This is a genomic window from Blastococcus sp. SYSU D00868, from assembly GCF_054050575.1.
The window spans coordinates 1-56,771 of sequence record NZ_JBJGZO010000018.1 but is presented as its reverse complement, the minus strand read 5'-3'; the positions used below and the strand labels follow the sequence as shown (position 1 = coordinate 56,771).

Annotated in this window: 56 protein-coding genes (1 of these 56 running past the window's edge); 40 read left to right on the top strand and 16 right to left on the bottom strand. The window is 75.1% G+C overall.

Features of this window, described 5'->3' with window-relative positions; genetic code table 11:
• On the top strand, positions 1 to 433 hold the 3' end of the coding sequence (glpX, locus tag ACI79F_RS15700) for a class II fructose-bisphosphatase (RefSeq protein ID WP_456545469.1). Its footprint begins 632 nt before the window's first position; only the last 433 of its 1,065 coding nucleotides appear in the window; the start codon falls outside the window, past its left edge; its stop codon occupies positions 431 to 433.
• Between the two features lie 23 nt (positions 434 to 456).
• Here the strand turns inward: glpX and ACI79F_RS15695 are convergent, their stop codons facing one another.
• The 4 genes from ACI79F_RS15695 to ACI79F_RS15680 form a co-directional block, all read right to left on the bottom strand.
• Positions 457 to 1,134, bottom strand: coding sequence for a DUF1707 domain-containing protein (locus tag ACI79F_RS15695; RefSeq protein ID WP_456545468.1), 678 nt, complete (start codon positions 1,132 to 1,134; stop codon positions 457 to 459).
• Between the two features lie 31 nt (positions 1,135 to 1,165).
• Positions 1,166 to 2,284 (bottom strand): hypothetical protein, encoded by a 1,119-nt coding sequence (locus ACI79F_RS15690; RefSeq protein ID WP_456545467.1) that lies wholly within the window; start codon positions 2,282 to 2,284, stop codon positions 1,166 to 1,168.
• Positions 2,285 to 2,424: 140 nt separating this feature from the next.
• On the bottom strand, positions 2,425 to 3,525 hold the full coding sequence (locus ACI79F_RS15685) for a hypothetical protein (protein WP_456545466.1): 1,101 nt from the start codon (positions 3,523 to 3,525) through the stop codon (positions 2,425 to 2,427).
• Between the two features lie 170 nt (positions 3,526 to 3,695).
• Positions 3,696 to 4,289, bottom strand: a complete 594-nt coding sequence (locus tag ACI79F_RS15680) for a hypothetical protein (protein WP_456545465.1) — start codon at positions 4,287 to 4,289, stop codon at positions 3,696 to 3,698.
• A 152-nt stretch (positions 4,290 to 4,441) separates the two neighbouring features.
• Here ACI79F_RS15680 and ACI79F_RS15675 point away from each other — a divergent pair, with 152 nt between their 5' ends.
• From ACI79F_RS15675 to ACI79F_RS15645, 7 genes are all read left to right on the top strand, one after another.
• Positions 4,442 to 5,860 carry a class II fumarate hydratase gene (locus ACI79F_RS15675; RefSeq protein WP_456545464.1) on the top strand — a complete coding sequence of 473 codons (1,419 nt, stop codon included), beginning with the start codon at positions 4,442 to 4,444 and terminating at the stop codon, positions 5,858 to 5,860.
• Between the two features lie 321 nt (positions 5,861 to 6,181).
• A complete protein-coding gene (locus tag ACI79F_RS15670; protein ID WP_456545463.1) occupies positions 6,182 to 7,477 on the top strand; it encodes a DegT/DnrJ/EryC1/StrS family aminotransferase in 1,296 nt (431 codons plus the stop codon).
• On the top strand, positions 7,474 to 8,136 hold the full coding sequence (locus ACI79F_RS15665) for an acetyltransferase (protein ID WP_456545462.1): 663 nt from the start codon (positions 7,474 to 7,476) through the stop codon (positions 8,134 to 8,136). Before ACI79F_RS15670 ends, ACI79F_RS15665 begins: the two co-directional genes overlap by 4 nt.
• Positions 8,137 to 8,246: 110 nt before the next feature.
• Positions 8,247 to 12,407, top strand: a complete 4,161-nt coding sequence (locus ACI79F_RS15660; protein WP_456545461.1) for an FkbM family methyltransferase — start codon at positions 8,247 to 8,249, stop codon at positions 12,405 to 12,407.
• Positions 12,408 to 12,474: 67 nt separating this feature from the next.
• A complete protein-coding gene (locus tag ACI79F_RS15655) occupies positions 12,475 to 13,791 on the top strand; it encodes a citrate synthase (RefSeq protein WP_456545460.1) in 1,317 nt (438 codons plus the stop codon).
• 13 nt (positions 13,792 to 13,804) lie between these two features.
• Complete coding sequence (locus ACI79F_RS15650; RefSeq protein ID WP_456545459.1) at positions 13,805 to 14,077, top strand: hypothetical protein; 273 nt, start codon at positions 13,805 to 13,807, stop codon at positions 14,075 to 14,077.
• 111 nt (positions 14,078 to 14,188) lie between these two features.
• Positions 14,189 to 16,258, top strand: a complete 2,070-nt coding sequence (locus ACI79F_RS15645; RefSeq protein WP_456545458.1) for an NlpC/P60 family protein — start codon at positions 14,189 to 14,191, stop codon at positions 16,256 to 16,258.
• Between the two features lie 106 nt (positions 16,259 to 16,364).
• On the opposite strand, the gene ACI79F_RS15640 is transcribed toward ACI79F_RS15645, so the two are convergent.
• The 9 genes from ACI79F_RS15640 to ACI79F_RS15600 form a co-directional block, all read right to left on the bottom strand.
• A complete protein-coding gene (locus ACI79F_RS15640; RefSeq protein WP_456545457.1) occupies positions 16,365 to 17,129 on the bottom strand; it encodes a hypothetical protein in 765 nt (254 codons plus the stop codon).
• The gene (locus ACI79F_RS15635) at positions 17,126 to 17,470 is read right to left on the bottom strand and encodes a hypothetical protein (protein WP_456545456.1); all 345 of its coding nucleotides are present in this window, start codon (positions 17,468 to 17,470) and stop codon (positions 17,126 to 17,128) included. Before ACI79F_RS15635 ends, ACI79F_RS15640 begins: the two co-directional genes overlap by 4 nt.
• Before the next feature lie 193 nt (positions 17,471 to 17,663).
• Positions 17,664 to 18,758 carry a flagellar biosynthesis protein FliA gene (locus ACI79F_RS15630; RefSeq protein ID WP_456545455.1) on the bottom strand — a complete coding sequence of 365 codons (1,095 nt, stop codon included), beginning with the start codon at positions 18,756 to 18,758 and terminating at the stop codon, positions 17,664 to 17,666.
• An 88-nt stretch (positions 18,759 to 18,846) separates the two neighbouring features.
• Positions 18,847 to 19,377, bottom strand: a complete 531-nt coding sequence (locus tag ACI79F_RS15625) for a hypothetical protein (protein WP_456545454.1) — start codon at positions 19,375 to 19,377, stop codon at positions 18,847 to 18,849.
• Between the two features lie 199 nt (positions 19,378 to 19,576).
• Complete coding sequence (csrA, locus tag ACI79F_RS15620) at positions 19,577 to 19,852, bottom strand: carbon storage regulator CsrA (protein ID WP_456545453.1); 276 nt, start codon at positions 19,850 to 19,852, stop codon at positions 19,577 to 19,579.
• Positions 19,853 to 19,972: 120 nt separating this feature from the next.
• Entirely contained in the window at positions 19,973 to 20,377 is a 405-nt protein-coding gene (gene fliW / locus ACI79F_RS15615; RefSeq protein WP_456545452.1) for a flagellar assembly protein FliW, read from the bottom strand.
• The gene (gene flgL / locus ACI79F_RS15610) at positions 20,374 to 21,309 is read right to left on the bottom strand and encodes a flagellar hook-associated protein FlgL (RefSeq protein ID WP_456545451.1); all 936 of its coding nucleotides are present in this window, start codon (positions 21,307 to 21,309) and stop codon (positions 20,374 to 20,376) included. The genes fliW and flgL overlap by 4 nt, the downstream gene beginning before the upstream one ends.
• Entirely contained in the window at positions 21,309 to 22,736 is a 1,428-nt protein-coding gene (flgK, locus tag ACI79F_RS15605; RefSeq protein ID WP_456545450.1) for a flagellar hook-associated protein FlgK, read from the bottom strand. Before flgK ends, flgL begins: the two co-directional genes overlap by 1 nt.
• A 1-nt stretch (position 22,737) precedes the next feature.
• A complete protein-coding gene (locus ACI79F_RS15600; RefSeq protein WP_456545449.1) occupies positions 22,738 to 23,229 on the bottom strand; it encodes a flagellar protein FlgN in 492 nt (163 codons plus the stop codon).
• 130 nt (positions 23,230 to 23,359) lie between these two features.
• Between ACI79F_RS15600 and ACI79F_RS15595 the strand changes: the two genes are divergently transcribed.
• Positions 23,360 to 24,304, top strand: coding sequence for a sigma-70 family RNA polymerase sigma factor (locus ACI79F_RS15595; protein WP_456545448.1), 945 nt, complete (start codon positions 23,360 to 23,362; stop codon positions 24,302 to 24,304).
• Positions 24,305 to 24,410: 106 nt separating this feature from the next.
• On the opposite strand, the gene ACI79F_RS15590 is transcribed toward ACI79F_RS15595, so the two are convergent.
• Positions 24,411 to 25,484, bottom strand: coding sequence for a glycosyltransferase family protein (locus ACI79F_RS15590; RefSeq protein WP_456545447.1), 1,074 nt, complete (start codon positions 25,482 to 25,484; stop codon positions 24,411 to 24,413).
• 386 nt (positions 25,485 to 25,870) lie between these two features.
• Between ACI79F_RS15590 and ACI79F_RS15585 the strand changes: the two genes are divergently transcribed.
• The 31 genes from ACI79F_RS15585 (at position 25,871) to ACI79F_RS15435 (ending at position 54,277) form a co-directional block, all read left to right on the top strand.
• On the top strand, positions 25,871 to 26,656 hold the full coding sequence (locus tag ACI79F_RS15585; protein ID WP_456545446.1) for a flagellin N-terminal helical domain-containing protein: 786 nt from the start codon (positions 25,871 to 25,873) through the stop codon (positions 26,654 to 26,656).
• 135 nt (positions 26,657 to 26,791) lie between these two features.
• A complete protein-coding gene (gene fliD, locus ACI79F_RS15580) occupies positions 26,792 to 28,087 on the top strand; it encodes a flagellar filament capping protein FliD (RefSeq protein ID WP_456545445.1) in 1,296 nt (431 codons plus the stop codon).
• 32 nt (positions 28,088 to 28,119) lie between these two features.
• Positions 28,120 to 28,506: a flagellar export chaperone FliS gene (fliS, locus tag ACI79F_RS15575; protein WP_456545444.1), complete on the top strand. Its 387-nt coding sequence runs from the start codon at positions 28,120 to 28,122 to the stop codon at positions 28,504 to 28,506.
• Positions 28,503 to 28,847 carry a hypothetical protein gene (locus ACI79F_RS15570; protein WP_456545443.1) on the top strand — a complete coding sequence of 115 codons (345 nt, stop codon included), beginning with the start codon at positions 28,503 to 28,505 and terminating at the stop codon, positions 28,845 to 28,847. Before fliS ends, ACI79F_RS15570 begins: the two co-directional genes overlap by 4 nt.
• A gap of 404 nt (positions 28,848 to 29,251) precedes the next feature.
• Positions 29,252 to 29,611 (top strand): flagellar basal body rod protein FlgB, encoded by a 360-nt coding sequence (gene flgB / locus ACI79F_RS15565; protein ID WP_456545442.1) that lies wholly within the window; start codon positions 29,252 to 29,254, stop codon positions 29,609 to 29,611.
• Between the two features lies 1 nt (position 29,612).
• Entirely contained in the window at positions 29,613 to 30,011 is a 399-nt protein-coding gene (flgC, locus tag ACI79F_RS15560) for a flagellar basal body rod protein FlgC (protein WP_456545441.1), read from the top strand.
• Positions 30,012 to 30,091: 80 nt separating this feature from the next.
• A complete protein-coding gene (fliE, locus tag ACI79F_RS15555) occupies positions 30,092 to 30,415 on the top strand; it encodes a flagellar hook-basal body complex protein FliE (RefSeq protein WP_456545440.1) in 324 nt (107 codons plus the stop codon).
• A complete protein-coding gene (fliF, locus tag ACI79F_RS15550) occupies positions 30,415 to 32,010 on the top strand; it encodes a flagellar basal-body MS-ring/collar protein FliF (protein ID WP_456545439.1) in 1,596 nt (531 codons plus the stop codon). Before fliE ends, fliF begins: the two co-directional genes overlap by 1 nt.
• 25 nt (positions 32,011 to 32,035) lie before the next feature.
• Positions 32,036 to 33,115, top strand: coding sequence for a flagellar motor switch protein FliG (fliG, locus tag ACI79F_RS15545; RefSeq protein ID WP_456545438.1), 1,080 nt, complete (start codon positions 32,036 to 32,038; stop codon positions 33,113 to 33,115).
• Between the two features lie 10 nt (positions 33,116 to 33,125).
• Complete coding sequence (locus tag ACI79F_RS15540; RefSeq protein ID WP_456545437.1) at positions 33,126 to 34,001, top strand: FliH/SctL family protein; 876 nt, start codon at positions 33,126 to 33,128, stop codon at positions 33,999 to 34,001.
• Entirely contained in the window at positions 34,001 to 35,302 is a 1,302-nt protein-coding gene (locus ACI79F_RS15535) for a FliI/YscN family ATPase (RefSeq protein ID WP_456545550.1), read from the top strand. Before ACI79F_RS15540 ends, ACI79F_RS15535 begins: the two co-directional genes overlap by 1 nt.
• Positions 35,303 to 35,315: 13 nt before the next feature.
• Positions 35,316 to 35,789, top strand: a complete 474-nt coding sequence (locus ACI79F_RS15530) for a flagellar export protein FliJ (RefSeq protein ID WP_456545436.1) — start codon at positions 35,316 to 35,318, stop codon at positions 35,787 to 35,789.
• Entirely contained in the window at positions 35,777 to 36,745 is a 969-nt protein-coding gene (locus ACI79F_RS15525; protein WP_456545435.1) for a transglycosylase SLT domain-containing protein, read from the top strand. Before ACI79F_RS15530 ends, ACI79F_RS15525 begins: the two co-directional genes overlap by 13 nt.
• Entirely contained in the window at positions 36,742 to 38,043 is a 1,302-nt protein-coding gene (locus tag ACI79F_RS15520; RefSeq protein WP_456545434.1) for a flagellar hook-length control protein FliK, read from the top strand. The genes ACI79F_RS15525 and ACI79F_RS15520 overlap by 4 nt, the downstream gene beginning before the upstream one ends.
• Positions 38,044 to 38,056: 13 nt before the next feature.
• Entirely contained in the window at positions 38,057 to 38,476 is a 420-nt protein-coding gene (locus ACI79F_RS15515) for a flagellar hook capping FlgD N-terminal domain-containing protein (RefSeq protein WP_456545433.1), read from the top strand.
• Positions 38,477 to 38,520: 44 nt separating this feature from the next.
• Positions 38,521 to 39,783: a flagellar hook protein FlgE gene (locus ACI79F_RS15510; protein WP_456545432.1), complete on the top strand. Its 1,263-nt coding sequence runs from the start codon at positions 38,521 to 38,523 to the stop codon at positions 39,781 to 39,783.
• 213 nt (positions 39,784 to 39,996) lie between these two features.
• Positions 39,997 to 40,281, top strand: coding sequence for a flagellar FlbD family protein (locus ACI79F_RS15505; protein ID WP_456545431.1), 285 nt, complete (start codon positions 39,997 to 39,999; stop codon positions 40,279 to 40,281).
• Between the two features lie 3 nt (positions 40,282 to 40,284).
• Positions 40,285 to 41,055, top strand: a complete 771-nt coding sequence (locus tag ACI79F_RS15500) for a motility protein A (RefSeq protein WP_456545430.1) — start codon at positions 40,285 to 40,287, stop codon at positions 41,053 to 41,055.
• Positions 41,052 to 42,002: a flagellar motor protein MotB gene (locus tag ACI79F_RS15495; protein WP_456545429.1), complete on the top strand. Its 951-nt coding sequence runs from the start codon at positions 41,052 to 41,054 to the stop codon at positions 42,000 to 42,002. The genes ACI79F_RS15500 and ACI79F_RS15495 overlap by 4 nt, the downstream gene beginning before the upstream one ends.
• A complete protein-coding gene (locus ACI79F_RS15490) occupies positions 41,999 to 42,472 on the top strand; it encodes a flagellar basal body-associated FliL family protein (protein ID WP_456545428.1) in 474 nt (157 codons plus the stop codon). Before ACI79F_RS15495 ends, ACI79F_RS15490 begins: the two co-directional genes overlap by 4 nt.
• 112 nt (positions 42,473 to 42,584) lie before the next feature.
• Entirely contained in the window at positions 42,585 to 43,544 is a 960-nt protein-coding gene (locus tag ACI79F_RS15485; RefSeq protein ID WP_456545427.1) for a flagellar motor switch protein FliM, read from the top strand.
• Positions 43,541 to 44,299 (top strand): flagellar motor switch protein FliN, encoded by a 759-nt coding sequence (fliN, locus tag ACI79F_RS15480; RefSeq protein ID WP_456545426.1) that lies wholly within the window; start codon positions 43,541 to 43,543, stop codon positions 44,297 to 44,299. The genes ACI79F_RS15485 and fliN overlap by 4 nt, the downstream gene beginning before the upstream one ends.
• Entirely contained in the window at positions 44,296 to 44,718 is a 423-nt protein-coding gene (locus ACI79F_RS15475; RefSeq protein WP_456545425.1) for a FliO/MopB family protein, read from the top strand. Before fliN ends, ACI79F_RS15475 begins: the two co-directional genes overlap by 4 nt.
• The gene (gene fliP, locus ACI79F_RS15470) at positions 44,718 to 45,560 is read left to right on the top strand and encodes a flagellar type III secretion system pore protein FliP (protein WP_456545424.1); all 843 of its coding nucleotides are present in this window, start codon (positions 44,718 to 44,720) and stop codon (positions 45,558 to 45,560) included. The genes ACI79F_RS15475 and fliP overlap by 1 nt, the downstream gene beginning before the upstream one ends.
• 73 nt (positions 45,561 to 45,633) lie before the next feature.
• A complete protein-coding gene (gene fliQ / locus ACI79F_RS15465) occupies positions 45,634 to 45,909 on the top strand; it encodes a flagellar biosynthesis protein FliQ (RefSeq protein ID WP_456545423.1) in 276 nt (91 codons plus the stop codon).
• A 5-nt stretch (positions 45,910 to 45,914) separates the two neighbouring features.
• Entirely contained in the window at positions 45,915 to 46,679 is a 765-nt protein-coding gene (fliR, locus tag ACI79F_RS15460; RefSeq protein ID WP_456545422.1) for a flagellar biosynthetic protein FliR, read from the top strand.
• Positions 46,680 to 46,731: 52 nt separating this feature from the next.
• Positions 46,732 to 47,877, top strand: coding sequence for an EscU/YscU/HrcU family type III secretion system export apparatus switch protein (locus tag ACI79F_RS15455; RefSeq protein WP_456545421.1), 1,146 nt, complete (start codon positions 46,732 to 46,734; stop codon positions 47,875 to 47,877).
• A gap of 184 nt (positions 47,878 to 48,061) precedes the next feature.
• Positions 48,062 to 50,095 (top strand): flagellar biosynthesis protein FlhA, encoded by a 2,034-nt coding sequence (flhA, locus tag ACI79F_RS15450; protein WP_456545420.1) that lies wholly within the window; start codon positions 48,062 to 48,064, stop codon positions 50,093 to 50,095.
• A complete protein-coding gene (locus ACI79F_RS15445) occupies positions 50,082 to 52,940 on the top strand; it encodes a hypothetical protein (protein WP_456545419.1) in 2,859 nt (952 codons plus the stop codon). The genes flhA and ACI79F_RS15445 overlap by 14 nt, the downstream gene beginning before the upstream one ends.
• Positions 52,937 to 53,185: a hypothetical protein gene (locus tag ACI79F_RS15440; protein WP_456545418.1), complete on the top strand. Its 249-nt coding sequence runs from the start codon at positions 52,937 to 52,939 to the stop codon at positions 53,183 to 53,185. Before ACI79F_RS15445 ends, ACI79F_RS15440 begins: the two co-directional genes overlap by 4 nt.
• A gap of 174 nt (positions 53,186 to 53,359) precedes the next feature.
• The gene (locus ACI79F_RS15435; RefSeq protein ID WP_456545417.1) at positions 53,360 to 54,277 is read left to right on the top strand and encodes a type IV toxin-antitoxin system AbiEi family antitoxin domain-containing protein; all 918 of its coding nucleotides are present in this window, start codon (positions 53,360 to 53,362) and stop codon (positions 54,275 to 54,277) included.
• 87 nt (positions 54,278 to 54,364) lie between these two features.
• On the opposite strand, the gene ACI79F_RS15430 is transcribed toward ACI79F_RS15435, so the two are convergent.
• Both ACI79F_RS15430 and ACI79F_RS15425 read right to left on the bottom strand, forming a co-directional pair.
• The gene (locus ACI79F_RS15430) at positions 54,365 to 55,663 is read right to left on the bottom strand and encodes a PhoH family protein (RefSeq protein ID WP_456545416.1); all 1,299 of its coding nucleotides are present in this window, start codon (positions 55,661 to 55,663) and stop codon (positions 54,365 to 54,367) included.
• Between the two features lie 245 nt (positions 55,664 to 55,908).
• Positions 55,909 to 56,667, bottom strand: coding sequence for an ABC transporter permease (locus ACI79F_RS15425; RefSeq protein ID WP_456545415.1), 759 nt, complete (start codon positions 56,665 to 56,667; stop codon positions 55,909 to 55,911).
• Positions 56,668 to 56,771 lie beyond the last annotated feature (104 nt).

Here is a 56,771-nt window from a genome sequence, read left to right as displayed (position 1 = left end):
CGACGGCGACGTCGCCGGCGCGATCGCCGCCGCCCGCGAGGGCACCGGCGTCGACCTGCTGCTCGGGATCGGCGGCACGCCGGAGGGCATCATCGCCGCCTGCGCGCTCAAGTGCATGGGCGGTGCGCTGCAGGGCCGGCTGTGGCCCAAGGACGACGAGGAGCGGCAGAAGGCGATCGACGCCGGCCACGACCTCGACCGGGTGCTGACCATCGACGACCTGGTCGCCGGCGACGTCTTCTTCGTCGCCACCGGGGTGACCGACGGCGAGCTGCTGCGCGGCGTGCAGTACCGGGCGGGCGGCTGCACCACGCAGTCGCTGGTCATGCGGTCGCGGTCGGGGACGATCCGGGTGATCGACAGCCTGCACTCGCTGGAGAAGCTGCGCGCCTACTCGGCCGTCCCGTTCGACCGGCACGACGAGCAGGACTGACCCCCCGGCGGCCGCTCGGCCGCTCAGGCCCCCGGCGGGGGCAGCGACGGCGGGGGCGGCGGGCGGTGCCCGCCGTGCCAGTGGCGCGCCTGGAACCGGTCGAGCCGGGCGCGCCAGCGGCTGGTCGGCTCGCCGGGTGCCAGGCTGCGCAGCCGCAGGTCGCCGAAGACGGTCCGCGCGCTGACCACGACCCGTGGGGTGCCGGCCGCGCGGGGCACCGGGGCCAGCTCGGTGCGCTTGTCGCCGAAGAGGGTCCAGCCGCTCAGCTCGGCGTCCACGCCCTCGTCGACGACGACCTCGATGTCGCCGAAGACGGCGCCAAGGTGCAGGTCCACCGTGTCGGCGGACGTCCGCAGCCCGCGCAGGTCCAGGCGGATGTCCCCGAACGTGGCGGCGATGGCCTGCGGCAGGCTCGCCGTCCCCTGGAGGACGACGTCCCCGAACACGGCGGTCATCCGCTCGGGACGCCGGCTGCCCACCAGCTCGACCGCCGCCGCCGGCGCGGTCGCACCCGGCAGGTCGGCGACGAGCTCGGCCAGCTCCGCGGTGGTCACGGCGCCGTGGGCCGCGGCCGCGCGCTCGCCGAACTCGTCGACGTCGATGCGTCCCTCGGTCAGCGCGGTCTGCAGCCGCGCCACCACGGCCTCCCGGTCGGCGTCGGAGGCGCGGACGACGGGGGTGGGAGCGGCGTCGTCGGTCACGGGGCGACCGTAGACGGCGGCCGGCCGGCCGTCAGCCGAGGCGCGACTCGCAGCCGGCCGGCTGGTAGTCCAGCCGCCCGGCGCAGGTGCCCCCGTACTCCTCCCAGGCCGAGTCGACCGGGGTCTGCACCCACAGCTCGTCGCAGGCCGCGTAGTCGCCGGCGTAGCAGGCCTCCGCGAGCGGCGCGAACGCCCCGGAGGGGTCGTCGCCGAGACCGGTCGGCGGCACCGCGGGGCCGGGCGACGCGGACCCCGGACCGCCGCCCTCGTAGAGGTCGACGCACCCGCCGTAGGTCTCGGTGTTGCGGCCGCCGCAGCTGGAGCCGTAGTCCTCCCACAGCGAGCCGACGTCGGTGGCCCAGTACAGGTCGTCGCAGGCGTCCCAGTCCTCCGCCGCGCAGTCCTCCGCCAGCGGCGTGAACTCGCCGATCGGGTCGGGCTCGCGGATGTCGCAGGGGTCGTCCGGCGCGGGCACGCCCGACGACCCGTCCCCGGACGGCGACTCGCAGTCCCCGGAGGACGAGGAGGACGACGAGGACGAGCCCGAGGAGCGCGTCGGGCCCGCGTCCTCGGAGGTGGAGGGGGCCGCCGTGGTCGGTGCGGCGGTCGACGTGTCGTCGCCGTCCCGGAGGAGGAAGAACAGGCCCACGCCGGCGCCGGCGAGCACGACCACGAGCGCGACGACGATCGCGATCAGCTTGCCCGCGCCCGAGGACCCCCCGGCGCCGGGGCCCGCGGGCGGCGGTACGGGTCCGCCGGGGCCGCCGTACTGCGGCTGCCCGTAGGGCGACGGCCGGCCGTACGGGTCCTGGCCGTACTGCGGCTGCCCGTACTCGGGCTGCCCGTACTGGGGCTGCTGGCCGTACGAGGGCTGCCCGTACTGGGGCTGCTGGCCGTACGAGGGCTGCCCGTACTGGGGCTGCTGCCCGTACTCGGGCTGGCCGTACGGGGGTTGCTGCCCATACTCGGGCTGGTCGTACTGCGACTGCCCGAACTGGGCCGTCTGGTCCCACCCGCCCGCGGGCCGGCCGAACTGGTCCGTCGGCGGCTCGGGCTGCTGACCGCCGGGAGCCGGCCGGCTCCAGCCCTGTGGCGAGGGCTGCTGCCCGGACGGGTCCGGGTTCGGCGGCGGGTACGGCGGCTGGGACATGGTGCGCTCCTCGCGGGCGGTGATCGGGCCATGACAGGTCGTGGCCCCCGGGGATGCTAGGCGGCGCTCCCGCCGACGGGCGGGACGCGAACGGCCCCGCCGCCCGGGGACCGGGCGACGGGGCCGTCGTGCTGCCGGCGTCAGTTGCCGGGGTAGAGCTCCAGGCAGTACTGGTCCGGGTTCGGGGCGTTGCGGCCGCCACAGGTCAGGCCGTACTGGTAGATCGCCTCGAAACCGGCCGCGCCCTCGGCACCGCGCAGCGCGTCGCAGCCGAACATCTCGCCGTTGAAGCAGGCGTCGATGAAGGGCTGGATCTCCGCCGGGGCGCCGGTGGGCGCCGGGGCGGCCGGCGGCAGGTCGCCGCTGGGCGCGTCGGTGGTCGTGCCGCCGCCCTCACCGAGCCGCGTCTGGCAGGTGCCGCCGCCCTCGTACTCGATCCGGCCACCGCAGGTGCCGCCGTACTGCTCCCACTCCGAGTCGACCGGGGTGGCGCCCCACAGGGTGTCGCAGGCGCCCCAGTCCTCCTCGGCGCAGTCGATCGCCAGCGGCAGGAAGTCCCCGGACGGGTCCTCCTCCGTGATGTCGCACGGGCTCTCCGGCTCCGGGACGCCCGCGCTGCCGGCACCCGACGGGTCCTCGCAGTCCACGTTCGAGCCGGTCGACGGCGAGCTGGTGGTCGGCTCGTCCGTCTCGCTGGTCGGTGCCGACGAGCTGGAGCTGGTGCTCGCGGCGGCGGGAGCCGGGTCGTCGCCGCCGTCGTCCTTGAGCAGGAGGAACAGGCCCACGCCGGCGCCCGCCAGGACCACGACCACCGCGGCGATGATCGCGATCAGCTTGCCGCGGCCGCCGCCGGACGGGCCGCCCCCGCCGGGGCCGTAGCCGCCCGGGGGCACCGGGCCGCCGGGGCCGCCCGGGCCGCCGTACTGCGGCTGGCCGTACTGCTGGCCGTACTCGGGCTGCCCGTACTGCGGCTGGCCGTACGGGGGCTGCTGCCCGTACTGCGGCTGCTGGCCGTACTCGGGCTGGCCGAACTGGGCCGTCTGGTCGCGCTCGCCGGGCTGGCCGGGCTGGCCGTACTGGCCGGGCTGGAACTGCGCGGTCGGCGGCGCCGGAGGCTGGCCGAACTGCTGCGTGGGCTCCTCGGGCTGCCCGCCCTGAGCCGGCTGCCCCCAGCCCTGGGAGCCGGGCTGCTGGCCCGACGGGTCGGAGCCGCCCGGAGGCGGATACGGCGGCTGAGACATGGTGCGGACTCCTCGAGCGGTGGCTGATGGGGCTCACGGCCTGGCCGTGGCGAGCGGATGCTATGTGGCACCCGGTGCTACGACCAGCACGGTCGGGTCACGTACGGGACCCACGTGAACCCTGGGTCTGGGCGGTTGCGCGTGACTTGCGGATGGCTGGCGACCGGCTCCTAGCCGAGCTCGGTGCAGTACGGGACCATGAACGGCTTGACCCGCCCCCCGCAGGTCGCCCCGTACCGCTCGTACTCCGAGAACGGCGGCGACTCGTAGAAGAGGTCGTCGCAGGACTGCAGGTCCCCGCCGAAGCAGTCCTGCGCGTACCGGTCGAGGACCGGGTCCACGCCGAGCTGGCCGGGGGGCACGGGCTCCTGCTGGTCCACCGACCCGCCGTAGGGGGAGGTGGAGGAGAAGTACTCCTCCTCCATCGCGAGCGTGTCCTCGAACGCCTCGTTCTGCGCGGCGCCCAGCTCGGCGCCCATCGCGGCGCCGAACCGTCCGCCCACGTCGTCGGCACGCCACAGGACGAGGGAGACGGCGACGGCCGATGCCGCCGCCGTGCCGAGGACCGCGACGGCGGCGACCCCGAGCGCGGTGCGGACCGGGCGGGGGCGCGGCCCGGCCGGCGCGGCGGGAGGAGGGAGGGGCGCGGGCCCGGCAGGCGGCGTCCACCCGCCCGCGAGGGGCGCCGACCAGGCCGCTCCCGCTGCCGCCCCCTCCGGCGGGCGCTGCCAGGGGCTGTCGGCGGAGTGCTGCTGCTCGGTCATGGGGCTCCTCGGCCTCGACGGTCGGGGAACCGTACGAGCGGCGCGGCTCGGCACCGGGCACCACGCGGGGACGCCGCCCCGAGGGCACGACGCCCGGCATCTAGGGTCCCTCCCGGAGCACCGACCCCACTCACCCCACCGGGAGCGCAGCCATGCCCCCTGCCGACACGGCCACCGAGACCCCCGGCGCGGAGTACCGCGTCGAGCACGACTCCATGGGGGAGGTGCGCGTCCCGGCCTGGGCGAAGTGGCGGGCGCAGACCCAGCGCGCCGTCGAGAACTTCCCCATCTCGGGCACCCCGATCGAGCGGGCCCTCATCGGCGCCCTGGCGGCGATCAAGGGCGCCGCGGCCAGCGTCAACGCCGACCTCGGGGTCCTCGACGCCGACGTCGCCGCCGCCATCGGCGAGGCCGCCGCCGCCGTGTCCCGCGGCGAGTGGGACGACCACTTCCCGATCGACGTCTTCCAGACCGGCTCGGGGACGTCGAGCAACATGAACACCAACGAGGTCATCGCGACCCTGGCCACCGAGTCGCTCGGCCGCCCGGTCCACCCCAACGACCACGTCAACGCCTCGCAGTCGTCCAACGACGTGTTCCCCTCGGCCATCCACGTGGCGGCGACCTCGGCGATCGTCACCGACCTCGTGCCGGCCCTGGAGCACCTGGCCGCCTCGCTGGAGCGCAAGGCCACCGAGTTCGCCGAGGTCGTCAAGAGCGGCCGCACCCACCTGATGGACGCCACCCCGGTCACCCTCGGCCAGGAGTTCGGCGGCTACGCCGCGGCGGTCCGCTACGGCATCGAGCGGCTGCAGGCCTCCCTCCCCCGGATCGGCGAGCTGCCGCTGGGCGGCACCGCGGTCGGCACCGGCATCAACACCCCGCCCGGCTTCGCCGCGAAGATCATCGAGAAGCTCGCCGGCGAGCTCGGGCTGCCGCTGACCGAGGCCCGCGACCACTTCGAGGCGCAGAGCTCGCGCGACGCGCTGGTGGAGGGCTCCGGCCAGCTCAAGACGATCGCCGTCGGCCTGGTGAAGATCGCCAACGACCTGCGCTGGATGGGCTCGGGCCCGCGCACCGGCCTGGCCGAGATCAACCTGCCCGACCTGCAGCCCGGCAGCTCGATCATGCCCGGCAAGGTGAACCCGGTGATCCCGGAGGCGACCATCCAGGTCGCCGCGCAGGTCATCGGCAACGACGCCGCGGTCACCTTCGCGGGCACGACCGGCGTCTTCGAGCTCAACGTGACCCTGCCGCTCATGGCCCGCAACGTGCTCGAGTCGATCCGGCTGCTGGCCAACGTCAGCCGGGTGCTGGCCGACCGCTGCGTCGACGGGATCACCGCCAACGTCGACCGCTGCCGGGAGTACGCCGAGTCCTCCCCCTCCATCGTCACGCCGCTGAACAAGTACATCGGCTACGAGGAGGCGGCGATCGTGGCCAAGCAGTCGCTCAAGGAGCAGAAGACGATCCGCCAGGTCGTCCTCGAGCGGGGCTACGTCGGGCAGGGCAAGCTCACCGAGGCCCAGCTCGACGAGGCCCTCGACGTCCTCTCGATGACCCACCCCTGACCCCCTCGCCCGGTGCGGCGGCGCGGATGCCGCCGCACCGGGCGCCGGACGGGACTGGGACCCACGGTGCCGGTGGGACGGGTGACGAGACCCCGCCGCGCGGCCCGCTCGCGGGGCGGCGCGTCGGGCGGACCGCGCTCCCCCGGCTCGACGATGCTGCTGGGCAGTCCCATGTCGGGCAGGGGGTGCGCGCGGTCCGGCACGTCGGACGGCGACCGGCACGCCCCGGCCCGGCGACGCCGACCGTCGCGGTCCCGCCCGGCTCCCCCGGGGTGCGGACGCCGTGCGCGGCCGGTCCCGTCCCAGGAGGAACGCCGCCGCATGGTCGCGCACGAGCTGATCCGCTTCCAGGCCCCCACCCTGCCCTCGCTCCGCCAGGTCGAGCCCTACTTCGCCGAGGCCGAGCGGGTGCGGTGGTTCTCCAACGGCGGCCCGTGCGTCGCCCGGCTGGAGCGGGCGTGCGCGGACCGCCTCGGGCTGCACCACCCCGGCGTCGCGGTGAACAACGCGACCTCCGGCCTGATGGTCGCGCTGCGGGCCTGCCTCGGCGCCCCCGAGGGCGCGCGCCGCCTGGTCGCCGTCCCCTCGTTCACGTTCGTCGCCAGCGTCAACGCCGTCGTCTGGGCCGGCTTCGAGCCGGTGTTCGTCGACATCGACCCGGTCGACTGGCAGCTGTCGGAGGGCTCGCTCGCCCGGCTGCACGACCTCCGCGGTTCGCTGGCCGGCATCCTGCAGTGCTCCACGTTCGGCACGGCGCCCAGCGCCGCCCGCCGCGCCTCGCTGGCCGCCGCCACCGCCGCCCTCGGCGTGCCCGTGGTGGTCGACTCCGCCGCCGGCTTCGGCGCGGTGGACGAGGACGGCCGGGCGCTCGGCGACCAGGGCGACGTCGAGGTGTTCAGCTTCCACGCGACCAAGCCGTTCGCCATCGGCGAGGGCGGGCTCGTGACCTCCCACTCGCGGTACGTGCTCAACGCCGTGTCCCGCCTGATCAACTTCGGCTTCGACGCGACCCGCTCGGTCGTCGGGCCGCTGGGCATCAACGGCAAGATGCCGGAGCTCACCGCGGCCGTCGGCCTGGCCGTCCTGGACGGCTTCGACGGGGTGCTGACCCACCGCCGCGCCGCGGCGGCCTGGCTGCGGGAGGAGCTCGAGCCGACCGGCGTCGCGTTCCAGGCGGGCTCGGCCGGCTCCACCTTCCAGTTCGTCCCGGTCGCGCTGCCCACGCCGGAGACCCGCGACCTGCTGCTGCGGCAGGCGCACGACGCGGGCATCGAGGTCCGCGCCTACTTCGACCCGCCGATGCACCGGCTCCCGGCGCTGGCCGGCTACCCCTGCACGGGCGACCTGCCGGTCACCGCGTCGCTGGCCGAGCGGATCATCGGGCTGCCCATGGCCAACGACATCGGCGCGTCCGCCCTCGAGCGGATCCGGGACCTGGTGCGCGGCGCGGTCACCGCCGCGCGGGACACCGGTCGCCGTCCCGCGGTCCCGGCGGTGTCCGCCCCGCCGTCACCCACCGCGCCGTCTCCCGCACCGGTGCTCCCCCGGCTCCGTCGGGAGGTGCCCGCCGGGCACCGCGTCGAGTCCCCGGCGGTGCTGACCCGCCCCGCGCCGTGAGCACCATCCCGCTGGTCGTGATCGGCGCGGGCGGCTTCGGGCGGGAGGTGCACGACGTCGTCGAGGCGGAGAACGACGAGCGCGCCCGCACCGGGCGGCCCCTGCTGGAGTGCGTCGGCTTCCTGGCCGACGGCCACGCCGACGTCGAGCTGGTCGAGGAGCGCGGCGTCCCGTTCCTCGGCCCGGTCGCCCACCTGACCTGCCTGCCGGTCGACGTCCGCTACGTCATCGGCATCGGCAGCGGCGCCGCCCGCCGGCGGATCGACGAGTGGGCCACGGCCGAGGGGCGCGAGACGCTGACCCTGGTGCACCCGAGCGCCGTGGTCGGCCGCCACCGGGTGACGCTGGGCCCCGGCTCGATCCTGTGCGCGACCGCCGTCGTCACCACCAACGTCCGGCTCGGCCGGCACGTGCACCTCAACCTGGGCGTCACCGTCGGGCACGACGCCGTGCTCGGCGACTACGTGACCGCCAACCCCAACGTCTCGATCTCGGGCAACGCGGTGCTCGGGGACGAGGTCTCCCTGGGCACCGGGGCGACGGTCATCGAGGGCCGCCGGATCGGCGCCCGCACGACGGTCGGCGCCGGCGCCGCCGTCGTCCGCGACCTCCCGGGGGACGTCACCGCGGTCGGCGTCCCCGCCCGGCCCCTCGGCTAGCCGCGCCCCCGCTCCCCGGACCCGCCGCCGCCCCGCGCCCGGCCGGGTCCCCTCCCCCTCTGCCGCGGCTCCCCCGCACCGCAGCGCTCCACGGAAAGGCGGACCCCCGCATGCGAGCCCCCCGAGTCAGCGTCCTCCTGGTCACCCGCGACCACGCAGGTCAGGTCGAGCGCGCCCTCGCGTCGATCGAGGCCCAGGCGTTCGACGGGCCCCTCGAGGTGGTCGTCGCCGACGACGCCTCCGGCGACGGGACGGTGGCGCTCGTCGCGGCGTGGGCCGCGCGTGTGGACGCCGAGGTGCGCGTCCTGCCCAGCGAGTCGCGCCTGGGCGTCGCGGCGACCCGCCACCGCGGGTTCGCCGCCTGCCGCGGCCGCTACGTCGCCGTCCTCGACGCCGACGAGGAGTGGACCGCCCCGGACAAGCTCCGCCGGCAGGTGGAGCTCCTCGACCGGCACCCCGAGCTGTCCATGGCGGCCACGCGCACCCTCGTCGTGGACGAGGCCACCGGCTCGTCGCAGGCCCTGCCCGTGATCGCCGGCCCGGCCGCGGGCTCCCACGTGGCGCTGACCGGCGACCGGCTCGCCGACCGCACCCGCCCGGCGACGCCGAGTTGCGCCCTGTACCGGGCCGAGCTGCTCGAGCGGCTCGACCCGGGGGTCTTCGAGACGCCGGCCGCCGACGCGCTGGTCGACCTCGCGATGACCCGCTACGGCGACGTGGGGCTGCTCCCCGACGTCGCCGCCCGCACCGGGCGGCGCGCCGGCGCGGCTGGGCAGGCGGTGCCGGACGACGCCCTCGCGCTCCTCCCGGCGCCGACCGGCCCGGTCGCGCCGGCCGCACCGGCGCGGACCGTCGTCCTGGACGACTACTTCCCCACCAAGGGGACGGGCTTCCGGATCGCGGAGTTCGACTGGATGCTGCGGCACGGCGTCGTCGCCGAGGTGATGACGACGATCGAGCCGCTGGAGCCGCTCCTCGCGGAGTACGCGACCCTCTACCCGGAGACGGCCGGGCAGGTCTCCGCCTACGACCCGCGGCGGCTCGGGGAGTTCGACTGCGCGTCGATCATGTTCCTGAACAACGCCGCGCGCTTCCTGTACGACCTGGAGCAGGCCTCGCTCCCGTTCGTCCTGCAGCTCTACCCCGGGGGCGGCCTGAACCTCGGCGAGCCGGGGGCGCAGCGGAAGCTCAGGAGGGTCCTCTCGTCCCCGCTGCTCCAGCACGTGATCACCACGCAGCCCCTCGTCACCGAGGTCGTCACGGCGCTCACCGGCGGGTCCGTGCCGGTCACCGAGGTGATCGGCGGCCCCGTCGGCCGCAGCCACCTGGCGCCGGGCGCCGGGCTGCGCACGAACTACTTCGGCAGCGGCAAGGAGCACCTCGACGTCTGCTTCGTGGCGCAGCGGTACACCGTCGACGGGTCGGACAAGGGGTGGCCGGTCTACCTGGCGGCCCTGCGGACGCTGGCGGACGCCGGCCTCCCCGTGCGCGGCCACGTCGTCGGCGGCTTCGGCCCCGCGGACGTCGGCGAGCAGTACGCCGCCCTCGACCTGAGCTTCTCCGGGGTGCTCAGCACGCCCGAGCTGCGCCGGTTCTACCTCGACATGGACGTCATCGTCTCCCCGACGACCCCCGGGCGGCTGGCCCCCGGCGCCTTCGACGGCTTCCCCACCGGGGCCTGCGTCGAGGCCGCCCTGTCCGGCGTCGCGCTCGTCGCGACCGACCCGCTGGACCAGAACCGCCTCTACACCGACGGCGTGGACATCCACATGCCGCGAGCGGACGTCGCCGAGGTCGTCGAGCGGGTCCTGGCGATGGTCGCCGAGCCCGACGGCGTGCGCCGGGTCGCCCAGGCCGGGCTGCGGACGACGCGGCGCACGTACGGGGTGGACGCGCAGCTGTACAGCCGGCGCCGCGTGCTCGAGACGGCCCGGGCGAGCGCGCGCGAGCGCCCGCCCGTCGTCCCGCAGGAGCCGCTGGTCAGCGTCCTCGTCCCCACCTACAACGGCGAGCGGTTCCTCCGGACGACGCTTCGCTCCGCGCTGGAGCAGAGCCACCGCAACATCGAGCTGCTCGTCGGCGACGACGCCTCCACCGACCGCACCCCGGAGATCCTCGCCGCGGTGGCGGCGGAGGACGCCCGCGTCCGGGTCATCCGGCACGAGACCAACGTGGGCGGGCTGGAGAACCCGCGCCGCCTGCTGGCCAAGGCCCGCGGGGAGTACGTCAAGTTCCTCATGCACGACGACGTGCTCGGCCCCGACTGCGTGCGGGACCTGGTCCACGGCATGCAGCAGAACCCCGAGGCGGCCATGGCCTTCTCCCACCGGGTGCTGGTCGACGAGCAGGGCGAGCCGGTCCCCGGCCACGAGTTCCCCACGCTGGCCGACCGGCCCGCGCTGCTCCCGGGCCGGGAGCTGGGCGACTTCGTCCTGTCCAACTGCCTCAACGTGATCGGCGAGCCGACCACGGTGCTGTTCCGCCGGGACGACGTCGCCCCCGAGGACCTCTGGATCATCGACGGCCGCACCGTCGACGTGCTCAACGACGTCCAGCTGTGGCTGTACCTGCTCACCGAGGGCCCGGCGTTCTACACCCCGCGCACCCTGAGCCGGTTCCGCCAGCACGCCGGGCAGAACACCCACAACCCGCGCTACGTCGGCCGGGGGGAGCGCGACTGGTCCCGGCTGACCGACTGGGCCGCACGGCACGGCTTCCTGGCCGGCGAGGGCCAGCTGCGCCGGGCGCAGGCCCGGGCGCTGGTGGAGGCGGCCAACCGGCTGTACTCCCTCGTCGACACCGACGACTACGGCGCCGCGCTCGAGGCGGCCTACCTCTCCACCGCCGCCCTGGTGGAGCTGACCCGGCCCACCCCGGCCACCCGCGCGACCGGGCTGCCCGAGCGCGCCCACGGCCCCGCGGTCCGGGAGCGGTTCACCCAGGAGCTGGACGTGTGGACCCGCCAGTACCCCGTGGCCCTGGCCGCGCCGGAGCTGGACCCGGCCGAGGTCGACGCCACGGTGCAGGCCTTCCGCGAGGTCCTGGCCGCCGGCGCGGCCCGCCAGGCCGTGGTCGCGGTGCCGCCGGCGGACCTGGAGCGCGCCGTCCCGCTGCTGGAGAGCGCCCTGGCCGCCGGGCCCGACATCGACCTGGAGCTCGTGCCGGTCGACGACCCCGCGGTGCTGCTGCCCGACCCGTGGCTGGCCGTGGTGCCCCGCGGCCGCTGGTGGCACGCCGCGAACGCCCGCGCGACGTGGGCGTTCGAGCTCCCGGCCGGCGCGCCCGCGGCCCCGCGCCCCGAGGCGGCCCCGCCGGCGCTCGCCCGGCTCGGGCTGGCCGACTGCCGGGAGGTCCTCGCCGGCCTGCAGGAGCGGGTCGGGGACGTCGACGCCATGTGGGACGCGCTGACCGAGGCCGAGTTCCAGCGGTCCGGGCGCCGCGCCGGCCTGCTGGCCCGGGTGGACGCGCAGTTCATCGAGGACTTCGAGCGCCGGCGGGCCGACGTCCCGCAGGGCCGGCCGTACTTCACCGGCAAGCTCGCCAACGGCGTCCGCTTCCTGGGCGACGCGCGGGACTGGCCGTCGGCCCTGCACGCCGTCGACCCGACCTGCAACAGCACCCTCATCCGCGCGCTGGAGGAGGAGCTGTCGCGGCGACCGGGCGACTACGTCGACGTGGGCACCAACATCGGCGTGGTCGCGGCGAGCATGGCCGCGCACGTCGCGCCGACCGGGCGGGTCCTCGCCTTCGAGCCCTCCCCGGAGACGCTGCGGCTGGCCGCGTCGACCGTCGCCCTCAACGACGCGGAGAACGTGACCCTCCACAACGCGGCGGTGAGCGACACCGACGGCGCGCTCGTGTTCCACGCGACACCGGGCAACAGCGCCATCGCGTCCGCCCGGCGGCACGCCTTCGGCCTGCTCAACGACTGGGAGCAGGTCACCGTCCCCGCCGTCCGGCTGGACACCCTGCACGCGGCCGGCGAGCTCGACGGCGTGACCCTGGTGAAGATCGACGTCGAGGGCCACGAGCCCAGCGTGCTGCGCGGCGCCCTGCAGTTCATCGCCGACGTCCGGCCCACCGTCGTCTACGAGTACACCGCGCTCGCCGCCGCCGACCACGGCTGGACCCAGGAGGACTCGATCGAGCTGCTCAGCCGCGCTGGGCAGTTCGAGTTCACCGCGCTCGCCGAGGACGACGGCCGGGTGCTGCCCTTCCCCCTGCCGGCCGGCTACACGGGGCAGGTGAACGTGTTCGCCCGCCCGGTCTGATCCGCCGGGTGGGCGCGCGGGCGGCTGCATGGTGCGGCGGACCAGGGAGTGAGTAGCGTCCACACCGATGAGCGAGACAAGCAGCGCCGGTGACGTAGCCGCCCCTGACGTCGCCCTGCGCTACCCCGGTGGAGAACTGCCCCTGCCCGTGCGCGCCGCCGCGGAGGGCGCCGACGGCCTGGACGTCAGCAAGCTGCTGACCACGACCGGTCGGGTGACCCTCGACATCGGGTTCGTGAACACCGCGTCGTGCACCTCGGCGATCACCTACATCGACGGCGACGCGGGCATCCTGCGCTACCGCGGGTACCCGATCGACCAGCTCGCGGAGAAGTCCAGCTTCCTCGAGGTGAGCTACCTGCTCATCTACGGCGAGCTGCCGACCGCCGACCAGCTGGCCACCTTCGACTCGGGCATCCGGCGGCACACGCTGCTGCACGAGGACCTCAAGCAGTTCTTCAAGGGGTTCCCGCTCGACGCGCACCCGATGCCGGTGCTCTCCTCGGCCGTCAGCGCGCTGTCGACCTTCTACCAGGACTCGCTCGACCCGTTCGACGAGCAGCAGGTGGAGATCTCGACGCTGCGACTGCTCGCCAAGCTGCCCACCATCGCCGCCTACGCGTACAAGAAGTCGGTCGGCCAGCCGTTCCTCTACCCGGACAACTCGCTCGGGCTGGTGGAGAACTTCCTGCGGATGACCTTCGGCTTCCCCGCCGAGCCCTACGAGGTCGACCCGGAGCTCGCCGCGGCGCTGGACATGCTGTTCGTGCTGCACGCCGACCACGAGCAGAACTGCTCGACGTCGACCGTCCGGCTGGTCGGCTCCTCGCACGCCAACCTGTTCGCGTCGGTCTCGGCCGGCATCAACGCGCTGTTCGGCCCGCTGCACGGCGGGGCCAACCAGTCCGTGCTCGAGATGCTCGAGTCCATCCAGCGCGACGGCGGCGACATCCGGCGCTTCGTGCAGCGGGTCAAGGACAAGGAGCCCGGCGTCAAGCTGATGGGCTTCGGCCACCGGGTCTACAAGAACTACGACCCCCGCGCGGCGATCGTGAAGAAGACCGCCGACAGCGTGCTGGACAAGCTCGGCGGCGACAACCAGCTGCTGGACCTGGCCCGCCAGCTGGAGGAGATCGCGCTGTCGGACGACTACTTCGTCCAGCGCAAGCTCTACCCGAACGTCGACTTCTACACCGGCCTCATCTACCGGGCGATGGGCTTCCCGACCCGCATGTTCACCGTGCTGTTCGCGCTGGGCCGGCTGCCCGGCTGGATCGCGCAGTGGCGGGAGATGATCGCCGACCCGTCGACGAAGATCGGCCGTCCCCGCCAGCTCTACACCGGTCCCACCGAGCGCGCCTACGTCGAGCTCGGCGACCGCTGACGGGTCCGCACACGTGTCCGAGCCGTCCGGGGAGGAGGTCATCGTCCTGCCGCCGCTGCCGCTGGCGACCGGTCGACTCCTCCCCGACGGCGCGGACGCCCCCGCCCGGCGCATCACCGAGGTGGCCCTCGTCGTCCGCACCGAGGACGGCGCCGAGCACCGCGTCGCCCTCGTCGAGCAGCACGGCGCCTGGTGGGCGCCGACGCCGCCGCGCTGGGCGCCGGCCGGCGACCGGTCCACCGATCGGGCGACACCGGCCGGAAACCACCCTCACCCGGAGGGGTGACCGCCCGCCCACCGCCCCTCCGGGGTCCCCTCCGTCCCGTCGATACGACGGCGAGGCCCGCTGCACCGCAGCGCGCCGGCCGCGTAGGACGAGACACCCGGGGGACCCGCAGTGCCCGCACCACGCACGCCCGCCCCCCGGGCTGCCCGCACCGCCGGGACCCCCGCCCGCGGCACCACCACCCGCGGCAGCACCACCCGCAGCAGCACCGCCCGCGCCAGCACGCCCCGCGGCGCCGCCCCCCGCCCGGCCGCCCGCCCGCCGCTCACGCCGGAGCAGGCCGCGGCCGTCCGCGCCCTGCTCGCCGCTCGCGCCGCCGCCGGGTCCCCGGCCGCCGGCACCCGCACGCCCGCCGGCACCCGCGCGGCCGGCTCCCGCACGTCGTCCGGCGGGCGGTCGTCGTCCCGCCGGCGCCCGGCGGCCCGCTCGCGGCGGGGCCGGTCCACCCGGCGCCGTCCGGCCCGCGCGGTCGCGTGGCGGCGGTTCCTGGGCGCCTCCGACCGGCGGCACTGGCGGCTGCGGCTCGCGGTCGTCGCCCTCGGCGTCGTGCTGCCCGCCCTCGCCGGTGCGCTCTCCCCCACCCGCCCCGCGCCGGCGACCGCCGCCGGTGTCGCCGGCGACCCGGCCGGCCTCGCCGTGGCCGCCCAGCAGACCCTCGCCGCCGACGCCGCCCGGCACCGCCGGCTGCAGCAGGACCTGACCGGCCGGCGCGCGGAGCTCGCCGAGGCCGAGGCCGCCGAGGCCGCCGCGCGCGAGGCCGCCGCGGGCGCGCGGGCCGCCGTCGGCGACGGCGCCGCGGACCTGTACCGCATGACCCCCGAGCAGCGGGTGCCACTGCTCGCCCTCGACGTGCACGCCCCCGGCACGGCCGCCGGCGTGCTCTGGCTGCAGGGCGTGGCCGACGGCGCGGCCGACGACCGCGCCGTCGACGTCGTCCGGGCCGCCCGCGCGGAGCAGGCCGTGACCGCCGCCGCCACCCGCACCCGCACCGCGCGCATCGCCGTCGACGCCGCCGCGGCCGAGCTCGACGCCCTGCTCGCCGACGTGCGCGCGCAGGTGGCCGGCCTCGCCCCGTCGACGGCGGCGCAGCTGGCGGGCCTGGGCACCGTGCCCGCCGCGGCCGGGCAGCAGGAGCGCAACCAGCAGGCCCTGCGCCGCTGGCAGGACTACCTCGGCACGCTGGCCGGCGCGGGCATCCAGCCCCCCGCCGCGGCCGAGCTCGCCGACCCCGCCGACCTGCCCGCCGGGTTCTCCCCCGCTCTCGACGGCGCCGGCACGCCGGTCCCCGGCGTCGCGCTGGCCGTCGCGGGCAACCGGCCGGTCACCGTGCTGCCCGCGGAGACCGTCGCCGCCGTGAGCGTGGCCCTCGCCCAGCTGGGCCGCCCCTACGTCGCCGACGGCGCCGGCCCCGACGCCTACGACTGCGGCGGGCTCACCGCGGCCGCGTGGGTGCAGGCCGGCTACGGGCTGCCCGCGGCCGCGGCCGACCAGTGGACCACCGGCGCGGCCGTGCCCGCCGCCCAGCTGCAGGTCGGCGACCTCGTCTTCACCGACGGCGGCGCCGACGTGGGCCTGTACCTCGGCGAGGGCCAGGTGCTCGGGGCCTCGGCGGCCGGCTGGTCGGTCGGCGTCCGCGCGATGACCGGCGCGACCGGCGTCGTCCGGGTGACCCTGCCGGCCCCGGCGGAGCCGAACCCGGCCCTGCCCGCCGCGGTCTCCGGCAACGGCCCCTGCGGCCGGCCGCCGGCGCCCGTGGGCCCGGTCAGCCCCGCCTGGGGCGGGTTCGGCAACGGGCGCATCCCGGCCTCGGCGCTGTGCCCGATCGGCGAGTCGCACGCGCTGCGCTGCGACGCCGCCGCCGGCTACACCGCCCTCGCCGCGGCCTTCGCGCAGCAGTTCGGCCGGCCGATGTGCATCACCGACTCCTACCGCTCCTTCGCCGCGCAGGTCTCGGCGTTCCGCGCCAAGCCGCGCCTGGCCGCGGTGCCCGGCACGTCCAACCACGGGTGGGCGCTGGCGGTCGACCTCTGCGGCGGCATCAACCACGGCGGCAGCGCCGAGTGGCGGTGGATGACCGCCAACGCCGGCCGGTTCGGGTTCGTGCAGCCGGACTGGGCGGGCCCGCAGGGCGAGAAGCCCGAGCCCTGGCACTGGGAGTTCGGCCACCTGCTCGACGCCTAGCCCGGGATCAGGTCCCCTGATCGTGGCGCGTCCTCCCTCACCGTCCGCGGCGAGGGAGGACGCGCTGCGGTGAGGGAGGACGCGCTGCGCTGAGGGAGGACGGCGGCTACAGCCAGGGCAGGGTCGGCAGCGCGCGCCAGGGCAGCCGGACGCAGGGCTCGCCGGTGGCCTCGGCCAGCCGCGCCGCCACCCCCGCGCCGGCACCGGCGACCGGGTGGCCGGGGGTGACCACGACGTGCATGTCCGGCATCGGCAGCCCGGCCTCGGCGACCCCCTCCAGGACCCGCTCCGGCCGGACGAACGGCGCCGACGCCAGCAGCGGCGCGGCCGGGTGCGACCACAGCGCCACCGGGCCCTCGACCCGCAGCTCGGCCGCGACGGCGGCCGCCCGCTCCTCCGCGGCTCCCCGGACGCGGGCGACGCCGGCGCCGTCGGTTCGGGACGACGGGGTCCACGGCAGCGCCAGCGGGCCCCGCCGGACGACGACGCGCCAGCCGAGCGCGGCCTGGCGGGCGTCGGTCCAGTCGAGCACCGCGACCCCGCCGTCGGCGGCCGCCGCGTCGGGTACGGGCCGGTGCGCCACCCAGGAGGTGAGCGCCGTGGCGAGCGCGCCGGGCTCCGGGGCCACGCCGGCCGCGGTCATGTCCTCGGCCAGGTCGCGCAGCGGGGCGCGCAGCGCGCGCTCCTCCTCGCGCAGGACGACGACCGGCCCGTCCACGCGGTCGTCGGCGAGCACCACCCGCAGCCGTGGCGTCGCGAGCTCGGGCAGCACCTCGGCCGCGACGTCCCGCAGGTCCGCGGGGTCCACCGGCGCCGGCCGCAGCCGGGAGAGCAGGCCCGCCGGGGCGCGGCCGAACCGCCCGTCGGTCACCGCGGCACCCGCACCAGCGCGTCGCGCAGGGAGTCCGGCAGCTCCGGCAGGGCCAGCACGCTCGCCCGCTCCACGGCGGACAGGCGGACCGGCAGGACGTCGTCGTCCCAGCCGGTCACGCGGCGCACGCGGGCGGCGGGGCCGGGCCAGACCGCGTCGCGGGCCATGGCCACGTGCAACTCGGTGAGGACGTCGGCGAGGTGGATCGCCGCGACGGGGTGGACCTCCGTCGCGGCCAGCCCGGCACGCACGGCGGCCGCGAGGGCGGCACGCGCGGGGGCGGCCAGCCAGTACGGCACGAGCGCGTCCGGGGTGGGGTCCCCCGCGGCCAGGGCGCTCACCTGGGGCGCCCCGGAGACGTCCCCGGCGCCGGGCGGCGGAGCGGGGAGGCGGTCACGCTGGAGATATCGGCAGTCCGGACCCGGGTCGGACACACTCCCTTGACATTTCGTCCCGGTCGGTGCTCGCCCCCGGGACGGCGCCGGCCCCGGTCCGCGCGGGCGGACCGGGGCCGGGGTGGAGCCGGTGCGGGGGTCACTCGGAGAGCTCGGCCAGCCGTTCCTTGAGGGCGCGCTCGACGCGGTCGGCGTGCACGTTCATGTTGCGCACCGAGGTGCCCAGGTCGGCCGACAGCTGCGTCTTGGTGAGCCCGCCCCACGTCGTGAGGTACCAGGTGGCCCAGCCGAGCACGTTCGGCTGGCCGGCCCGCTGCTCGCGGCGGGCGGTCGGGTCCGGCGCGCAGGCGGCGGTCAGCGCATGCGAGAGCAGGGTCTGCTCGGCCTCGCCCATGATCTCGTCGGGCGCCTCGGAGCTGTCGGGGATGAGGATCTCGGCGGCGTCCGGGGCGCCGTCCAGCGACTGGAGGTTGCGCAGCCCGTTGAGCGTCGCCACCGTCTGCGAGTTGCGCCGCAGCGTGGCCACGCTCTGCCCCATGTAGGCGGCCAGCTCCTTCTCCGAGGGCCGCCGCTGGTGCTCGGCGACGAACGCCGCGATCGCCTTCTGCTGCTTGTTCTCGGTGTCCGCGGCGGTGCGGCCGTGGGCGGCGCGCCCCAGGTCGTGCACCCACTTGGACAGCTGGGTGGCGAGGAAGGCCCCGAAGGGGACCGACTTGCTCTCGTCGAACTGCCCGACGGCCTTGAGGATCCACTCGTAGACCTGCTGGGTCAGGTCGTCGGGGTCGGGCAGGTGCAGCCGGATCGTGCTCATGTTGCGCTGCAGCCGCTTGAGGCTCACCGGGGCGTAGTGCCGGCACAGCTCGTCGAGGAAGGCCGGCGGCAGGTCCCGCGGCGCACGGCGCCGGACGTCGGCCTCCGCCCGCAGGCCCACGGTGGTCACGCCGCGGCCGGCGCACCAGGCGCGCACCCAGTCGGCGAGCACCGGACCCTGGCCGCACGCGCCGTCGACGCGGTAGAGACCCTCGCCGTGGTCGTAGCTGACCGTGACGCCGTCGGGCAGGTCGGCGCGGAAGTCCTGCAGCGGCAGCTCGCGGTCGACGCGGAAGTGGACCCGGTCGCGCGGGGTGATCGGCACCCGCGCGAAGCCCTCCGCCTCGGGGATGCCCCCGAAGACGAGGGGCTGGCGGATGCGCTCGCGGGGTTCGACGGTGGTGGGGCTCGCGGTCGTGGTCACGGGTGCTCCAGGCGAGTCGTCGGGGAAGGAGAACGTCGCGGTGGGCGGCGGCGGGACGGCCCTCCCGGGGGGAGGGAGGCCGGGCCGGCTAGAGGGAGACGCGCTCGGCGGCCGGGACGGGGCGCGGCGCGGGGACGACGACGTCGGCGACCCCGGCGACCGGGGCGGCGGCCGGCGTGCCGACCCCGAGGCTGGCCATCAGGCCCGCGGCGGCGGCGCGCTCGGCCGGGCCGGGCTCGGCGCAGTAGACCGGCATGTGGTCGTACAGGCTCGTGAACAGGTCGCTGACGAAGGCGTAGGCCGCCTGCGCCTGCGGCGAGAAGCGGGCGACGCCGGCGCGCGGGCCGAGCTCCACGCCGACGGTGACCCGCACGGTGCGCTCGTCCTTGCCCAGCCCGCTCACCGAGACGGCGACGTCGGGGTGGGCGGCGGCGAGGGCGGCCAGGCCGGCCAGGCAGCGGCGGGCCGAGCCGCGGCGGGGCCGCAGGGCGACGTGGACGACGACCGTGTCGGCCTCGGCGACCGGCTCGGCGGTGTCGGCGGTGCCGGTCGCGGCGAGGACGTCGGACGACGGCTCGTCGAAGCCGGCCGGGTCGGCCGGGTCAGCGCTGCGGTACATGAGATCGCCCCCTTGTCGTGCTTGGGGGCAACTCTGGCGCATGACGACGCCGACGCCGGCACAAGACTCGCTGTGCCAACCGCAGTTGTGGCGGGGTGGCTTCGGCAGATCTTGCCCGTGTCGTTACGTCGTTCGACTCAAGCCGCCCGCTGATCGGCAGATCCCGACGAACAGCGGGCAGCCCTGTCGTGCACCTGCGTCAGGCCGAGGGCGTCTCCACCGCCGCGGGCCCGTCCGCGGGGGCCGCGGCCCCCGGCGCGAACGCCGCCAGGGCGCCCAGCGTGTCGGCCGTGACCTGCGCCGCGAGCAGGTTGGCCTCGGCGATCTGCCGGTAGACCTCCTCGCGGTGGATGGTCACCTCGCGCGGCGCCTTGAAGCCCAGGCGGACGGTGCCGCCCCGGACCTCGACGACGTGCACCTCGATGTCGTCGCCGATGCGGATCGTCTCGCCGACGCTGCGGGTCAGGGTGAGCATGCGAACCCCTCCATGGGTCTGTGGTGGCCTCCGTGGCACCCCGCGGTGCGGGGTCGGGGCGGGACCGGCTGACCGGGCCCGCGGTCGACCCCGTCCGGCGGGCGGGCGGGGTCCTCCTGGTTATCGGCGCAGTGGCCGCCGGATGGGATGGGCGGCGTCGGTCAGCACCACCTGGGTGGCCCGCCAGTTCGCCGGGTTGACCACCACCGGCGCCCGCAGGTTCGCCGTCGCCGCCGCCGGGCCCTCCGGGGGAACCGTCACGAGACAGAACAGCTGGGCGTCCGCCGGGTCGGTCAGCCCGAGGTCGGCGACCACCGACCGGGGCAGCTCGGGGGCGTAGTCCGGGAAGTACCGGGCCGGGGCGATGGCCAGGAACCGCGGACCGTCGGCGTCGAGCGACTGCAGCCAGTGGAGGAGGCCGTCGCCGTCCGCCGTGACGAGCACGTAGTCGCGGTGGTCGGGGAAGCCGGGAACCGGCTGCACCATGCCGAGCAGGGGCAGCGTGGCGACGGGGGCGAGCGTCACCGGAGGTAGTCCACGAGCGAGGTCTGGATCGACTGGGCGGTGGCCGACAGGGCCGCCTCGTAGCCGGTCTTCGACAGGTTCAGCTCCATGATCGTCTTCGGCAGGTCGATCTCCTCGACGTCGGCGAGCTGGGACTTCAGCGTCAGCTGCAGGTCGGTGTTGACCTGCCCGGCCCGCTCGAGCCGGGCGGCGCGGCTGCCGATGTCGGCCGCCGAGGTCAGCAGCCGGTTCATCGCGCCGTCCAGGGCGTCCAGGTCGGTCCGCAGGTCCGTGGCGTCCGCGCCGGCGGTCATCACGTGGTCGGCGATGTCGCCGACGATCGCGAACAGGTCGCGCCCGGTGCGCTGGTCGCCGAAGGCCTCCGCGCCGGTGAGGTCGATGCGCACGACCTCGCTGTCGGAGATCCGCCGGGTCAGCGGCACGGTCAGGTCGGTGACGACGCCGCCGCCGTCGACCGTGGTCCCGCCGACGCCGACGAAGGTGCCGGAGGCGTCGTAGGCCTGGATCCCGGTCGTCGCCCCGCCGAAGACGGGCCGGCCGTTGATCGTCTGGTTGGCCAGCCCGAGCAGGCTCTCCCGCAGCGACGCGACCTCGGTCTGGATGGCCGCGCGCGCGGCGTCGGACATGGCGCCGGTGTTCAGGCCCTGGACGGTGAGGTCCCGGACGCGGCGGACCTGCGACAGCATCGACTCCATCGCGCTGTCGGCGGCCTCGAGCCAGCCCTTGCCGTCGGAGATGTTGCGGGCCTGCTGGGCGACGGCGCTGGCGTCCTTGCGGATCTGCATCGCCTGGTTGGTGCCGGTCGGCGAGTCCGAGGGGTTGCTGATGACCTTGCCGGAGGTGAGCTGCTGCTGCAGCTTCGCGATCCGCTCCTGGTTGGCGTACAGGCCGAGCAGGCTCGTCTGCGCGATGGCGCGCTGGGTGACCCTCATCAGCGACCCACCACACCCATGCCGTTGATCAGCGTGCCCAGCGCCTCGTCGATGGCGGTCACCAGGCGGGCCGCGGCCGCGTAGGCGTGCTGGTAGGACATCATGTTGGTCATCTCCTCGTCGAGGTTCACCCCGGCGGAGCCCTCACGGGCGGCGTCGACCTGGTCGCGGACCACGGTCTGCACCTCGAGGTTGCGGGTGGCCACCGCCGACTGCAGGCCCAGGCCGACGATCAGCTCCCGGTAGGTGGCGTCGACGCCGGCCGGCTCGAGCGACAGCCGGTACAGCGCGTCGGCGTTGTCCCCGTTGGCGGTCACGCCGCCGCCCGGCGCCGGCCGCGCGGCGGCGATGTCGCGCGGGTTGGCGACGCGGACGGTGATGTTGGCGGCCGTGACCAGAGCCGGGTCGACCGCGCCGGTGCCCGCCCCGTTGCCCAGCAGCGGCACGCCGGTGTCGCCGTCGAGGTCCAGACCGCCGGCGTGCGCGCCGTTGAGGGCCGAGGCCAGCGCGCTGGCGAACGAGTCCAGGGCCGTGCGGTAGCCGGGGACGACGGAGGTGAGCACCCCGAGCTGCCCCTGCGCGGTGCCGCCCGGCGCGACGGTGGTGCCGCCGGGGACGGTGACCAGCCGCGGCGGGTCGCCGGCGAGGCCGTCGAGCCCGGTGGTGCCGGTGAGCTGCAGGGCGATCGAGCTGCGGCCGGAGACCAGGGTGGACCCGCCGACGACGACGTCCACCACGCCGCCCTCCTTGGCGACGGCGGTCGCGCCGACCTGCTCGGCCAGCTTCATCACCAGCGCGTCCCGCTTGTCGGTGAGCTCGTTGACCGAGGCGCCGCTCAGCGTGCCGGACTGGATCTTGGTGTTCAGGTCGGCGATCGACCTCGCGGTGGCGTTCACGTCGGCGACCAGCGCGCCCAGCGCGGTGCGGGTGTCGTCCCACTGCTGGTCCAGGTCGTTGGCCGTCGTCCGGACGCCGGCGGCCAGCGTGCTCAGCCGCTCGATGGCCTGGCTGCGGGCGGCCAGGTCCAGCGGGTTCTTGGCGACGTCGCTGAAGCCGCTCCACACCTCGGCGAGCATGCTCTGGATGCCGGTGTCGCTCGGCTCGCGGAAGGACTGCTCGATCTGCTCGAGGGCCTTGCTCTCCACGGTGAGCCGCGCCGTCGTCGCCGTCTCCACGCGGCCGCGCGCCTCGATGAACGCGTCGCGGATGCGGATGACCGTGTTGGAGTCGACGCCGGAGCCGACACCGTCGCTGACCGACCAGATCGCCGGCAGCGTCGCGCCGTTCATCGAGGCCTGCTCGACCCGCTGGCGCGAGTAGCCGGCGGTGTTGACGTTGGCGATGTTCTGCCCGGTGACGTCGAGCCCGCGCTGGGCCGCCCACAGCGCCGTCGTGGCGCGGGTCAGGCCGCCGAAGGTACTGCTCACGTCAGAGTGCTCCGTCCAGGGTGACCGCGCGGTTGCTGCCGGCGGTGGTGCGACCGGTGGCCCCGTAGGTGCCGGCCGAGGCCGCGGGCGACCGGACCGACAGCAGCGCCTCGTCGAGCGCGGCGAGGCCGCCCTCGATGAGCTCGCGGTTGCTGTCGGAGAGGGTGCGCAGCTCGGTCACGAGCACCAGCAGGGTCTCGTGGTGCTTGCCGAACAGGTCGTTCCACGGGGCCGGGGCGGCCTCGGCGACCTGCCGCAGCGACGGGTTGGCGTCCAGCCCGAGCCGCACGGCGAGGGCCTCGGTGACGGCGGCGCGCTCGACCTCGAGCGTGCGCAGCTGGTCGAGGACGACCTCGATCTCGTGCGCGATGCGGGCCAGCCAGCGGGTCTTGCCGGTGACGATCAGGTACTGCTTCTCCTCGGCCTTGAACAGGAGGAGGTCCAGCAGCTCCTGCTCGCGCCACAGCAACGTCGACAGGTGCTGGTAGTCCACGTCCCACCGCCTCCCTCGTCCGCCGGGTCCCTCGGTGCCGGTCCCCGTCTCGCAGACCAGCCATCGGCACCCGGCGAGGAACCCTCAAGCCGAGGGGCGGACGTTGTCAGATGTTCGCGACCGGGCGACGGTGCAGACGGGCTCGCGGCCTGCCGAGGAGGAGGGCGTGCGAGCAGCCCGATCCCCGGTGACCGAGCGTCCTCCCGGCCCACTCCCCCGGTCGCCGGGTGCCGTCGACGCGCTGGTGACCGAACACCTCCCGCTGTGCTCCTTCGCGGTGAACGCGGTCGCCTCCCGCATCTCGCTGCCGGCCCACGTCAGCCGCGAGGACCTGCTGTCCTGCGCCAAGGTGGCCCTCGTCGAGGTGGCGCGGCGGTTCGACCCGGCGGCCGGCGCCACCTTCGCCACCTACGCGCTGCCGCGGCTGCAGGGCGCCGTGCTCGACGAGCTGCGCTCGGGGGACTGGGCCAGCCGGTCGGTGCGGGCCGCGGCCCGGCGGACCGACGCCGCCGCCGACGCGCTGACCATCAGCCTCGGCCGCCCGCCGACCCGCGAGGAGCTCGCCGAGAGCCTCGGGATGCGGCAGGGCGACCTCGACGCGCTGCAGGTCGACGTGCACCGCGCGGTCATGGTCAGCATCGACGCCGAGGCCGGCTCCGAGGGCGGCGGCGGGCTGGACCTGCCCGACCCCGGCGAGTCCCCCGAGCGCGCGGTGCTGCGCGTCGAGCGGGGCCGCTACCTGCAGCAGGCGATCCGCGAGCTGCCCGACCGCCTCGACGAGGTCATCGAGCGCAACTTCTTCGGCGGGGAGTCGCTGACGGAGATCGCCACCGACCTGGGCGTCACCCTCTCCCGGGTCTCGCAGATGCGCGCCCGCGCGCTCACCCTGCTGCACGCCGCCATGAGCGAGGTCTGGGAGGGGCGGGCGGTGCCGGCCGACGGCGGCGTCCGCGCCCGCAACCAGCAGCGGACCTACGTCGACCGGGTGGCGGGGCGCAACGCGCCTCCCCCGCTGCCCCGGCAGCGCAACCCCTGGGCCGACGTGGCCCAGCGCGCCGGCGCCCGCCCGGCCTGACCGCACGCACGACGACGGCCCGGACCCCCAGAGGGGTCCGGGCCGTCGTCGTCGGAGCAGCCGCCGCCCGGCCCCGCCGAGGTGGCCCCGGCGGGGTCGGGGTGGGTCAGGCGCCGATGCGGTCGGCGCGCGAGCGGTGGTCGCGGGCCCGGCGCCAGGCGTCGACCCACATCGGCGCGGTGTGCTCGGTGAGGTGGCCGGCGAGCACCTGCTCGCGGTCGCGGGCGGCCGCCTCCCGGCGGTGGTCGGCGTCGGTCAGCGCGCGGGTGAGCAGCTGCGCCCAGTCGCGGGGGCGCCTGGCCCGGCGGCCCAGGCCCAGCCGGTCGTACTCGGCGCTGGGCGCGCGGACGGCGTAGACCCCGCGGGCGGCGTACTCGAGCACCTTCAGCCAGCTCTTGCTGGTGTTGAACCGGTCGATCCGCAGCGGCGCGATGCCGATGTCGAAGTGCTCCCCGACGGCGGTGAGGTAGCCCTCGACGTCCTGGACGAAGTCGATCCGGCCGGGCTCCTCGGCGAGGCCGAGCAGCTTCTTGGCCTCGTCGGCCTGGCCGAAGATCGTGAACCGGCTGCGGCCGCGGGTGCGGTCGAGCGCCTGCTGCAGCCCGGACTCCATGGTCTGCAGGTCGTAGGGGTGCGCGCTCGCCGCCCCGGTCCAGCCGACGGTGAGCACCTCGGGGTCGCGCTCGTAGGCCGGCGGCAGCTCGGCGAGGTGCCGCGGGACGGCGTTGGGCACGACCATGCCGCGGCCGTGACGGCCGTACTCCTGCAGCAGCGCCGGCGTCGACACGGTGAGGAAGTCGGCCTCGGCGGCGCACTGCCGGGCGATGTCGGCCGCGCCGCTGCGCACCAGGGCGGTGTGCCCGCCGTGCCCGAACGGGACGGCGGAGAGCAGGTCGTCCATCTCGACGACGACGGCGATCCCCTGGGCCTGCAGCAGCCGCAGGCACTGCAGCATCGCCTCGGTCTTGGGCAGCTGCACGACCACCACGTCGGCGCCGCGGGCGTCGACGCTGCCGACGCTCAGCTCCTCGTCGCCGGGGCGCTGGACCATCGTCGTCGTCAGCCCCCGCACGACCTCGACCTCGAGGTCGGGGAACGCCTCCCGCACGGCCTGCGCCGGCGCGTGCATGCGGTGGTAGAGGGAGCCGAGGAAGAGGGTGTGGCTCAACAGGACCTTCATGGGCGTGCGTCCTCACTGCACTCGGCCCGGGCGCGTCGACGCCCCCGGCCGGCGGCGCGGGCGGGGCAGGGTGCGCTCCGGGCAGTGGAGACCGGGGGCGGTCGGCGCGTGCTCGCGACGGACTCCCCCGCTGTACCGGCCACCCTCGGCGCCCGCCCGCGGTCCTGACCGGCGGACACGCCGCACCCGGCGGCCGGCGGCCCCCACTCGTCACGGGCGTCCCAGCAGCCCCGCGCCGGCCGGACCGGCCCGCCCGGGTGACACCGGCGAAAAAGTCCCGCCGTTCGGGTCAAGGTGCCGCCCGGCCCGGCCGAAGTCTCCCCTGCAACAGCCCGCCAGCACGGATGCCAGCGGGATCAGGAAGGCCCCGTCCAAGGAGGATCACCATGGGTCTGAGCGTCAACACCAACATCGCGGCGTTCAACGCGTACCGCAACCTGTCGGTCACCGACACCCAGATGGGCAAGTCGCTGGAGAAGCTGTCCAGCGGTTTCCGCATCAACCGCGCCGCCGACGACGCGGCCGGCCTGGCCATCTCCGAGGGCCTGCGCTCGCAGATCGGTGGCCTCAAGGTCGCCGCCCGCAACGCGCAGGACGGCATCTCGGTCGTCCAGACGGCGGAAGGTGCCCTCACCGAGGTCACCTCGATGCTGCAGCGGATGAACGACCTGGCCGTGCAGTACAACAACGGCACGCAGAACACCGAGTCGAAGGCCGCGATCTCCCAGGAGTTCGAGGCCCTCAAGACCGAGATCGGCCGGATCCAGGACAACACCAAGTTCAACGGTGTCGCCCTGTTCGGCAACTCGTCGTCCGCGACCTTCCAGGTCGGCTACGTCTCGACGGACAAGATCGACGTCTCGCTGAGCGCCAGCACCAACGTCAGCAGCCTGTCGGCCTCCGGCGGCAGCAACGCGGTGCAGTCGGTCATCACCACGACGTCGACCGCTCGGGCGAACCTCGGTGCGCTGCAGAACCGCTTCGAGCACACCATCAACAACCTCAACGTCACCATCGAGAACCTGACGGCTGCCGAGTCCCGCATCCGGGACACGGACATGGCCCAGGAGATGACCAACTTCTCCCGGACCCAGATCCTCAGCCAGGCCGGTACCGCGATGCTGGCGCAGGCCAACCAGGCGTCGCAGAACATCCTGCAGCTCCTGCGCTGACCTGATCGGCACCACCAGTTCCACCCGGTGAGGGGGGTGGCCATCGGCCACCCCCCTCTCCGGCGCTCCGCCCGGTAGCACCCGTCCCCCGGAGGCCTCGTCGTGGTCAGTGTCAGCACCGGTCTCATCTCGGGCATGCAGACCGCCGATCTGATCGACTCGCTGATGTCGATCGAGGCGAACTCGCAGACATTGCTGAAGAACAAGCTCGTCGACACGAAGGCCGACGCGAACGCCTACCGCGCCGTCAACACCAAGTTCGACGCGCTGCGCACGGCCGCCGAGGCGCTGTCCCGGGCCGCGACCTGGGGCGCGGCGAAGGCCACGAGCAGCTCGACCGCGGTCGCCGTCACGGCGAGCTCGACCGCCATCCCCGGGTCGACGACGTTCACCGTCGACTCCCTCGCCGCCCGGCACACCGTCGTCGGCACCGCCGCCTGGACGCCGCCGGCCGCCGACCTGACGCTGACCCTCAGCGACCGGGACGGCGACACCGCCGCCAAGACGGTGACGATCGCCGCCGGCTCCTCGCTCACCGACGCCATCTCGGCGATCAACGCCGCGGGCGCGGGCATCACCGCCGGCGCCGTCGGCAGCACCGGCGGCAGCCGGCTGCAGCTGTCGGCCACGGCCGCCGGGGCCGACGGCGCCTTCGACGTGACCGGCCTGACCGTCGGCGTGGTCTCCGAGGGCACCGACGCCAAGGTCACCGTCAAGGGCAGCGGCGCCTACAGCTTCTCCGCCACCTCCACCGGCAACACGTTCGCCGACCTGCTCCCCGGCGTCAGCGTCACCGTCAGCAAGGCGTCCACCGACCCGGTCACCGTGGACGTCGTCAGCGACCCGGACGCCGTCGCGACCGCCGTCCAGACCCTGGTCAACGCCGCCAACGACGTGCTGACCTCGATCAGGACGAGCACCGACACGAGCACCGGCAGCACCGCCGTCCTCAAGGGCGACAGCACGCTGCGCGCCCTGGCCGGCAAGGTGCTCGAGGCCGTGTCCTCCGCGATCGGCGGCACCGCGTCGGCCGCCCAGGCCGGCATCCAGCTGACCCGGACCGGGACGCTGACGTTCGACAAGGCCGTGTTCACGAAGGCGCTGGCCGCCGACCCCGCGCTCACCCAGCGGCTGGTCCACGGCACGGCGGCGGGCGTCACGCCCGCCGTGCCCGGCGTCGCCCAGCGGCTGCTCGCCGTGGTCAAGGAGGCCGGCGACTCCGTGACCGGTTCCCTCGTCGTCCGCGCCAAGTCGCAGGACGACGCCGCGACCGCCCTGCAGGACCGGATCGACGAGTGGGACCGCCGGCTCGAGCTGCGCCGCGCCGCGCTCACCAAGCAGTTCACCGCGATGGAGACCGCGCTCGGCACGCTGCAGAACCAGTCGTCCTGGCTCGCCTCGCAGCTCGGCTCCCTGTCGTCGAAGTCCTGACCCCCGAACGCTCCCCCGAACCTGGAGGTCCCATGACTACCGCCGCCCTGCGCGCCCGCTACCTGGGCGACTCGGTCTCCACCGCGTCCCCGCAGCAGCTGCTGGTCATGCTGTACGACCGGCTGGCCCTCGACCTCGAGCGCGCCGCCACCGCCCTCACCGACGGGGACCGCGCGGCGGCCAACGAGCAGCTCAAGCACGCCCAGGACATCGTCTTCGAGCTGCGCGCCAGCCTGCAGGTCGACGTCTGGGAGGGCGGCCCGCGCCTGGCGTCGCTCTACACGTGGCTGCTCGGCGAGCTGATGCAGGCCAACACCAAGGGCGACCTGCGGCGCGTCGGCGACTGCCGGCGCGTGGTCGAGCCGCTGCGCGACGCCTGGCGGCAGGCCGCCGCCAGCCTGGCCGCGAGCACGTCGTGACCGCGGGCCGGGCCGGCGACGGCTCGTCGGCCGAGTGGGCCACCGTCCTCGAGGAGATGGAGGGCGAGGTCCTCGCCGCCCAGCAGTCGCTGCAGGGCAACCGGGTCGAGGAGATCGCCGCCTGGGGCCGGCGCACCGCCGACTGGACCCCGCCCCAGCACCTCGGCCAGCTGCCGATGGACCTGCGCGAGCGCGCCGCCCGGCTGCTGCAGCACCAGCTCGCCGTCGCCGAGGAGCTCGCCGAGCGGATCCTGCAGTCCCGCCAGCAGCGCGACCTCGCCGCCCGCATGGCCTACTCCCGCACCCGCCCCGTCGCCGCCTACGTCGACCGGGCGCTGTAGCCGCCCCTCCCGCACTCCCCCGACGACCGGGTCCGCCACCACGGCGGGCCCGGTCGTCGCCGTTCCGGCCCTGGTTCTCGCGGCATGGGCGGCTCTGCGCCCCTCTCCGACGCCAGGACGTGCGTATCGCTTCCCATGCCTCGGGGGACGGCGGGGGCGGGAGGGGCGCACCGGGCGTCACAGCGGCACCCGCTCCCCCGCGGGTCCCGCCCGGCCCGCCGGTCCCGCCCGTCACCCGAGTGGCGGACGACGGTCAACCGCCCCGGCCGGACTGCCGATGTCCTCCCTGCACGGACAGCACCACTCTCGCCACGGATCGGCGGCCCCCCACTCGCTCGCGAGTGTCTTCTGCGTACCCGGAGGCCCGTCGTGTCCTGCCGTCCTGTCCGCCTGCGCTCCGCCCGGTGCGCCGTCCGATGATCAGCGACGTCACCATGACGACGCTGCACGCGGCCCTGTCGGGGCTCTCCCAGCGGCAGCGCGTCACCAACGACAACATCGCCAACATCAACACGCCCGGCTACCTGGCCGGCGTGACCGACTTCGAGTCGACCCTCAAGAGCGAGCTGTCGCGCGGGAAGACGCCGAGCATCACCGGCGGGTCGATCGCCCGGTCCCTGCAGCCGACCAACACCAACGGCAACAACGTCCACCTCGACACCGAGACCGTGACCGCCACCGAGACGGGGCTGCGCTACCAGCTGGCGCTCAACGCCCTCGACGGCAAGTACGGACTGCTGCGCTCCTCCCTGAGGACGCAGTGACGTGTTCGACGCCCTGAACATCTCCGGGACCGGCCTCTACGCGCACCGCAAGTGGCTGGACGCCGTCTCGGACAACATCGCGAACATCAACACCGTCAGCTCGACCGACGGCGAGGCGTTCAAGGAGCGCTTCGTCGTCGCCCAGGCCGTGGACTACGGCAGCGGCGAGGGCGGGGTCCGCGTCGCCGGCGCCGAGTTCGGCGACGGCGAGGGCCGGCTGGTCTACGAGCCGACCCACCCGCTGGCCGACGCCGACGGCTACGTCCGCTACCCGGACATCGACCTCAGCGAGCAGATGACCCAGTTGATCATGGCGCAGCGCGGCTACCAGGCCAACCTCGCCTCCATCGAGCGGGCGACGGACGCCTACCGGGCCGCCCTCAACCTCGGGAAGAGCTGATCGGTGTCCGAGCTCGCGAGGACACGCAAGGACAGAGCACCTCAGGGCATGTGCCCGACGAGCGCCAGCGAGGAGCGCGCATGACCTCCCCCATCGGCGGCATCTCCATCCCGTCGTTCCCCACCGTCCCCGGCATCGGGCAGACGGCCGCGGTCTCCGAGCCGCCGGCCGTCCCCGCCACGGAGAACGGCTTCGCCGACGTGCTGACCGGCGCGATCGAGGACGTGCAGGGCGCGCAGTCGACCGCCGACTCCCTCGCCGTCCAGGCCGCCACGGGCGACCTCAAGGACGTGCACGACTACATGATCGCGGCCCAGGAGGCGGCGCTCACCACCGAGATGTTCGTGACGCTCAAGAACAAGGCGGTCGAGGCCTTCACTGAGATCATGAGGATGCCCGTCTGATGCCCGCTGCCCTCGCCGGCCCCCTGGGGCGGCTGCGCTCCGCGCTCGAGACGATCAGCCTCGGGCAGAAGGTCGTCATCGGCCTGCTCGTCGTCGGGCTGGGGCTCGGCGGGTTCTTCTTCTACAGCTGGATCACGACGCCGACGATGTCGCCGCTGTTCAGCAACCTCGCCTCGACCGACGCCTCGGCGATCGTCGACGAGCTCAACGCCTCCGGCACCTCCTACGAGCTGGCCGACGGCGGCCAGACCATCCTCGTGCCGCAGGACCAGGTGTACGACCTGCGCCTGGCGATGAGCGGCAAGGGACTGCCCGCCGGCTCCGACACCGGTTACGCGCTGCTGGACGAGCAGGGCATCACCACCAGCGAGTTCCAGCAGCAGAAGACCTACCAGCGCGCCATCGAGGGCGAGCTGGCCAACACCCTCGAGTCGCTCGAGGGCGTCCGGCAGGCGGTGGTGCACGTGGCGCTGCCCGAGGACGAGGTGTTCGCCACCGACGAGGCCGACCCCACCGCGTCGGTGCTGCTGGACCTCGCGCCCGGCACCCAGCTGTCGGGCGAGCAGATCCAGTCGGTCACCAACCTGGTCTCCTCCAGCATCGAGGGGATGTCGCCGGAGCAGGTGACGGTCAGCGACACCTCCGGCCAGCTGCTCTCGGCCGCCGGCCAGGGCGTGACGGCGGCGTCGGGCGACGCCCGCTCGCAGGTGGAGACGGACTACGAGTCGCGGCTGGCCGCCAACGCCCAGGAGATCCTCGACACCGTGCTCGGCCCGGGCCACGCCCGCGTGTCGGTGCGCGCCGACGTCGACATGAACCGCACCCAGGCGAACTCCACGACGTACGCGGACAGCGGCGCGCCGCCGGTCTCGGAGCAGAACACCAGCGAGGAGTACACCGGAAGCGGCGCGTCCGTCGGCGGCGTCCTCGGCCCCGAGAACGCCGCGGACGCCGGCACCGGCGGCGGCGACTCGACCTACCGCACCGACTCCAACACGGCGAACAACTCCGTCAACACCACGGTGACCAACACCGAGGTCGCGCCCGGTGCCATCCAGCGGCTGACGGTCGCGGTCGTCCTCGACGACACCGTCGCGGGGAACCTCAACCAGGCGCAGGTGCAGGACCTGGTCGGCAACGCCGTCGGCCTGGACCCGGCCCGCGGCGACGACATCTCCGTCGCCTCCCTCGCCTTCGACACGACGGCGGCCGACGAGGCCGCGGCGGCGATGGCGCAGGCCCGCGAGGACGAGAAGCAGGCCCAGATGTGGTCGCTGATCAAGACCGGCGCCATCGCCGGCGGGATCGCGCTGCTCGTCCTGATCGTGTGGCTGCGCAGCCGCCGCCGCGGGGACGACGGCGAGGACGAGCTCGAGTACGACGACGACGTCATGGCCGAGCTCGAGCGCCTGCGGGTGGCCAGCACCCGCGACGAGACGGTGCTGCTGGAGCGGGCCACCGACACCCGCGCCCTGGAGCTGGAGGCCGCCGAGCGGGCCCGGGTCCGCGGCGAGATCTCGACCATGGTCAGCGAGCGCCCCGACGAGGTGGCCCAGATGCTCCGCGGCTGGCTGAGCGAGAGCGGCACCAAGTGATCACCCGTACCGAGGAGCGACGTCCGTGACCATCGCGAGTGTCGAGCAGCTGGTCGGCGCCGCGCCGACGAACCTGCCCGCGCTGCCCCCCGCGCCCAGGCGCCCGGAGATGCCCGGGCTGCGCAAGGCCGCCGTCTTCCTCGCGCAGATGACGAAGGAGGAGGCCGGCGTCCTGCTGGGCAAGCTGCGCCCGCGGGAGGTCGAGGCGCTGACCCGGGAGCTGATGAAGCTCAACACGGTCGAGCCCGACGACGTGGACGGCGTCCTCAGCGAGTTCCACGAGATGATGGCCGCCCAGCGCTACATCGGCCGCGGCGGCGTCGACTTCGCGCGCGAGATCCTCGCCGCGGGCCTGGGCGAGGACAAGGCCGAGGGCATCCTCGCCCGGCTCAACGTCGTCTACACCGAGGTGCCGTTCGCCTCGCTGCGCAACGTCGACGTCCGGCAGCTGGTCACCTTCCTCAAGGACGAGCACCCGCAGGTCATCGCGCTGGTGCTGGCGCACATGACGCCGGCGCAGTCCGCCGAGGTCCTGTCGGCGTTCGCGCCGGACCAGCAGGCCGAGGTCGCGCACCGGATCGCCACGATGGACCGCACCACCCCGGAGATGGTGCGGCTGGTCGAGGAGGAGCTGGGCCGGCGGATGGGCTCGCTGCTGGCCCACCAGGACATGTCCACCGTGGGCGGCGTCGAGACCCTGGTCGAGATCATCAACCGCTCCCCGCGGCCGACCGAGCGCTCGATCCTCGAGTGGCTGGACAGCACCGACCCGGAGCTGGCCGAGCAGGTCCGCGCGCAGATGTTCGTCTTCGAGGACATCGTCACCATCGACGACCGCTCCATGCAGCTGGTGCTGCGGGAGGTCGAGGCCAACGACCTGGCCACCGCGCTCAAGGGCGTGCGGCCCGACGTGCGCGACAAGGTGGTCCGGAACCTCTCCGAGCGCGCCGCCGAGAACCTCGCCGAGGAGATCGAGCTGCTCGGACCGGTCCGCACCCGCACGGTCGAGGAGGCCCAGGCCAAGGTCGTCGGCATCATCCGCACCCTCGAGGAGCAGGGTGTGCTGACGATCAGCCGCGGTGGGGACGATGAGTTCGTCGCGTGACGACAGCCGCGTGAGCATCGCAGCGAGGAACGAGCGAGGAGCGGAGCGCGGCGCGGAGTCACGCCCGTGGGCGTCGCGTGAGGACGGGGGCGGCTCGGTCCTGCTGAGGGGTGCCTCGGCCCGCGCCGCGACGCCCTACCGGCAGGCCGCCGGCGTGCCGCTCGCGCCGCCGGTGCAGCCCCGGGTGCCCGCGCCGCGGCCGGAGGCGGCCCCGGTCGCGGAGCCGGCGCCGGTGCCGGAGGTCGTCGAGCGGCGCACCACCGTGCGCCGCGCCGCCGACCTGCCGGTGCCCAACGGCCGCGGCGTGCTGCGGCTGGGCGACGTCTACGCCGAGGAGCTGGCCCGGCTGCGCGAGCACGCCCACCGGGAGGGCTACGCCGCCGGCCACGCCGAGGGCGTCGCCGCCGCGGCAGGCGCGCTGGCCGAGGCCGAGCAGGCCGCGCAGGCGCGGCTCGCCGAGTCGCGCGCCCGGTGGGAGCGCCGGCTGGTGTCCGCCACCGCCGCCCTGGGCGCCGCGGCCGCCCAGCTGGAGGCCGCCGCCGTCCCCACCGCCGAGGAGCTGCGCGACTCGGTGCTGGACGCCGTCCTGGTGCTGGTCGAGGACCTGCTCGGGCGCGAGCTGGCCGGCGTCGACACCGCCGGGGTCGACGCCCTGCGGCGCGCGATGACGCTGCTGCCCGCCGACGCGCCCAGCGTCGTCCGGCTGCACCCCGACGACCTCGCCGAGGTGCCCGCCGAGGCGCTGGCCGCCCTCCCCGCGACCGTCACCGTGGTCGGCGACCTCGCCGTCGAGCGCGCCGGCGCCATCGCCGAGTGCGGCGTGCAGCGGGTGGACGCCCAGCTGGGCAGCGCGCTGGCCCGCGTCCGGACGGTGCTGCGCTCGTGATGCTCGGCGCCGTCCTCGAGCGCGCCCGCGCGGTCGCCGGCCCGGAGCTGACCGGCTCCGTCGTCGGGGCCATGGGGCTGACCCTCAGCGTCGAGGGCGTCTCGGCGGCCGTCGGCGACCTGGTCGAGGTGAACCCGGGCCCGCGGGGGCTGCTGGCCGAGGTGGTCGCCGTCGCCCGCGACCGGCTCACCTGCATGCCGCTGGGCGAGCTGTCCGGCGTGCAGTCCGGCGCCCCGGTGCGCGGCACCGGCATGCCGCTGCAGGTGCCGGTCGGCCCCGCCCTGCTCGGCCGGGTGCTCGACGGCCTGGGCCGGCCCATCGACGGCGGGCCCTCCCTCGGCGGCGGCGTCTCCTGGGTGGACCTGGCCAGCGAGACCCCGCACGCGCTGGCCCGCCGCCGCGTCGCCGAGCCGCTGCCCGTCGGCGTGCGCGCCCTGGACACGCTCGTCCCCATCGGCAAGGGGCAGCGGCTGGGCATCTTCGCCGGCTCCGGCGTGGGCAAGTCCACGCTGCTCGCCCAGATCACCCGCGGCACCGCGGCCGACGTGCGGGTGATCGCCCTGATCGGCGAGCGCGGCCGCGAGGTCAAGGAGTTCCTCGAGGAGAACCTCGGGGAGGAGGGGCTGGCGCGCACCGTCGTCGTCGTCGCCACCTCCGACGAGCCGCCGCTCGTCCGCCTCAAGGCCGCGTTCGTGGCCACCCGCATCGCCGAGGGCTTCCGCGACCAGGGCCGCGACGTGCTGCTGCTCATGGACTCCATCACCCGGACGGCGATGGCCCAGCGCGAGGTCGGCCTGTCCGCGGGCGAGCCGCCGGCGACCCGCGGCTACCCGCCGAGCGTCTTCGCGATGATGCCCAAGCTGCTGGAGAAGGCCGGCACCGGCGCGACCGGGTCGATCACCGGCCTCTACACCGTCCTGGTGGAGGGCGACGACCACAACGAGCCGATCGCCGACACCGCCCGCTCCATCCTCGACGGGCACGTCGTGCTGACCCGCAAGCTGGCCACCACGGGCCACTTCCCGGCGATCGACGTCCTGGAGTCGATCTCCCGCGTCGCCGGGGCGGTCGTCCCCGCCGCGCAGATGGCCGACGCCCGCGAGGCCCGCCGCCTGCTCGGCGCGCTCCGCGACGTCCGGGAGCTGATCGAGATCGGCGCCTACCAGCCCGGCAGCGACCCGCTGGTCGACCGGGCCCGGGCCCTGTCCCCGGCGCTGGACGCCTTCCTCCGCCAGTCGATGGACAACTCCACCGGCACCGCCGAGGCGTGGGACCGGCTGCACCGCATCGTGACGTCGTGACGGGCGCCTCCTGATGGGCAAGCGGCAGGCCTTCCGGCTGGCGCCGGTGCTGCGGGTGCGCGAGGCGTCGCAGCGGGCCGCGCAGCTGGCCCACGCCGAGGCCGACGGCGCCGCCCGCGCCGCCGGGCGCCGCGCCGAGGAGCTGGCCGCCGCGCTGCACGCCCGCGCGGTCACCGGCACGCACTCGCGGCAGACGTTCCTCGCCGCGATGGTCGCATCGCGGGCCGCGGCTGCCGATGTATCGGCTGCACGGTCGACGGCGCAGGCCTCGGCCGAGCACGCGGAGCTCCTGCGCGCCCGGTGGACCGCCGCCGCGCAGGAGACCAAGGCGCTGGAGAAGCTGCGGGACCGGCACGAGCTGGCCCTGCGTTCCGCCGAGGACGCCGCCGAGACCCGGGCCGTGGACGACCTGGTGACCGGCCGGTGGTCCACCCGCACCGGGTCGGCACCGGCCGAGCGAGGAGAGGAGGGGACGTGGAGGGGCTGACCGCCGTCCAGGGCCGGATCGCCGAGATCCAGAACCGGATCCTGCTGCTGTCGGCCAACCGCGCCTCGTCGACCTCCGCCGCCTGGTCGAGCGCCGCCGCGGCGGCCGGGCTGACCGGCACCTCGGCGACCGGGTCGAGCACCGCGCCCGGCGCCGGGGACGGCACCGCCGGTTCCCGGGTCGTCGCCGAGGCCAGCAGGTACCTCGGCGTCCCCTACGCCTGGGGCGGCACCGACCCCGCCTCGGGGCTGGACTGCTCCGGGCTCGTGCAGCTGGTCTACGGCAACCTCGGCATCGACCTGCCGCGGACGTCGTCCCAGCAGGCCACCGCCGGCACCCCGGTCGCCGGTCTCGCCGAGGCCCGCCCCGGCGACCTCGTCTTCTTCGACCACTCGTCCTCGCGGGCCGGCATCGACCACGTCGGCATCTACATCGGCGACGGCAAGATGATCGCCGCGCCGCAGGCCGGCGAGGTCGTCAAGGTCCAGGACGTCGGCAACCCGACGCTGATCCGCCGGGTGCTGCCCGCCGAGTCGCCGGCGACCGCCGCGGCCGCGTCGCCGGGCGGCGGCCTGGCCGGCGTCCCGTACGCCGACCTGTTCGCCTCGGCCGGCGCCCGGCACGGCGTGGAGCCCGCGCTGCTGGCGGCGGTGGCGCGGACGGAGTCGAACTTCGACTCCTCGGCGGTCTCCTCGGCCGGCGCCACCGGCCTCATGCAGTTCATGCCGGCCACCGCCCGCGGCCTCGGCGTCGACGCGCGCGACCCGGCGTCGGCCATCGACGGCGCCGCCCGCTACCTGCGCCAGCTCACCGACCAGTTCGGCTCGACCAGCCTGGCCCTGGCCGCCTACAACGCCGGGCCCGGCACCGTGACCCGCTACGGCGGCATCCCGCCGTACGGGGAGACCCGGTCCTACGTGTCCAAGGTCCTCAGCGCCGCGGAGGCGTACTCATGACCAGCCCTGCCCTCGCCGTCCTGCCGGCCGCCGCGCCGGCCGCACCCGCCCCCGCGGCGGCGGCCCGCCCCTCGCCGGGCTTCGCGTCGGCGCTCGACGACGCCCTCGGCGGCGACGCCGGCACGCCCGAGCCCGGGACGCAGGCCCCGGCCGCCGACGACGAGACGCCCGCGGCCGCACCGGCCGAGGGCGGTCCCGCCGAGCCGGCCGCCGCGCAGACCCCGGCCGGTCCGCAGGTCCTCGACCCGGCGGCCTGGGCGTTCGCGCTGGCCGTCGGGGCGCCCGCGGCGCCGGCCGACCCGGCGGCCCCCGCGCTGCCCGGCGCGCCGAACGCCGCGGCCGCCGGCGTGCCGGCCGTCGCCGGCGCGCTGCCCGCGGACGCCGCCGTGGCCGCGCCGGCCCCCGCCGGCGCCGGCGCCGCGACCGCCGAGACCGCCGCACCGCCCGCGCACGCCGCGGCACCGCAGCCCGCGGCGCCGCTCCCGGCGCCCGCCACTCCCACCGCGCCGACCGCGGGGGCCGCAGCCGCCGCGTCCCCCGTCCCCGGCGGACCGCCGGCCGGCGACCCCGCGGCCGCGCTCCCCGCCGGGGTCGTCGTCGTCCCGGCCCCCGCGACGGCCTCCGCCGCCGCGTCGGCCGAGCCCGCCCCGGCCCCGGCCGACGCCCCGGCAGGTGCCGCGGCGACCGCCGAGCAGCCCGTGCCCGCCGCGGTCCCCGGCCGGGAGCAGGCCGCGGCCGACCCGCACGCCGGCGGCGACCGGCCCGCTCCCCCGCTGACCCCGGCGGCCGCGCCGGCGGTGCCGGGCGCGACCGGCACCGCCCCGGCGGGCGCGACCGCCGCCGCCACCCCCGCGCCGCCGGTCCCCGTCGCGCCCCAGGTCGCCCCCGTGGTGGCGCAGCTGGCCGCCGGGCCCGACGGCACGCACACCATGACGATGGTGCTCAAGCCCGAGTCGCTGGGCACCGTGGAGGTCCGGGTGACCGTGCACCACGGCACGGTCGACCTCACGCTGCGGCACGCCTCCGAGGCCGGCCGCGCCGCGCTGCTCGACGCCCTGCCCGACCTGCGCCGTGACCTCGAGGCCTCCGGGCTGACCTGCTCGAAGCTCGACGTGGACCGCGACGGCAGCGACCCGTGGACGGCGTCCCAGCACCAGCAGCAGGAGGGCCAGCGGCAGCGCGCCGCCCGCGAGGGCGAGGACCGCGCCCGCCCGTGGCTGCGCGGCGCCGACGCCGACGGCGGCCGCCCGGCACCCGTCGTCCACCCCGCGTCGTCCGGACTCGACGTCCGGGTCTGAGAGAGGACCACCGATGACCACGCCCGTGAGCGGCGCGTACACCGTGCCCACCGTCGTCCCGCAGACGTCGGCGGACCGGCCCGACCAGATGGGCAAGGACATGTTCCTGCAGCTCCTGGTCGCCCAGATGCGCTACCAGGACCCGAACAACCCGGCCAGCACCACCGAGTTCATGTCCCAGACGGCGACGTTCAGCCAGGTCGAGAAGCTCGAGGAGCTGGCCACGCAGAACGCCTCGCTGCTCACCCTGCAGCGGTCGCTGTCGGCCGGCGCCCTGGTCGGCCACGCCGTCAGCTGGACCGACGAGAACGGCGCCACGAAGAGCGGCGTCGTCAGCTCCGTCCGCTTCGGCGACGACGAGCCGGTCGCCGTCGTCGGCGGGCGCGAGGTGCCCTTCACCCGCCTGACCGAGGTCTCGATCCCGGCGTCCTGAGCCCCTCCCGCAGTCCCCCACCCCACCCCCCGAAGGGACCCCCCGTGCTCCGCTCCATGTTCTCGGCCATCTCCGGCCTGAAGGCCCACCAGACCAAGCTCGACGTCACCGGCAACAACATCGCCAACGTCAACACCGTCGGCTACAAGAGCCAGTCGGCCGTCTTCGAGGCCGCGCTGTCCCAGACGCTGCGGGCCGGCGGCGCGCCGGTCGACGGCAACGGCGGCAGCAACCCCGCGCAGGTCGGTCTCGGCGTCAAGGTCGCCGGCATCAGCACCAACTGGGCCCAGGGCGCCACCCAGACCACCGGCCGCGCGACCGACTTCATGATCGAGGGCGACGGCTTCTTCGTGGTGCGGTCGGGCACCGAGCAGCTGTTCACCCGCTCGGGCTCCTTCGGCTTCGACCTGGCCGGCAACATCATCACCGACAGCGGCGCGATCCTGCAGGGCTGGACGGCCGACGCCGACGGCACCATCGACCAGAACGGCGCCATCGGGAACCTCACCATCCCCTTCGGCCGCGGCATCGCCCCCAAGATGACCGGTGGCGCCGGCGAGGTCGGCGGCACCGTGGCCGGCAACCTCTCCGCCTCGGCGGCGACCGGCGCCCAGGTCGAGACCCAGGTGACCATGTACGACGACCTGGGCAAGGAGATCCCGGTCTCCTACGTCTTCACCCGGACGGCGACCGGCTGGACGGCGGACGTGACCCGCCCGGGCACCCCCGTGCCGCCGGCCACCACCGCGCCGCCGGTCAGCATGCTCACCGCCCCGGTGGCGCTGACCTTCGACAGCAGCGGCAACCTCACCGGCCCGGCGACCGGGTCGTTCACGTTGACCGCCCTCCCGGCCGGCTGGACCGGCCCGGTGACGATCGACGTCGCCGGCCTCACCCAGTACGGCAGCCCCACCACCGCCGCCGCGACCGGCCAGAACGGCTACGGCGCGGGCGTGCTCGAGACCTTCAGCCTCGGCAACGACGGCACGGTCACCGGCGTCTACTCCAACGGCGAGAGCCAGACCATCGGCCGCCTGGCGCTGGCCACCTTCGCCAACCCCGGCGGCCTGGAGAAGGCCGGCAGCAGCACCTTCCGCCCGGGCAACAACTCCGGCCTCGCGCTGATCGGCGCCCCCGGCACCGGCGGGCGGGGCTCCCTGCTCGCCGGCGCGCTGGAGATGTCGAACGTCGACCTCGCCGAGGAGTTCACCGGCCTGATCGTCGCCCAGCGCGGCTTCCAGGCGAACAGCCGCGTCATCACCAGCTCCGACGAGGTCCTCCAGGACCTCGTCAACATGAAGCGCTGATGACGGGCCTCCCTCCGCCGCGAGGGAGGCCGCACACGGCCCGGCTCCCCCGCGGGGGGGCCGGGCCGTGCCGTGTCGCCCCACCTCACCCCTCCGGGTGGGACGGCGCCACCCCGTTCGGCTCAAGAGGCTCCTGGCCTGGGCCGATACATCAAGCACCGCGAGATCCCGCAGCGGCTGCTCCACCCTCCGATCGAGCAAGAGGTCCGACCCGTGATCCGAGTGACGCGCCTGAACGGGGAGCAGTTCGCCCTCAACCCCGATCTCATCGAGCGGGTCGAGGGCCACCCCGACACCGTCGTCTTCCTCGTCGACGGCACCAAGTACGTCGTCCGCGAGAGCGTCGACGAGGTGCTGACCGAGATCCGCGAGTACCGCGCGAGCATCCTCGCCACCGCCTACGAGATGGACCGGGGCACCTACCGCGCGACCCGCACCGAGACCGACGGCGACAGCCACGGCTCGGTCGTCCCCTTCCCGGCCCGCGAGGAGCGCTGACCCGTGGACCCCGCATCCCTGATCGGCATCGTCGTCTCGCTGGTCGCCCTCCTGGTCTTCATGGTCATGGAGGGGTCGGACCCGATGACCCTGATCTTCCTGCCGGCCATCGTCCTGGTGATCGTCGCGACCTTCGGCGCCGCGATGACCAGCCAGACGATGAACGACCTGAAGAAGATGCCCGGCTGGTTCAAGATGGCCGTCCTCCCGGCCAAGGTGCCGCCGGCCAGCGACCAGATCCAGACGCTCGTCGGCCTCGCCGAGAAGGCCCGCAAGGAGGGCCTGCTCGCGCTGGAGGCCCAGGTCAAGCAGATCGAGGACCCCTTCCTGAAGCGCGGCCTGCAGATGGGCATCGACGGCACCGACCCCGAGCAGCTGCGCGCCGTCCTCGAGGCCGAGATCTCGGCCAAGAAGGCCGAGGACAAGGTCGCGGCCAAGTTCATGAACGCGATGGGTGGCTACGCGCCGACCATCGGCATCGTCGGCTGCATCGTCGGCCTGATGAACGTCATGGGGAACCTGAGCAACCCCGAGCTGCTCGGCCCGATGATCGCCTCGGCGTTCGTCGCCACCCTGTGGGGCGTCATGGCGGCCAACTTCTGGTTCCTCCCCATGGGCGCGAAGATCCTCCGGGTCAGCGAGCTGCAGGCCGCGCAGATGGAGCTGCTCGTCGAGGGCATCGCCGAGATCCAGGCCGGCACCAGCCCGCGCGCCGTCCGGCTCAAGCTGAACTCCCTCATCCCGCCCAGTGAGGTCGCCAAGGAGGCCGCATGAGCGGCGGCGGCGGCCGCCGCCGCGGCAAGAAGCACGAGGAGGAGGAGCACGAGAACCACGAGCGGTGGCTGGTGTCCTACGCGGACATGATGACGCTGCTGCTCGTCCTCTTCGTCGTCCTCTTCGCGATGAGCCAGGTCGACAAGGAGAAGTTCGCGGCCCTGGCTTCGGGCCTGTCGGAGGCCTTCGGCGCGCCGATCCAGGCCATCACCGGCCCGGGCACCAGCTCCGACGCCTCCGTGCTCCCCGCCCTCGACGCCGCCGTCGACGTGCAGATCCCGCCCGCCCCGGCGGCGCAGGAGTCCGTCGACGCCGCCGCCGCGCAGGCCGCCGCCCAGGAGGCGCAGCGGCTGGCCGCCGAGGCCCAGGCGCAGTACGCCTCGCTCGACGGGGTGCGCGACCAGATCGACGCGGCCCTGTCGGCCGCCGGGTACGCCGGCGCCGCCCGCTACGAGATCGACGAACGCGGCCTGGTCGTGCACATCGTCTCCGACCCGGTGCTGTTCGACGCCGAGAGCGCCACCCTGCTGCCGCAGGGCCGGTCGATCCTCGACGCGATCGCGCCGGCGCTGGCCGCGCTGCCCAACCAGCTGGACGTCGAGGGCCACGCCAACCACCTGCCGGTGACGCCGGGCGGCCCGTGGCCGTCGAACTGGGAGCTGTCGGGCGCCCGCGCGTCGACCGTCGTCCGCTACCTGGCCGGTGACGGGGTGCCCGAGGGCCGCATGGCGGCGACCGGCTACTCCGCGACCCGCCCGATGGTGCCGGAGTCCGACCCCGGCGCGATCACCCTGAACCGCCGCGTGGACATCGTCGTCCTCTCCACGGCCTCCGCCGAGGCCAACGAGCTCCTGCCAGGCCTCGACGCGGCGGGCGCTCCCACCCCGGCCGGCAGCTCGTCCGGCACCTCGACCAGCACCACCGCGCCCGAAGGAGGGCACCCGTGAGCAAGAAGAAGACGGCCGACGCCGAGGCGCCCGAGGAGGAGGGCGGCAAGGGCGGCAAGAAGAAGCTGCTGCTGATCGTCGGGGTGGCCCTGGTGGCGCTCGGCGCCGGCGCCTACTTCTTCCTCTTCGCCGGCAGCGCCGAGGCGGCCGAGCCCGTCGCCGGCGAGGTGCTCCCGCTGGAGTCCGTGGCCGTCAACCTCGCCGGCGGCGGCTACCTGAAGATCGGCATCGCGCTGCAGCTCACCGAGGACGCCGCCGGCGGCGGCCACGGCGGCGCCGCGGTCGACGGCTCCCAGGCCCTGGACCTGGTGATCTCCACCTACTCGCAGGCCCAGCCGGCCGACGTGACGGGCAACCGCGAGGCGCTCAAGGAGTCGCTGCGGCACCAGATCATCGAGGCCTACACCGACCACGAGGCGGGCACCGAGATGGTCATGGACATCTACTTCACGGAGTACGTGACGCAGTAGCACTCCCGCCCCGGGGGCCCCGCCGTCCCCGTTCGTCACTCCCTCCCCGGCTGACCGGCGGCGCCCCGCGCCGCCGGTCAGTTCGCGTTCCGGGCCCGCCGATGAGGGAGGCGTGACCCGCCCCGAGAACGTCTTCGTCCCCGGGGGTGCCGGGACGCCGGCCGCGGGTGGCCGCCGTCGCGGCGCGCCCCGCACGTACGACTTCCGACGCCCCACCAAGCTGTCCCGCGAGCACGTGCGCGTGCTGCAGATCGCGCAGGAGGCCTTCGCCCGGCAGGCGACGACCGTCCTGACCACGCTGCTGCGCACCGGCGCGCGGATGGAGCTGCAGAGCATCGAGCAGCAGTCCTACGACGACTACGTCGCGACGCTGCCCAACCCCTACTTCCTCACCACGTTCACGCTCGAGCCGCTGGCCGGCAAGGGGCTGCTTGCCTACCCGCTGGACATCGCGATGGCCACGGTGGACCACATGCTGGGCGGCTCGGGGGCCGCCGACCAGCCGGACCGCCCGATGACGGCGATGGAGACCACCATCACCGGTCAGCTGCTCGGCCGGCTGCTCGACGAGTTCGCCGCCGCGTTCGCGCACATCGCCGAGATCCAGCCGGTCCGCGACGGGCTGGAGTACAACCCGGCGCTGGCCCAGGCCGCGGCCGGCTCGGACACCGTGATGGTCGCCAGCTTCGAGCTGTCGGTCGGCGAGCGGGACGGCGAGGCCACCCTGGTGCTGCCGTTCTCCTCCTTCGCCACGCCGCTGAACAACGCGACCTCGCCGCACCTGTCCGAAGCCGCCCAGCGCAAGCGGCAGCGGGCCGCCGAGCTGCTCGCCGCCCGGCTGGAGCTGGTGCCCGTCGACGTCAGCGTCCGGTTCACCCCGCTCGAGGTCTCCTCCAGCGACCTGCTGTCGCTGGCGGTCGGTGACGTGCTGCTGCTGCGGCACCCCCGGGACAGCCCGCTGGAGGTCACCACCAACGACGTGACGTTCGCCTACGCGATCGCCAGCAACCACCGCCGCCGGCTCGCCGCCGCCATCGTCCCCACCCCGTACGCCGCGAAGGACACCGCATGACCGCCACGCTCGATTCCGTCTCCGCCGACCACAGCCGGGCCTCGGAGACGATCGCCGCCGTCGTCGTCGCCGCCGCGCACGCCGCCGCGGCCCTGGTCCCCTCCCCCGTCGACCTGGTCGCCGGGGACGCGGTCACCGACCCCGACGCGGTCCAGCTGCCGCCCACGGCCGCCGCCGCGGTCAGCGCCCGGCTGTCCGGGGAGGTCACCGGCGACGTCGTCCTGGTGCTGTCCGCCGAGGTCGTCGAGGCGCTGGACAACTCCCCCGTCGGGCCGATGGACGTCGCCACCGCGCTGCGCCCGGCGCTGGAGGCGGCCGCGGCCGCGCTGGGCCGGGTGCGGGTGGACTCCGAGCGCACCGAGGACCCGGTCACCGCGCTGGACGGGCTGCGGGACAAGGGCATGTACGTGGCCGTGCCGCTGCTGGGCGGCGAGGAGCACATCGCCACCCTCGCGCTGCAGGTCACGCTGCCCCAGCCGCAGGCCAGCCGGCGCGGCAGCCTGGAGCTGCTGCGGCACGTGGCCATGGAGGTCACCGTCGAGATCGGCCGCACCCGGATGACCGTCGGCGAGCTGCTCTCGCTGCACCCGGGCGAGGTCGTCGAGCTCGACCGGGCCGCCAGCGCGCCGGCCGACCTGCTGGTCAACGGCACCCTCATCGCCCGCGGCGAGGTCGTCGTCGTGGACGAGGACTTCGGCCTGCGGATCAGCGAGATCGTCAGCGACGCCGCCGCCGAGCTGGGTTCCGCGCAATGACGTGGATGCTGATCCGGCTGATCCTGTCGCTGGCCTTCGTGGGCGGCGTCCTGTGGTTCGCCGCGCGCCTGGCCCGCAAGCGCGGGATGGGCGCCTCCAACGGCCTCGTCGAGGTCGTCGCCCACCAGCGGGTGGGCCGGGCCAGCACGGTCAACGTCATCCGCGTCGCCGACCGCGTCCTGGTGGTCGGCGCGACCGAGCAGTCGGTCACCCTGCTGGCCGAGGTGGACGGCGAGCTCGTCGACGCCACCCTGGCCGAGCGCGAGCTCGCCGCCCTGCCCGGCGGGGAGACCGCCCACGGTGTGCGCCGCCCGGTCGTGACCGCCCGCCCCGGCGGCGTGCTGGCCGGCTCCGTCCTCGACCGCGGCAGCTGGGGCGGCTTCGTCGCCCAGCTGCGCGAGCGGACGGTCCGCCGCTGATGACCTCGCCTCGCCCCGTGCCCGCGCCGACGACGTCCCCGGCGCTGCGCCGGACCGTCGTCGTGCTGCTGGCGCTGATCGCCGGCGCGGTGGCGGCCGTCGTCCTGGCCGGCCCCGCCGCCGCGGCGCCGACCACGCCCACCGCGCCCGCGGCGCCGACCGCCCCGGTCGTGCCGGCGGTCGACGGCGGCGTGGACATCTCCGTCGGCGGCGGCAGCCCCAGCACCTCGGTGACGCTGATCCTCGCGATCACGGTGCTGTCGGTCGCGCCGTCGGTGCTGCTGCTGGCGACGTCCTTCACCAAGATCGCCGTCGTCCTGTCGCTGACCCGCAACGCGCTCGGCCTGCAGCAGTCCCCGCCGAACTCGGTGCTCACCGGCATCGCCCTGTTCCTCACCCTGTTCGTGATGGGCCCGGTCTTCTCCGACATCAACGAGCAGGCCGTGCAGCCCTACCTCGACGGGCAGCTGACCGTCGGCCAGGCCTACGACGTGGGCGTCGTCCCGCTCAAGGAGTTCCTGCTCTCCAACACCCGCGACGACGAGCTGGAGCTCATGGTCGGGCTGTCGGGCGAGGAGCAGCCGGAGGACCGCGAGTCGGTGAGCATGACGACGCTGATCCCGGCGTTCGTGCTCTCGGAGCTGAAGAGCGCGTTCATCATCGGGCTGGTCATCTTCATCCCGTTCCTGGTGCTCGACATGCTCGTCGGCTCCGCGCTCATGGCGATGGGCATGATGATGGTGCCGCCGTCGATCGTGTCGCTGCCGTTCAAGCTGCTGCTGTTCGTCATCGTCGACGGCTGGGCGTTGATCACGACCTCGCTGGTCGGGAGCTACACGTGAGCGAGCTCGCGAGCTCACGCGTGAGCACAGCACCGCCGGTCATGGCGGCGACGAGTGCCAGCGAGGAGTCGTCGTGACCGACGCGGATGTCACCGAGATCGCGATCAGGACGATGATGCTCGGCGCCAAGATCGCGGCGCCGATCCTGCTCACCGCGCTGCTGGTCGGCTTCCTCATCTCGCTGTTCCAGGCGGCCACGCAGATCCAGGAGCCCACGCTCTCCTTCGTCCCGAAGATGATCGCCGTCTCCATCGCGCTGCTGGTCACCGGGAACTGGGTGCTGTCGGAGATGGTCAGCTTCACGCAGTCGCTCTTCGACGACCTCCCGCGGCTGCTCGGGCGGACCTGAGCGCCATGGACCTCGAGGTCCCGGCGGTCACCCTCGTCGCGCTGCTGATGGCCACCGCGCGCGCGGCCGGCTTCGTGCTGGTGGCCCCGCCGTTCAACACCCGGATGATCCCGGCCCCGGTGAAGGGGGCGCTGGCGCTGGCGCTCTCGGTCGCGCTGTTCGGCCAGATCGCGCCCACGCTGCCGAACCCGACCGCCGGGTTCGTCATCGTCGGTGCCGTCACCGAGGTCGTCATCGGGGCCGCGCTGGGCTTCGTCGTCCAGGTCTTCTTCGCCGCCGTCCAGGTCGCCGGCGACCTGATCGACGTCTCCGGCGGCTTCTCCATGCAGCCGGCGTACGACCCGCTGTCGATGAACACCAGCGGCTCGATCAGCCGGCTGTACTACCTGCTGGCCACCACGCTGCTGTTCACCAGCGGCGGCCACCTGCTGGTCGTGCGCGGGTTCGCCACCTCCTACGAGGGCCTGCCCGTCGGCGGCGGCGTGCCGACCGAGCACCTCGGCGAGGTGCTGGTGACGGCGTTCTCGATGATGTTCCTGGCGGCGCTGCAGATCGCCGGGCCCATGGTCGCGGTGCTGCTGCTGGCCGACGTCGCGCTCGCGCTGCTGTCTCGCGCCGCGCCCGCGCTGAACATCTTCGCCATCGGCTTCCCGGTGAAGATCATGCTCACCCTCGCGCTGCTGGGGCTGACCTTCCCGCTGCTCCCGCCGGCCCTCGACGCGCTGCTCGAGCAGGCCACCCGCGCCGTCGTCTCGCTGCGGAGCGGGTGATGGCGGCCGCCGGCGCGGCCACCCCCTCGACGTCCGGTGAGGGGGTGAGCTGATGGCCAAGGACGGGCCCGGTGGGGAGAAGACCGAGAAGCCGACTCCCAAGAAGCTCAGGGAGGCCCGCAAGGACGGGCAGATCCCCCGGACGCAGGAGCTGGGGACCTGGGCCGGGGTGGCGGTCGCCAGCTTCCTCATGCCGATGCTGATCGGCAACGCCTACGACGCGGTCGGCGAGCTGTTCGTGCAGGTGGGCGCGATCGCCGACGACCCCCGCCCCGAGCGGGTCACCGGCATGCTCGGGCAGGCGCTGTCGGCCTTCCTCTCCACCCTGCTCCCCGCGGCCGTCGGTCTGATGGTGGTGGGGATCGTCGCGTCGGCGGCCCAGGGCGGCGTCACCGTGTCGGGCAAGCCGCTCAAGCCGACGCTGCAGAAGCTCAACCCCTTCCCCGGCATCAAGCGGATGTTCGGCACCCAGGGCATCTGGGAGGCGGCGAAGGCGGTCATCAAGACGGCGGCGCTGGGTGCCGTCGTCGTCGTCACCAGCGACCGCGCGCAGACGCTCGTCTCCTCCGCCGGCGCGCTGCCGATCTCGGCGATCGTCGCCACCTTCAGCGACTGCGCCGTGCTGATGCTGCGGGTCGTCTCCGTCACGGGGCTGGTCATCGCGATCGCCGACTACGTGATCGTCCGGATGAAGACGATGAAGCAGCTCAAGATGAGCCGCTACGAGATCGAGCAGGAGCACAAGCAGGCCGAGGGCGACCCGCACATGAAGGGGCACCGGAAGTCGCGGGCGCTGGCGATGTCGCGCAACCGGATGATGGCCGACGTCGCCGAGGCCGACGTCCTGCTGGTCAACCCCACCCACGTCGCGGTGGCGCTGAGGTACGAGCCGGCCAAGGGCGCGCCCCGGGTGGTGGCCAAGGGCGCCGACCTCGTCGCGGCGAAGCTGCGCGAGAAGGCCGCCGAGCACCGGGTGCCGATGGTGCAGGACGTGCCGCTGGCGCGGGCCCTGCACGCCTCCTGCGAGATCGGCCAGGAGGTGCCGCCGCAGCTGTTCACCGCGGTCGCGCGGGTGCTGGCGTTCGTCATGCAGCTCGGCGCGCGCGGCGTGCGCGGCGGGTTCCACCGGCCCGGCTTCGAGGCCCCCGACGTCGAGGGCCTGCCCCGCGCCGGCCAGAGGAGGCTGCCCGCGGCCTGACCCCTCCTCCCCCCGCGACGAGATCTGCACGGTCGCCGGCATCAGCGGCTGATGGCGACGAGTGTGCAGATCTCGCGCTGCCGCCTGCCCGTGACCGGCGGGGCGGCTGTGACGCGTGCGCTCGCCCACGTCCCGGGCCGTGCCGGGGTTGAGCCGAACTGCCGATGAGTTCTCCGTGAGAGGCATGAGCAAGGCCGCGGTCCCGATCGGCGTCGTGGCCATCGTCCTCATGCTGGTGGTGCCGCTGCCCTCGCCGTTCCTCGACGTCCTGCTCGGCCTGAACATCACCGCCTCGCTGCTGATCCTGCTGGTCGCGATGCAGATCCGCCGGCCGCTGGACTTCCACGTCTTCCCGTCGCTGATCCTCATCGCGACGCTGTTCCGGCTGGCGCTGAACGTCTCCTCCACCCGCCTGGTGCTCACCGACGGCTTCGCCGGCAAGGTGATCGAGGCCTTCGGGCACTTCGTCATCAGCGGCTCGCTGATCGTCGGTCTCGTGATCTTCGTGATCCTGACGATCATCCAGTTCGTCGTGATCACCAACGGTGCCGGCCGCGTGGCCGAGGTCGGCGCGCGGTTCACCCTCGACGCCCTGCCCGGCAAGCAGATGGCCATCGATGCCGACCTCAACGCCGGCCTGATCAACGAGAAGCAGGCGCGCAAGCGCCGCGCCGACGTCACCGCCGAGGCCGACTTCTACGGGTCGATGGACGGTGCCTCGAAGTTCGTCAAGGGCGACGCCATCGCGGCGATCATCATCACGCTGATCAACCTCATCGGTGGGTTCGCGATCGGCGTCATGCAGAACGGCATGGCCCCCGGCGAGGCCGTCGAGACCTACTCGCTGCTGACCGTCGGCGACGGGCTGGTCTCCCAGATCCCGGCCCTGCTGCTGTCCACCGCGACCGGCATCATCGTCACCCGCTCGGCCTCCGACGGGGACATGGGCAGCGACCTGCTCGCCCAGCTCGGCCGGTTCAAGCAGCCGGTGCGCATCGCCGGCGGCGCGGCCCTGGCGCTGTGCCTCATCCCCGGGCTGCCCAAGCTGCCGTTCCTCATCATCGGGGGCCTGTTCCTGTTCCTCGCCTCCCGCATGACGGAGGCGGCCCCGGAGGAGGACGAGGAGACGACGGCGCTGCCCGGCGACGACGAGCCGCGCCCGGACTCCCCGGAGGCCATCGCCGAGAAGATGCGCGTCGACCCGCTGGAGCTCGAGGTCGCCTTCGACCTCGTGGACCTGGTCGACAGCAGCCGCGGTGGCGATCTGCTGGACCGGGTCAAGGCGCTGCGCCGGAAGGTCGCCATGGAGACCGGCCTGGTGATCCCGCTGGTGCGCACCCGCGACAACCTGGACCTGCCCGCCTCCCAGTACGTCATCTGGCTCAACGGCGTCCCCGCCGCCAAGGGCAGCTCCCCCGCCGGCACCGTCCTGGCGATCGGCGACGGCCTCGACGGGCTGCCCGGCCGCGCCACCCGCGAGCCGGTGTTCGGGCTGGCGGCCAAGTGGGTGCCGGCCGAGCTGCAGCGGCAGGCGGAGATGGCCGGCGCCACCGTCGTCGACCGCTCGTCGGTCATCACCACGCACCTGGCCGAGGTCGTGCGGCAGAACGCCGCCGAGCTGCTGGGCCGCGAGGACGTGAAGCTGCTCGTCGAGATGGTCAAGCGGACCCACCCGATCGTCGTCGAGGAGCTGACCCCGTCGCTGCTCACGCTCGGGGAGATCCAGCGGGTGCTGCACGCACTGCTGGCCGAGAACGTCTCGATCCGCGACCTGGTGCGCATCTTCGAGGCGCTGTCGGTCCGGGCGAAGACGTCGACCGACCTCGACGGCCTGGTCGAGGCGGTCCGCGCCGCCCTCGGCGCCGCGATCAGCCACCCCTACGTCACCCCCGACGAGCGGCTGCACGTGCTGACGCTGGACCCCGGTTTCGAGCAGCGGCTGCTCGAGTCGGTCCGGCAGAGCGACGGCGGCCTGGTGCTGGCGCTGGACGCCGGCGCGGTCGACGCGCTCGTCACCGGGTGCTCCGGGCTCCTGGAGGAGGCCGAACGCCACGGCCTGGCCCCGGTGCTCGTGTGTTCCCCCCAGGTCCGGGCGGCGCTGTCCCGCCTGATGCGCCAGGTCCTGCCCCGGCTGCCGGTGATCTCCTACTCGGAGGTCTCCCGGACGGCCACGATCGAGTCACTGGGAGTGGTGAGCGGTGCCGTTGCCATCCGTTGAGGCCGCCACGCGCGAGGGCGCCATCGCCGCCGCGCGGGAGAAGTACGGCTCGTCCGCGCGCGTCGTCGCCGTCCGCAAGACGCGCAGCGGCGGGGTCATGGGCTTCTTCACCACCGAGCGCTACGTCGCCGAGGTCGAGGAGGTCGCGCCCCGCCGCCGGGAGCCGGCGTCGCTGGCCGACTCGCGCCGCCGCATCGAGGCCGCGCTGAGCCGCGACGACCGGTTCGCCGACGAGTGGGACGGCGACGGCCACGAGCCCGCCCGCGCCGAGCCGGCCCGCCGTCCCGCCGCCCGCGCGTCCCGGCCGGACCCGGTCGACGAGCTGGCCGGGCTGCTCGGGCACGGGGCCGGGGAGGCGCCCGAGGTCGACGTCTACTCGCGGGCCAGCTTCGCCCGGGCGGCGGCCGCCGGCCGGACCGGTGCCCGTCCCGCCGCCACCCCGGCCGCACGCCCGGGGACGCCGCCGCGCACCCGGACCGGTGCCGCCGCCCGCCCGCCGGTGACCCCGGACGCCGAGGAGCCGGCGCGCCCGTCGCTGTTCACCTCCGCCCTGGCCCAGGTCGTGAGCGAGGACTCCGAGGTGCGGGCCGCCGTCGAGGAGGCCGTGGCGACCGCCGCACCGCAGACCCGCACCCCGGCGGCGGGCCGGACGGCCGCGCGCCCGGGCACCCGGGCGGCGGCGACGCCGGCCGCCGGCGGCGGTCTCGCCGCGGCGCTGGCGGCGGTCGAGAAGGCCGCCGCGGAGAAGGCCGCCGCCGAGCGTGCGGCGGCCGAGCGCGCCGAGGCGGCCCGCCTGGCCGCCGAGCAGGAAGGCGCGCGGATCGCCGCGCAGCGCGAGGCCGCCCGCCTGGCCAGGGAGCGTGCCGCCGCGGAGAAGGCCGCCGCCGAGGAGGCCACGCGGCTCGCCGCGGAGCAGGAGGCCGCCCGTCTCGCCGCGGAGGAGGAGGCGGCCCGGATCGCCGCCGAGCAGGCCGCCGCCGAGGAGGCCGCGCGCCTGGCCGCCGAGCAGGAGGCCGCCCGCCTCGCCGCGGAGGAGGAGGCCGCCCGCCTCGCCGCGGAGCAGGCCGCCGCCGAGGAGGCCGCGCGCCTGGCCGCCGAGCAGGAGGCCGCCCGCCTCGCCGCGGAGCAGGCCGCCGCCGCGGAGGCCGCCCGACTGGCCGCCGAGCAGGAGGCCGCCCGTCTCGCCGCCGAGCGGGAGGCCGCGCGCCTCGCCGCCGAGCAGGAGGCCGCCCGCCTCGCCGCCGAGCAGGAGGCCGCCCGCCTCGCCGCGGAGCAGGCCGCTGCCGAGGAGGCCGCGCGGATCGTCGCCGAGCAGGAAGCCGCCCGTCTGGCCGCCGAGCAGGAGGCCGCGCGCCGGGCCGCCGAGGAAGCCGCGCGGCTCGCGGCGGCGCAGGAGGCCGCGCGGATCGCCGCCGAGCAGGCGGCCCGGGCCCTCGCCGAGCAGGAGGCCGCCCGCCGGGCCGCGGAGGCCGCCCGCCTGGCCGCCGAGCACGAGGCGGCGCGCCTGGCCGCCGAGCGCGAGGCCGCCCGCATGGCCGAGCCGATCACCGTGGAGTTCGCGGTCCCGATGGAGGAGACCGGGGTGCCCACGTGGCTCTCCGAGCCCGAGGTCGCCGGCCCGGCCACCGTCCGCGAGGAGGCGATCGCCGAGGTGCTGCGCGCCGCCCTGGCGCACGACACCTCCGACGACGTCCTGACCGACATACTCCGCGGCGTGCTGTCCAGCGCCTCGCAGCGGCCGGCCCTGCGGTCGGGCGCGGCCGCGGAGCAGACCTGGGTCGAGGGCGCGGCGGAGTCCGACGAGTGGGAGGTCGTCGCCGACGTCCTCGCCCCGACGGCGACCGACCCCGCGCCCCTGCCGCTGGACTCGACCGCGATCCTGCCGCCGCTGTCGCTGCTGCCGCCGCCGAGCCCGGGCACGCAGCTCGCCGTCCCGCCGCTGCTGAGCGGCCGGCCGCCCGTGCCGCCGCGGCGCCTCCCGCCGGTGCCCGGCCAGGCGGTCGCCCGCGTGGCGTCGTCGCGTGCGCCGCAGGGCCTGGCGACGGTGACCCCCCTGCCGGTGCCGCGTGCCACGGTGCGTCCGGCCGCCGGCCCCGTCGTCGTCACCTCCGTGCGCGAGCGCCCGGGCGGTCTCGTGCCGGCCGGCGGGCTGGTGGACCCCCGCATGATCGAGGCCGCCGGCACCGTGACGCGGCTGCGGGCCCTCGGCCTGCCCGAGGCGCTGCTCGGCGGCGGTCTCGCGGCCGACATCGCGGCGAACGGCACCTACGCCGCGCTGACCCGCGCGCTGGCCAAGCTGCCGGCCGCGCCCGCGGTGCCCACCGGTCCCGGTGAGGTGCTGCTCGTGGTCGGCCCCGGCGCGGAGACCCTCGCCGCGGCCCGGTCGCTGGCCGCCTCCCTGCGCCTGGACGCCGACCGCCTGCAGTGGGCCAGCCGCGGCGACCTGGCCAACCTGGTCCCGCACGCCAGCCGCATCGCGTCGGTGGACACCGCCATGGAGCGCAAGCAGCAGGCGATGCAGGCCGGCGAGATGACCGTCGTCGCGGTCGACGCGCCGCTGCGCGCCGGCGGCCGCACGTGGCTGGAGCAGATGCTGGCCATCTGGGCGCCGTCGGCGGTGTGGGCCGTCGTCGAGGCCACCCGCAAGGCCGAGGACCTGGGCCCGTGGCTCGACGCGCTCCCCCGCGTCGACGCCCTCATGGTCCAGGACACCGACCTGACCGCCGACCCGGCCGCGGTGCTCTCCCGCGCCGCCGTCCCGGTCGCCCTGCTGGACGGCGCCCGTGCCACCGCGCACCGCTGGGCGTCCCTGCTGTGTGAGCGGCTGGAGACCGCCGAGGCATGAGCCCGCTGCGCTGGGAGGTCCTCGGGCTCGCGTTCGTGCTGGCCCTGCCGGTGCTGGCCATGGGCCTGCGGGGCGACCTGACGCTCGACGACGTCGTCACGCGGCTGCCCTGGTGCCTGGCCGCGGCCTGGGCGGCGGTGGCGCTCCTCGCCGCCGTCGCCCGGCCGCGCCCGGGGAAGCGGAAGCCGGCGCAACCCGGTGAGCCGGCCGCGGCCGATCAGGCGGAGCCCACCCCGGCCCCCTGACCCGCCGGGGCCCCTCACCACCGCGCCCTTCCCTCCGCTCTTGCGGCGTTCCTCGCGCTCCTGCGGTGTTGCAGCACCGCGGGAGCGCGGGGAACACCGCGAGAGTGCATCCCGGCTGTCCACAGATCCGCGGAACCGCTCCCCTCGCCGGGGTGCCCCGCCGACGCTCGCCGCATGACCACCGCCGAGAGCGGCCGCCCGCTGCTGCGCCCGACCGCCCTGACCCAGGGCTTCACCGACGACGAGCTGGCGAGGCTGGTCCGCCGGCGAGAGCTGACCCGCCTGCAGCGCGGGGCCTACGTGGGGCCCGGTACGGCGCCGGACGACCGGCTCCGCCTGATCGCGACGCTCGGTGGACTACGCGTACCGGGCGTGGTCGGTCACGCCTCGGCGGCGCTGCTCCACGGGCTTCCCCTGTGGCGGGTGCCGGTGCGCAAGCTGCACGTGATCCGGCGCCCCGGGTCGGCGGGCAGCGGCAGCGCCCGGGTGCACCTGCACGTGGCCCGGCTGCCGGACGACCAGGTCACCATGGTGGACGGCGTCCCGGTCACCGACGTCTCGCGGACGGTCCTGGACCTGGCGCGGACGGCGCCGTTCGAGTCCGCGGTCGTCGTCGCGGACGCGGCGCTCGAGCGGGAGCTGACCAGCGAGGACGAGCTGCGCAGCTACCTCGACGGGATGGGGTCGGCCCCCGGCACCCGCCGCGCGGCACGCGTCGTCGACTTCGCCGACGGCCGCAGCGGCAGCGTCGGCGAGAGCCGGAGCCGGGTGCTGATCCACCGGCTCGGGTTGCCGAGGCCGGACCTGCAGGTGGAGGTGCGCCGGGCGGACGGCTCGCGGATCGGGTTCTGCGACTTCGGCTGGGCGGAGGAGCGCACGGTCGCGGAGTTCGACGGGCGGATCAAGTACGGCCGCTGCCTGCGGCCGGGACAGGAGCCCGGCGACGCGGTGTTCGTCGAGAAGATCCGGGAGGACGAGATCCGGGACGCCGACCGGCAGGTCACGCGGTGGATCTGGGCCGACCTCGACGTCCCGCAGCGGGTCGGGGACCGCCTGCGCCGCGCGTTCGCGCGTGGCCGCCGCCGCGGTTGACCCCACTCTTGCGGTGTTCCTCGCGCGTTCGCGGTGCTGCAGCACCGCATGTGCACGAGGAACACCGCAAGAGCGGCGCAGGCGGGGTCAGAGCGGGAGGTCCTCCAGCATCTCGGTGACCAGCGCGGCGATCGGCGAGCGCTCCGAGCGGGTCAGGGTCACGTGCGCGAACAGCGGGTGGCCCTTGAGCGCCTCGATGACCGCCGCGATGCCGTCGTGCCGGCCGACCCGCAGGTTGTCGCGCTGGGCGACGTCGTGGGTGAGCACCACCCGCGAGCCCGAGCCCAGCCGCGACAGCACGGTGAGCAGCACCCCGCGCTCGAGCGACTGCGCCTCGTCGACGATCACGAACGAGTCGTGCAGCGACCGCCCGCGGATGTGGGTCAGCGGCAGCACCTCGATGAGGTCGCGGGCGGCGATCTCCTCGGTCACCTCGCGGGAGACGAGCGCCCCGAGCGTGTCGTAGACAGCCTGCGCCCAGGGCGACATCTTCTCGCCCTCGCTGCCGGGCAGGTAGCCCAGCTCCTGCCCGCCGACGGCGTACAGCGGCCGGAAGATCACGACCTTCTTGTGCGCCCGCCGCTCCATCACCGACTCCAGCCCCGCGCACAGCGCGAGCGCCGACTTGCCGGTGCCGGCCCGCCCGCCGAGGGAGACGATCCCGATCTCGGGGTCGAGCAGCAGGTCCAGCGCGACCCGCTGCTCCGCCGACCGGCCGTGCAGCCCGAACGCCTCGCGGTCGCCGCGCACCAGCCGCACCTGCTTGTCCGGGGTCACCCGGCCCAGCGCCGACCCGCGCGACGACAGCAGCACCAGCCCGGTGTGCGCGGGCAGCTCGGCCGCGGCCGGGACGTACACCTCGCCCGAGTCGTACAGGGCCGACAGCTCGTCGTCGTCCAGGGAGAGCTCGGCCATCCCGGTCCAGCCGGCGTCGACGGCCTCGACCACCCGGTACTCGTCGGTGTCCAGCCCGACGGCGGCGGCCTTGACGCGCAGCGGCACGTCCTTGGTGATGAGGCAGACGTCGCGCCCCTCGGCCCGCAGGTTCAGCGCGACGACCATGATCCGGCTGTCGTTGCTGTCGTTGCGGAAGCCGGCCGGCAGCACCGACGGGTCGCTGTGGTTCAGCTCCACGTGCAGGGTGCCGCCCTCGTCGCCGATCGGCACCGGTGCGTCGAGCCGGCCGTGCGCCAGGCGCAGGTCGTCGAGGATGCGCAGGGCCTGCCGGGCGAACCACCCCAGCTCCGGGTGGTGCCGCTTGTCCTCGAGCTCCCCGATGACGACCAGCGGGAGGACCACGTCCGAGTCGCCGAACCGGCGCAGGGCGCCCGGGTCGGAGAGCAGGACGGAGGTGTCGAGGACGAACGTGCGACGACGAGTGGTCACGGATCGACTCCCGTGGGGCGCGGGCCGCGCCCCGGCTCGAAGGTGGCCGGGCCCCGGCGCAGGGGCCGGGCACCGGCCCCCCTGGTCGACGAACTCGTCAGCACCAACCGGGCCTCCCGTGGACGGCGGGGAGGTCCCCGTCGTCCACCCCGGACGCTAGGCCCGGGAGGTGACAGGAACATGTCGAGCGGGCCACGTGTCCCCCGAAGGGAGCACCAGCCGCACCACCCGTCCCAGCCGGCCGGTCAGCCGCTCTCCCGCCGGAACCGGCGCACCCCGAACGCCCAGCCGAGCCCCGCCAGCACCAGGGTCAGGCCGACGCCCCACCACACCGCCGAGGCGCCGTAGTCGCCGTCGAACAGCGACCGCGCGCCCTCCACCACGTGCTTGATCGGGACGACGTCGCTGATCGCCTGCAGCCACCCCGGCGCCAGGGTCATCGGCAGTAGGATCCCCGACAGCAGCAGCACCGGCAGCACGAACGCGTTGAGCAGCGGCGCGAACGCGTCCTCGCTCTTGAGCGTCAGCGCCAGCGCGTAGGAGATCGACGCGAACGCCGCGCCCAGCAGCGCGATCACGACCAGCGTCGCCACCACGCCGAGCAGCGGCGCGCGCAGCCCCAGCGGGATCGACACGAGCACCAGCAGGGTGCCCTGCACGAGCAGGACGACGACGTCGCGCAGCACCCGGCCGAGCAGCAGCGCCGTCCGGCTGGCCGGGGTGACCCGCTGGCTCTCCACCACGCCCGCGCGGTACTCGCCGATCAGGGCGAAGCCGACGAACAGCGCCCCGAAGATGCCCAGCTGGACGAGGATGCCGGGCACGAAGACCTGGTAGGCGTTGTCCCCGCCGAGCTGGCCGGACAGCGGCTCGAGCAGCGGCCCGAACAGCACGATGTAGAGGATCGGCTGCAGCAGGCCGATGACCACCCACGCCGGGTTGCGCAGCGACAGCCGCATGGCCCGGGCGAAGACGGTCCAGGTGTCGCGGGCGAGGACGGTCACGCCGGCACCTCCTGCGGCGCCGGCGCCGGCGGCGCGGGGGCCGCCTCGCGCCGCGAGCGGCCGGTGAGGCCGAGGAAAAAATCGTACAGGCTAGGGCGGCGGGG

What these genes read in the sequence shown, in the direction of transcription:
- ACI79F_RS15690 (WP_456545467.1), bottom strand. Translation starts at nt 2,284, where the DNA reads ATGTCCCAGCCGCCGTACCCGCCGCCGAACCCGGACCCGTCCGGGCAG.
- ACI79F_RS15685 (WP_456545466.1), bottom strand. Translation starts at nt 3,525, where the DNA reads ATGTCTCAGCCGCCGTATCCGCCTCCGGGCGGCTCCGACCCGTCGGGC.
- ACI79F_RS15680 (WP_456545465.1), bottom strand. Translation starts at nt 4,289, where the DNA reads ATGACCGAGCAGCAGCACTCCGCCGACAGCCCCTGGCAGCGCCCGCCG.
- ACI79F_RS15675 (WP_456545464.1), top strand. Translation starts at nt 4,442, where the DNA reads ATGCCCCCTGCCGACACGGCCACCGAGACCCCCGGCGCGGAGTACCGC.
- ACI79F_RS15670 (WP_456545463.1), top strand. Translation starts at nt 6,182, where the DNA reads ATGGTCGCGCACGAGCTGATCCGCTTCCAGGCCCCCACCCTGCCCTCG.
- ACI79F_RS15660 (WP_456545461.1), top strand. Translation starts at nt 8,247, where the DNA reads ATGCGAGCCCCCCGAGTCAGCGTCCTCCTGGTCACCCGCGACCACGCA.
- ACI79F_RS15655 (WP_456545460.1), top strand. Translation starts at nt 12,475, where the DNA reads ATGAGCGAGACAAGCAGCGCCGGTGACGTAGCCGCCCCTGACGTCGCC.
- ACI79F_RS15625 (WP_456545454.1), bottom strand. Translation starts at nt 19,377, where the DNA reads ATGTACCGCAGCGCTGACCCGGCCGACCCGGCCGGCTTCGACGAGCCG.
- csrA (WP_456545453.1), bottom strand. Translation starts at nt 19,852, where the DNA reads ATGCTCACCCTGACCCGCAGCGTCGGCGAGACGATCCGCATCGGCGAC.
- flgL (WP_456545451.1), bottom strand. Translation starts at nt 21,309, where the DNA reads ATGAGGGTCACCCAGCGCGCCATCGCGCAGACGAGCCTGCTCGGCCTG.
- ACI79F_RS15590 (WP_456545447.1), bottom strand. Translation starts at nt 25,484, where the DNA reads ATGAAGGTCCTGTTGAGCCACACCCTCTTCCTCGGCTCCCTCTACCAC.
- ACI79F_RS15585 (WP_456545446.1), top strand. Translation starts at nt 25,871, where the DNA reads ATGGGTCTGAGCGTCAACACCAACATCGCGGCGTTCAACGCGTACCGC.
- fliD (WP_456545445.1), top strand. Translation starts at nt 26,792, where the DNA reads ATGCAGACCGCCGATCTGATCGACTCGCTGATGTCGATCGAGGCGAAC.
- fliS (WP_456545444.1), top strand. Translation starts at nt 28,120, where the DNA reads ATGACTACCGCCGCCCTGCGCGCCCGCTACCTGGGCGACTCGGTCTCC.
- fliE (WP_456545440.1), top strand. Translation starts at nt 30,092, where the DNA reads ATGACCTCCCCCATCGGCGGCATCTCCATCCCGTCGTTCCCCACCGTC.
- fliF (WP_456545439.1), top strand. Translation starts at nt 30,415, where the DNA reads ATGCCCGCTGCCCTCGCCGGCCCCCTGGGGCGGCTGCGCTCCGCGCTC.
- ACI79F_RS15535 (WP_456545550.1), top strand. Translation starts at nt 34,001, where the DNA reads ATGCTCGGCGCCGTCCTCGAGCGCGCCCGCGCGGTCGCCGGCCCGGAG.
- ACI79F_RS15530 (WP_456545436.1), top strand. Translation starts at nt 35,316, where the DNA reads ATGGGCAAGCGGCAGGCCTTCCGGCTGGCGCCGGTGCTGCGGGTGCGC.
- ACI79F_RS15520 (WP_456545434.1), top strand. Translation starts at nt 36,742, where the DNA reads ATGACCAGCCCTGCCCTCGCCGTCCTGCCGGCCGCCGCGCCGGCCGCA.
- ACI79F_RS15515 (WP_456545433.1), top strand. Translation starts at nt 38,057, where the DNA reads ATGACCACGCCCGTGAGCGGCGCGTACACCGTGCCCACCGTCGTCCCG.
- ACI79F_RS15495 (WP_456545429.1), top strand. Translation starts at nt 41,052, where the DNA reads ATGAGCGGCGGCGGCGGCCGCCGCCGCGGCAAGAAGCACGAGGAGGAG.
- fliN (WP_456545426.1), top strand. Translation starts at nt 43,541, where the DNA reads ATGACCGCCACGCTCGATTCCGTCTCCGCCGACCACAGCCGGGCCTCG.
- ACI79F_RS15475 (WP_456545425.1), top strand. Translation starts at nt 44,296, where the DNA reads ATGACGTGGATGCTGATCCGGCTGATCCTGTCGCTGGCCTTCGTGGGC.
- fliP (WP_456545424.1), top strand. Translation starts at nt 44,718, where the DNA reads ATGACCTCGCCTCGCCCCGTGCCCGCGCCGACGACGTCCCCGGCGCTG.
- fliR (WP_456545422.1), top strand. Translation starts at nt 45,915, where the DNA reads ATGGACCTCGAGGTCCCGGCGGTCACCCTCGTCGCGCTGCTGATGGCC.
- ACI79F_RS15455 (WP_456545421.1), top strand. Translation starts at nt 46,732, where the DNA reads ATGGCCAAGGACGGGCCCGGTGGGGAGAAGACCGAGAAGCCGACTCCC.
- flhA (WP_456545420.1), top strand. Translation starts at nt 48,062, where the DNA reads ATGAGCAAGGCCGCGGTCCCGATCGGCGTCGTGGCCATCGTCCTCATG.
- ACI79F_RS15440 (WP_456545418.1), top strand. Translation starts at nt 52,937, where the DNA reads ATGAGCCCGCTGCGCTGGGAGGTCCTCGGGCTCGCGTTCGTGCTGGCC.
- ACI79F_RS15435 (WP_456545417.1), top strand. Translation starts at nt 53,360, where the DNA reads ATGACCACCGCCGAGAGCGGCCGCCCGCTGCTGCGCCCGACCGCCCTG.